Here is a 57,671-nt window from a genome sequence, read left to right on the forward strand (position 1 = left end):
CTTTAAATCCCGCTTGTTTCTTGGAACGGGAAAATTTGGTTCGAATGAAGAAATGGAGCAAGCGATTTTAGCTTCAGAAAGCGAATTGGTTACGGTTGCCTTAAAACGTATCGATCTGGAAACCGATACTGACGCAATTTTATCGCATTTAAAACATCCAAATATCAATTTATTACCGAATACATCTGGAGCAAGAAATGCCAAAGAAGCTGTTTTTGCAGCACAATTAGCTCGTGAAGCTTTAGAAACAAACTGGGTAAAACTAGAAATTCATCCCGATCCAAAATATTTAATGCCAGATCCAATTGAAACTTTAAAAGCAACTGAGGAATTAGCAAAACTTGGTTTCATCGTGCTTCCGTACATTCACGCTGATCCTGTTTTGTGCAAACATTTAGAAAGCGCAGGAACATCGGCTGTAATGCCTTTGGGTTCGCCAATTGGAAGCAATAAAGGTCTAAAAACAATCGATTTTTTAGAAATTATTATAGAACAAAGTACCGTACCAGTAATTGTCGATGCAGGAATTGGAGCGCCTTCTGATGCTGCAAAAGCAATGGAAATTGGTGCGGATGCTGTTTTGGTAAACACTGCTATTGCCGTTGCTGGAAATCCGAAATTAATGGCTGAAGCTTTTAAGGAAGCGGTAATTGCAGGAAGAAAAGCTTTTGAAGCTAAAATTGCGAACCAGCAGAATTATGCTTCGGCATCTAGTCCTTTGACTTCGTTTCTTTATGAATAAATTTAACCGCAAAGTTCGCAGAGTTTTTTCGCAAAGTTCGCAAAGCTTTGCGGACTTTTTGTCAAAGACAAGAACTCAAAGCTTAGCAATCTTTGCGTATTCTTAGCGCGCTTTGCGTTAAAAAACTTTTGCAGTAAAACTAAACTCACATGAATACTTTTAAATCTATTTTTGAGCAATATAATTGGGATGAAATCCAATCCAGAATATATAAAACCACATCAAAAGATGTCGAACGGACTTTGGCTAAAACCAAATACAATCTCGATGATTTTTTGATTCTGATCTCTCCTATTGCACAAAATTATTTAGAACCAATGGCACAAAAATGCCATGAAATCACAAAAAAGCGTTTTGGGAAAACGATCCAAATGTATGCGCCGCTTTATTTGAGCAACGAATGCCAAAACATTTGCACGTATTGCGGATTTAGTTTAGACAATAAAATCAAAAGAAAAACGCTTACTGATGCCGAAATAAAACTGGAAGTTGAAGCTCTCAAAAAAACTGGTTTTGATCATGTTTTATTGGTTACTGGCGAAGCGAATTATACCGTAAATATCAATTATTTTCTGAATGCCATTAATTTGATTAAAAACGATTTTTCGATTATTTCTGTTGAAGTTCAGCCACTTTCTACTGAAGATTACCAGCGTTTGCATGAAGCTGGCGTTTATTCGGTTTTGGTTTATCAGGAAACGTATCATCAGGAAGTTTACAAAAAGTATCATACAAAAGGGAAGAAATCAAACTTCGATTATCGATTGGAAACTCCCGACCGAATTGGAACTGCTGGAATTCATAAAATTGGTTTAGGTGTTTTATTAGGTTTGGAAGATTGGCGAACCGATAGCTTTTTCAATGCTTTACATTTAGATTATTTGCAGAAAAAATATTGGCAGACTAAATATTCGGTTTCTTTTCCACGTCTCCGCCCTGCGGAAGGCATTATCGAACCCAATTTTATTATGGACGATAAAGATTTAACGCAATTAATCTGCGCTTATCGTTTGTGGAATGAAGATTTAGAAATTTCGATTTCAACAAGAGAAAATGAAAAATTCAGAAACAATATTATTCCGATTGGTGTTACGAGTATGAGCGCAGGTTCTAAAACAAATCCAGGTGGTTATGTTGTCGATCCGCAATCTTTGGAACAATTCGAAATCAGCGATGAACGTTCTGCAGAAGAAATTTCAAAAATCATAAAAAATGCAGGTTACGAACCTGTTTGGAAAGACTGGGACAAAAGTTTTATTTCAGATTTTAGAGTTTAGATTTCAGATTTTTTGCATTTCTATTCATCAATCCAAAATTTCAAATCCCAATCTAAAATCAACAATCTAAAATCTAAAATTTAAAATTTAAAGATGAGCGTTATTCAAGAATTCCTTCGTTACAACAGACAAACTATTCTTCCTGAAATTGGCGATGAAGGTCAGGAAAAATTAAAAAAAGCTAGAGTTTTAGTAATTGGCGCAGGAGGTTTAGGCTGTCCTATTTTGCAATATATTGCGACTGCTGGAGTTGGTTTTATCGGAATTATGGATTTTGATACTATCGAAATTCATAATCTGCACAGACAGATTTTATATACTGAAAATGAAATTGGTCAGCAAAAAGCTGTTGTAGCAAAAGAGGTGATTTCTAAATTAAATCCGTTGATTGAAGCTGTTGCGATTAATGAAAAATTAACGACCGAAAATGCATCAAAAATCATTCAGCAGTATGATATTGTTGTGGATGGTTCTGATAATTTTTCTACTCGTTATTTGGTGAATGATACTTGCGTTGAGCTTAAAAAACCTTTGATTTATGGAAGTATTTTAAAGTTCGAAGGACAAATTGCGGTTTTCAATCATAACGGAAGTAAAAATCTTCGCGATTTATTTCCAGAAATGCCAGATCCAAAAGATGTTCCGAATTGTAATTTGAATGGGGTTTTAGGAACATTGCCTGGAATCATAGGAAATATGATGGCACATGAAACATTAAAATTGATTTTGGAATTACCAACTTTAAACAATGAATTGATACTTTTCAATACTTTAAACTGGAATTTCACGAAACTGAATTTCTAAAAAACAACCTCATCTCCCACACTAATAATTCCAGAATTCAAACTCACAATATTAGTCCCGAATAAAACTGAATTATTGACATTTCTGTATTTGCTCAAAGTTTTTAGAGGTTCTTTTTTTACAATTCCTTTCTGCGGATCATTATTTACCATAATACATCTTCCGCAGGGTTTAATGTTTTTAAATTGAACTTTTCCAATTGTAAAAGTCTTAAAATTATCTTCCTCGTGTGCATTTTTGGTACTTACAACAATGTTTGGGCGGAATCTTTTAATGGTGATTTTTTCTTCTAATTTTTCATTTAAAAAATCAAGACTTTCTGTTCCAATTAACAAATAAGGATAACCGTCGGCAAGGCTAACATTGAAAGTTTCTTTTAATCGTGAACTTTCATGCTTACGGTCGCCATTTTTTATAATTTTTACCAGTCTGCAATCAAAACCTAATTTATCGCTAAACCATTTTGAAGAGTTTTTATTTACTTCGAAAACTTCGCTTTTATCATCCCAAACATGAGATTCTATTGCATTTTCTAAATGTTCATTAATAGAAAATTCATGTGTTTCTCCTTCAAAAGTAATTTTAATTTTATCTCCAGAAATTTCAGGATAAAACTGACTCATGATTGGATATTCTCTTTGCGTAACATGAACATTTTCGGCATTAATCAGCATCCATCTTCGGTCATTTTCAAAACCCATTTCTTCAGCATTGGCACTTTTTAAACTAATGCCCGCTAAACTTTTTATCGGATAAATATAAATCTCTTTTACACTGTAAACTACACTCATTTTTATTTACTTTTTAAAATGGACATAAATTCTTCGCGATCAATTTCGCGACAGCCTAAACTTTCTAAATGCGGATTATAAACCTGACAATCAAGCAATTTATAATTTTCTTTCTTCAAATATAAAGCTAAAGCTATAAATGCTGTTTTTGAAGCATTTGAAACTTTAGAAAACATACTTTCTCCACAAAAAACATCACCTAAATCAATTCCGTACAAACCTCCAACCAAAACATCATCCTGCCAAACCTCAACTGATTTCGCAAACCCTTCTTCGTTTAGTTTGCAGTACGATTCAATCATTTCGTCAGAAATCCAAGTTCCGTTTTGGCCTTCACGCTTTATCTGCTGGCAATTTGAAATTACTTCTCTGAAATTCTTGTTATAAGTAACTTTAAAGATTTTCTTATTGAGAATCTTTTTCATGCTTTTGGATATCACCAATTCATCAAAAAACAAAACCATTCTCGGATCTGGCGCCCACCAAAGGATAGGCTCTCCTTCGTTAAACCAAGGAAAAATACCGCTTTTATAAGCCAGCTGTAAGCGTTCTGGACTTAAATCTCCTCCAAGTGCCAAAACTCCTTCTTCATCTGCTTCTGTAACGGGCGGAAAAAATAAATCGTTGAATAAATAATACATTTTTAAATAGTCAATTTTTTAAATTCCAAATTCCAAGATTTGGAGATCAATAAAAAAAGAATCAAAAATAAAATTCCAAATTCCAAATTCAAGAGAATGAATTGGAATTTGGAATTTAAAATTTTAGAATTTAAACCTTTTTTAGAACGGTAAATCGTCTGGTTCGTCTTCGTTTACGTTTGTTGCTGGAGCAAAAGTTTCCGCTGTTGGCATCGGTGGTGCTTGTGTAGAACCTTCTGCAGCTAATCTTTCGATTCTCCAACCTTGAATACTATTGAAATATCTAGTTTCTCCTTGCGGATTAACCCATTCTCTTCCTCTTAAATTGATAGAAACTTTTACTGCATCTCCTTGTTTATAGCTACTCAATAAATCGCATTTATCTTGTGTAAATTCGATTAAAATATGTTGTGGATACTGCTCCTCAGTAGTAACAACTAACTCTCTTTTTTTGAATGAGGCACTAACTTGCTGCTCTGGGTTAACCACTTTTACTTTTCCTGTAACTTCCATCTTCGTCTATATTAATTATTGTTTCTATTTCTTTTATTTCTTAGCTAAAAGCACTTTCCATGCCGATTCTACATCGCCATTATCCAGATATTTTTTGGCTTCTAAATGTACTTTTTTCTGATCATCTGAGCTTAAAACTCCTTTGACTGCGAAATTTTCTTTCACAAATATAGTAACTTCTTCAATTGTAGGCAAGGCTTCTACATTTCCTAATTTGCCTAAATCATTTCCGTCAAAAACATCGCTTTCTTTTACAAAATTAGGTATTGCATCTACTCCTACTCCTAGTGTTGTTAAGGGTTTTGCCACTTCAAAAAGTCCTTGATTTGATCTTGAATACCAGTTATTTCCAAGTCTTGAAACCAAATCAATTTTATGCTGATCGATCGCTCCGTTTTCATCTAAAATAGATTCGTCAATATGAATTTTCACCACTTCACACAAAATCAAATTTCCTGCTCCTCCTTCTTCTCCTAACGGAATAATCTGCGTAATCTTACATTCAAATTGAACTGGAGATTCTTTTACACGATATGGTTTTACTAAATCTGACGGAATTTGAGTTAATCCTGCTTTGATAAATTCGTTTACACCATCTCCATATTCTGTGCTTGCCAGTGAAGTCTGCTGAACTAAATCATAATTTACAACATTAATTACTACTTCTCTAGTTGCTTCAGCATTTATTAAAGTATGTTTGATTGTATTATCGCGAACACGTCTTGATGGCGAAAAAACCAAAATAGGCGGATTTGCACTAAATACATTAAAGAAACTAAACGGAGATAAATTCGGAATCCCTTTTTCGCTTATTGTGCTTGCAAATGCAATAGGTCTCGGACCAATTGAACTCTGCAAATAGCCTTGCAATTTAGCCGTCGGAATCTCTTTTGGATTAATGCTGATCATACTTTTTTATTTAAACAAAATCTCGCTTTTGCAGTTACAAAAGTATTGAAATCGTTTAATTAGAAGAAATAGTTTTGTAGATAAAACGAAAAATCTTTCCGCATTCGCAAAATATAAAATGTGTATATTTCGTTATCTTTATACCACAAAATAATTGATATGTCTTTTTCTGAAAGAACAAATACAACCCGCTGGATTATTATTTCGGTTTGCTTTATAATAATTTCGCTAATCCTTTGGAACACTTATACTTTCTTCCAAATATTTAAAAATGAGGAACGTTTAAAAATGAATCTTTTTGTAAACGCCCAAATTACACTAGTTAATGCAAACGAAAATACCGATGTAGAACTACCTCTTCAGATTTTCAGTAACAATACTTCAATTCCTGGAATTATAATGCTTTATGATAAAGTAGTGAGCGCTGTAAATGTTCCTGACGAAGTTCTTAATGACAAGAAAAAAAGAATCGATTTTTTAAACAAATTAAAAAGCGAAAACGAACCTATTACTTTTGAATATGCCCCAGGAAAATATCAAACCTTATATTATGGCAATTCAGCGTTATTAAATAAGCTCAAATATTACCCGATTGCTTTACTTCTCATTATCTTTTTATGTATTGCCTTAATTTATAACTTTTACAAAAGCACTAAAATGGCAACTCAAAATAAGCTTTGGGCAGGAATGGCAAAAGAAACAGCGCATCAAATAGGAACGCCTTTGTCTTCTTTAATTGGATGGGTTGAAATACTTAAAACAGAAAATATTGATCAATCTATTAGTACTGAAATCGAAAAAGACATAGAACGTCTGCAAACTATTACGGATCGTTTTTCTAAAATTGGTTCAATTCCTGTTTTAGAACTTCATGATATTGTTGAAGAAACAAAAGTCGCATACGAATACTTGCAATCACGATTTTCTAAACAAGTTGCTTTTTCTTTTAAAGCTCCAAACGAACCTATTTTAGGCATGATCAATCCTATTTTACATAGCTGGACTATCGAAAATTTGGTCAAAAATGCGATTGATGCCATGAAAGGAAAAGGAACTTTAGATCTTAAGATTGAACAAGATAGTCATAACGTAAAGATAAATGTGAAAGATTCAGGAACAGGAATTTCTAAAAAACAATTTAAAACTATTTTCGAACCTGGATTTACGACTAAAAAACGCGGTTGGGGACTGGGACTATCTTTAACGAAAAGAATTGTTGAAGAATACCACAATGGAAAAATTAAAGTTTTACATTCTGAAATTGGAAAAGGAACTACTTTTCAAATTTCATTAAATAAAAAAGTGCAGTAATGAATTTTACTGCACTTTAGTTATCTGTTTTGTCAGACTGAACGAAGTCGAAGTCTTTACAAATTCGATTGAATATCTTTTGCTAAAACTTCAAACTCTTCTTTTGAAAGTGAAACTTTATCGATAAAACGCATTTCGTCCATGTGGTTTAACGGAATCAAATGCACGTGTGCGTGAGGCACTTCAAGTCCAACAACTGCAATTCCGATTCTTTTGCATGGAACTGTTTTTTCTAAAGCTGCCGCTACTTTTTTAGAAAACTTCATTAAGCCTAAATACAGTTCTTCATCCATATCAAAAATCTTATCGATTTCTTGTTTCGGAATACAAAGTGTGTGTCCTTTTGCATTTGGATTTACATCTAAAAATGCCAAATAGTTTTCGTCTTCAGCAATTTTATAAGCTGGAATTTCTCCGTTTACTATTTTAGTGAATATTGTGCTCATTGTTTATTCGTTTATTTGGTTAATCGTTTAACCGATTAAACGATTAAACGGTTAAACTAAAATTTAGTCTCTTGAAATTTCAAGAATTTCGAATTTTAAAACTCCGTTTGGAACTGTAATTTCAGCTACTTCTCCAACAGATTTTCCTAGTAAACCTTTTCCAATAGGAGAAGTTACAGAGATTTTTCCTGTTTTCAAATCTGCTTCGCTTTCAGCAACAAGCGTATATTTCATCTCCATTCCGTTACTTTGGTTTTTGATTTTTACATTCGATAAAACCAAAACTTTAGAAACATCTAATTGAGATTCGTCTATTAATCTTGCATTTGCGTATACTTCTTCTAGTTTAGAAATTCTCATTTCTAATAAACCTTGTGCTTCTTTTGCCGCATCATATTCCGCATTTTCAGACAAATCACCTTTATCTCTCGCGTCTGCAATATCTTGAGATGCTTTTGGACGCATTACACTTTTAAGGTGCTCCAACTCATCTTTTAACTTTTTTAGTCCTTCTGCTGTATAATAAGATACTTTACTCATAACTTCATCGTTTATATAAATACAAAAAATCCCATCGCGACGGGATTTTCTTACCACAAATATACTATAATTTTTAATAGTACATAATTATATGTTAATCATATAGATTTCAAATCTAAATAATTATTTTTGTTTTAACTAATTCCTATTAAAATAATGAAAAAAATCTGGTTCTTTATAGCATTTACCGCTGTTTTGTTCTCTTGCAGTGAAAACAACAGAAGCAATAATAATCCTTATATTCCTAATTATCCCGTAAACGCATATCTTGATGCCAATTTGCCAACATATAACAAATTGTTGTATCCAAGTAATCCTGTTTATGTTGCCAATTATGGAGCAAAAGGAATTATAGTAATGAAAACTGGTGAAGGAACTTTTACTGCTTTTGATGCAGCTTGTCCAAATCAAGCGCTTACATCTTGTACGGCCATGACAATCGACGGAATTTACGCTGTTTGTCCTTGCGATAAAACTCAATACAATTTGTTTACAGGACTTGGAGGAAAAGAATATCCGATGAAACAATATCGAGTTGAAGCTTCTGGAACTGTGGTTCACGTTTATAATTAAATAAAAAAAACCTGAAAGAAATTTTCAGGCTTTTTTTATGAATACAACTTAATTAGAATTTCAAATTCAAACCAACTAAGAAATTTGTCCCAGCTTGCGGGTAATAGTAAGGATAAATATCCCACATATATCCATTTGAAACATATTTTTTGTCGAAGATATTATTAACCATTCCAGTTATGGTAATCGATTTAAAAATTGAATTTGGTTTTATTTCGTACGAAACATTAAAATCGTTTACAAAATAATCTGCCAATTTTGCTGACGGAAGTTCGATATTGTTCATGAATTGTTCTCCAACGTATTTTTGCAATAATGAAAGATATAATCCTTCAATTGGCTTAAATACAATAACGTTTCCGGCAATAACTTCTGGAGAATAAGCAATTTTAGTTGTTCCGTAATATTCTCCATCAACAGCTAAATCAACATTTTTGTTGCTGCTTAAAGTAAAGTTTGGTCTTAAAGTGAATTTATCTGAAAGTGCAATTGTTGCATCAACTTCTAAACCTAAACGGTAGCTTTTCTCCGTATTTGCACGAATCGGATTTCCAACATCATCCAATCTTCCAGTTAAAATCAATTGGTCTTTGTATGCCATGTAATACACATTAGAATTCAATTGAAATTTCTCAGAATTGAATCTCCATCCTAATTCAAAATCATTCAATTTTTCTGGTTTTACATTTCCTCCTTCATAATCAGTTCTGTTAGGTTCACGATTTGCTCGTGCGTAAGAAAAGTACAAAGTGCTTTTTTGATTGATTTCGTAATTCAAACCTGCTTTCGGATTAAAGAAATTGAAATTATCATCAACTAAACCAGTTTCTGCACTATTAGCTTTATATTTTACATTTCTGTATTGCAAATCACCATATAAGCTTAACTTTTCTGTTAATTGATAATTTGCTTTCGCGAAAATGTTCCCATCTGTTTTTGTAGAAAAATCATCGTAATAATGATCGCCAAGTTCAGATTGAGAAGCATATCTTGCCCAGATTACTTTTCCGAAATGATCGCCTTCATATTTATTCCAGCCTCCGCCCAAAATAACATTTAGCTTTTCTGTGACATATTTAGCAGAGAAAGTAGTTCCGTAAAAATCATTATCTAACCATTTTTGACGTACTAAATCTGTTGTTGTTACACTTCCAACTGGATCCAGATTATATTCAGCCATATCTGCATCTTCCTTGTAATTTTCATAATAACCTTTTCCTTTTGTATAATGAAGTGCAAAGTTTGTGCTCCATTTATCAGAAATAGATTCGCTCCAATGCAGTTGATAATGATCTTGCTTGTAATTATCGGTTTCATTATCATAAAAACGAACGTTTCCTGCTTCATCTGTATACATACCTGCTGAATTGAAAGTACGATTTGTGTTTAAAGTTTCACCATCAATTCCGTTCCAAGATTGATACGTTTTTTCGGTTCCGCCAAAAACTAAAGCTTTAATCAAAGTTGTTTTACCAACATAAGTTCCCTGCAAGAAATATGATTTTAAATCTGAACTTGCACGATCAATATATCCTTGTGATTTTATGGCAGATAAACGTCCCGCAATTTCGAAATGATCATTCAACAAGCCTGTGCTGAATTTTACCGTATTTTTTATAGTATTGAATGATCCCGCAGAGCTTGAAATTTCGCCAGTTGCTTTATTAGCATAACTGTCAGTTAGCATATTTAAGCTCGCGCCAAACGCACCTGCACCATTTGTAGATGTTCCAACTCCTCGTTGCAATTGAAGACTTTCTACAGAAGAAGCAAAATCGGGCATATTAACCCAAAATGTTCCCTGACTTTCTGCATCGTTATACGGAATTCCATTTATCGTTACGTTTACACGCGTAGCATCGCTTCCACGTACTCTAATTCCAGTGTAACCAACACCATTACCGGCATCTGAAGTTGTTACAACCGAAGGAAGATAGTTCATCAGAACAGGAATATCCTGGCCTAAATTTCTATACTTAATTTCTTTCTTATCCATATTACTAAAACTCACAGGAGTTTTAGAAGTAACACGAACGGCAGAAACCAAAACCTCATCTAGAGAATTTACTTTTGTAGAATCTTGCTGTTGTGCAAAAGAGAAAAGAGAAAAGAGAAAAGAAAATGTAGAAAAAACAAATTTGGTTCTGTTTGTAAAAACCTCTGAACCTTTGTACCTCTGTGCCTTAGCACCTAAAAAAAAAGTTTTCATTCGTAAAAAATTACGAATAAAAGGGGGAATTATTCTTTTGTTAAATTAATAAATGTGTTTCACGACAAAATAAAGTGTGCACGCTCGATAGTGTCGTTTTTTCCCTTAGCAACATTACTCGCTCAGGTTCTTTGGGTATGATCTCAGCTCGTTATTTAGAGCACCCCTTTGAGACAATGCAAATATAAAAAAGTATTAAGATAAATGTATTAAGATTTTTCATTTTTGGATTTCTTAATACTTAATTCTACAGTCTTAACACTAAAAATCAGGTTTTCTGCGTGATTGCTTCAAGTCCGAAATGTTCTTTTTATCTTTAATTCTTTTCTTAATTACAGATTTTGGAACTTTTGTTGCTTTTCTGACTTTCGGAACATACAATCCTTTTTTGATGATTTCTAAAAATCGTTTAGTAACAATTTCCTTGTTCTTAAGCTGGCTCCTATCTTCGTCACAGTTTAAAATTAATATATTTTCAGAAGTTAATCTTGCCGATATATTTTCTTGTAAAAGCAATTTTTCTTCATCAGATAAAGCTTGAGAAGCATTCAAATCAAAATTCAGAACTACTTTTGACGAAACTTTATTTACGTTTTGTCCTCCCGAACCACTGCTGCGGACGGCTTTAAAGTTTAATTCTGATATGATTTTTTCTGAATCCATTTTATTATTGTGGCTGATGTGCTGCTTTTAGCAAATCGTTTACTGTTTTTACAGGATTAAAAGTAATCAAAGGCACAGCAACAAAAACCGTTAACCAATTTGCCATTGAACCATTCCATAAACCTGGTAATTCATAATTTTTAACCGCTTTTCCATCAACACTTTTCTCTACAATAAAACCTGTATTTTGATCTACAAATTGAAGCAAATTAAATTTTTCGTTTTTGTAGTTTTTTATACCGCAAACCAAATCTACCGGATTAAAATGTGTTGATTCGGCTAAAATAGTCTGTTGTTTTTTATTAGTTAAATCTACTTGAGAAGTTTCAACAATTTGAAGAGAAATTACGCCTTTATCATTCATTACCCAAAACGGACCGCCGCCAGGCTCGCCTTCATTTTTCACCATTCCGCAAACACGGATTGGTCTATTTAAAATCTCTTTGATCTTATATATCTTATTTTCAAAAGTAAATTTATTGAAATCATTACTCATCTCAATGTTTAACTTTTCTTTTAAAAATAAAACAACTTCTTCTACATGCTTTTCTTGAATTTCATTCTGATCGATTGCTTTCAAATAAGAGAAAACTTTTTGCTGCATTTCTACCAAAACACCTGCCAAAGCTTTTTTATACAATGTAGTTTTCTCAATATGATTCTGAATTACATTATCAATATTTTTTATAAAAATTACATCGGCATCAAGATTATTTAAATTTTCAATTAAAGCTCCATGTCCGCCTGGTCTAAAGATTAAATTATCATTTTTATCTTTTACCAATTTGTTGTTCTCATCAATAGTAATAGAATCAGTGCTTTTACTTTGATAAGAATATCCAATATTAATTTTTACTCCAGATGGTTCTTCAATTTTTTCTATAACCTCATCAACTCCTTTATAAAATAAGTTTTGGTGAATTTCTGATACGGTAAAATGCAAATTAGAAACCTTTTCTGAAGTAGCATAATGAATACATTCATTTAAATGTTCTTCAATTGGATTGGCAATATGCGTTTTGTATTTATGAAAGGGCAAAACAGCCTTAGGCTTATTTGCCGAATTATAATAATCTGGCGACAGCAATAATTTTATAAAATAATAATTTTTATAATCTCTATCTAAAGACTCAAAATCAGGATAAATTTCTCTTAATTTTTTATCAACTGCTTCGAAAAAAGGAAACTTCTCCATACCAACGATAAAAATAGAAAGCTCTTTATCATTTTTTCTGTTGATATACGCATTTATTGTTTCTCTTTTAATATCAAAATCATTCAAAAAAGCTGTTAAGAATTTGTACATTCTTGTCGCAGCACCAGAAGCTGGAACAAACTTTTTGATCTTTAATTTTTCTTTTTGATTATCAAAAAAAGAAGCTTTTTCTAGGAAATCAGCTTCAGATAAACTTAAAATTCCATTTCCGATTGTTGCAGGGCTTACAAGATTACTCTTTGCTATTCCGTTATCAAAAATTTCAAGCTGTTTTAAAATATTTTCAAAAGGAATTCCTCTCTCATAGATTTGAATAAAATCGGAAGATGAAAAACCTTTTTCTTTCGCAATAGTCAAATTATTAACAATCGTAATTGCTTTTTCCAAACGTGTTTCCTTGTCTCCAGATAATGTTATGAAAGGCTTTTTTGTATCGATTAAAGTTTGTTTGAAAACAGAAAACACAGTTTCTCTTCCGTTTGGAGTATCGCGAATATCATCTTTCTCCCAAGGAACATCAATATCTGTTAAAAAAACCAAATCATATTCGTGATTCAATGCTGCTTCATTTAAAAGCGGGTCGCAAAAACCATAATATATTTCAGAGAATACTTTGGTTACCATTAGATTAGTATCGCAAAAGAGGTATTTTTTTGCCTTTTTTAATCTTTCATTTTCTAATGCCGTTTGACCGTAAGCAATAGGCATCATGTCATCAGCTACACAAATATGCTTATTTTCCTCCCATTTTTCTTGCAGATAATCACGCGCAAATTCAGGAACCCATTCGGTTTCATAGTAATCTGCAAGCTGTTTTGCTAAGGTCGTTTTCCCCGTACTTTCAGGTCCAAACAAAGCAATTTTTATGATGGTTGTTTTTTGCTGTCTAAGATCTTTCTCCATTCTAAATAAGCTGAAATAGCCAAAATTGTAAAAATTATATATTGAAGTGACAACATCCCTAAACCACGATAAGCGTAGAGAGGCACAACAATAATATCACCAATAATCCAAAGTGTCCAGTTTTCTATTTTTTTTCTGGCCATGTACCACATTCCTGCAAAAAATATTCCAGACGAGACCATGTCAACATAATTGTCGTGATGAATTTCGTAACCAAAATATTTATAAATGCCGAAAACTACAAAAACCGTCACAATAAACAGTAAGATTCCGATTATTTTTTCATTAAAAGTTGTACGAGTTATTGGCAGATTGTCTTCAGTCGTTCCTCCTTTTGCCCAAACATACCAACCATAAATACTCATAATTGAAAAATAGGCATTGATAATCATGTCTCCCATATAACCGGCCACATAAAGCAAATAAACCGATATTGCCGTAGCAATTAATCCTGTTGGATAAACCCAAATATTTTCTTTTTTAGCAAACCATACACTCAAAATTCCACAAACAAAAACTAAAAACTCCAAAGCAATATGCCATAATGGGGCGTTTTTATAACTTTCTAGAAAAAAATCTATCATGGAAATTGTTTTTGGTTAATGGCATTTATGATTCAAAAAAATGGCTGTTGTTTTCAAAAGCTGTTCCAATAACAACCAAATCTGCACCAGCATTATAGGCTTTTTGAATTCCCTGCAAATCTACAATTCCTCCACCAACAATAATAGGAATTTCAATATTTTGCGCAATTAACTCAATCATCTCTGTCGGAACGGGTTGTTTTGCTCCGCTTCCCGCTTCTAAATAAATCAATTGATTTCCTAACATCTCTCCTGCAAGAGCAGTTGCTAAAACCAAATCAAGATTTTCACGGCTTAATGGTTTTGTTTTGCTAACACGAGCAACAGCAGTTTCGTTACCGCTTTCTATTAAAATATATCCTGTAGAAATTACTTCAAGATTGGTTTTCTTAAGAATCGGAGCTGCTTGGACTTGATACTCGATCAAATAATCTGGATTTCTTCCTGATAATAAAGAAAGAAACAAAATACCGTCAGCTTTTGAAGAAATTTGCGAAGGATCTCCTGGAAACAAAATAACGGGCAAACTTGTTTTTTGTTTTAACTCCAATATTAATTCTTCTAAAATATTGTTTTGAACAATACTTCCTCCAACAAAAATATGAGTAGCAGGCGACTGAGTAATTTTTTCGATTAAATGACCTAAATTTTCCAATACAATTTTATCTGGATCCAAAAGTACTGCCAGTAGTTTCTGACCGTTACTTTTAGCCTCTAAAATTTGTTGTCGAATAGTGAGTATTTGTTCTTGCATCGTGGGTGTAAAAGTAAAAGTTTTTTAATGGAGAAGAACTATTTTGAATGAATTATATTTGTCTAATGTCTTTTGATAACGCAAATAATACATTATGATTACAATTGAATTACTACAGAAATACGGCGTAACCAAAAAATCTTTTGATCGAAACGATATTGTTTTTGAAGAAGGCAATCTTCCTTTAAACTATTATCAGATTATTTCTGGTGAAGTCAAAATGAGTAATTATAATGATGATGGACGCGAATTTATTCAAGGCATTTTTTATAACGGACAATCTTTTGGCGAACCTCCCCTATTTTTAAATCAAAAATATCCTGCGAATGCCATTGCTGTTGAAAATGCTGAAATCTTCATTCTTCCAAAAGAAAACTTCATGAAATTATTGGAAGAAAATCCAAAAGTGAGTATTCAAATAATCGAAAATCTAGCGCAAAGATTGTATTATAAATCAGTTATGGCTGCCGAAATTTCGACACACGAACCTGAACATCGCGTTTTAAAACTAATCGATCACGGAATTGCTTATTTTAATTTTCAAAAAGACAAAAACGGTTATCTTATTAATTTCACAAGACAACAAATTGGAGATTTGACTGGTTTACGAGTAGAAACAGTCATTAGAGCGATAAAAGCGCTGGAAAAAAAAGGTGAATTGAAGATTATTAATCGAAAAGTATACAGATAAAAAAGTTCTCGTTTTATGATTTTAATCATAAAATGCAGTTGTATTGCAGGCGTATCTTTGTCATATAAAAATCTGAATATCATGACACTATACCAAACAACATTCGACATTTTCAATAGAAATTATATGGGTTCTGCTGCAATGGCAGTAATTGGACAAAGCTGTTTAGGAGGCGCTGCGGCTATGTATGTTTTAGCTAACGGAACTTCTATTCCTCAAATGATTCAACTAGCAATTATAGTTTTGGCTTGTGTTTTCGCAAACACTTCTATATTAGCACAAATGAAACACAAAGTAGTTTTCAATCTTATTATGTTAAGCGGAACTTTAAGTTTGTTTTTTATACTTTTAAATAGTTTGATTCTATGAAAAAACAAATAGAAAATAGAACTGATGTTTCCTTTATGGTTCATCAGTTTTATGCTAAAATAAGAGCCGATCGAGAAATCGGCTTTTATTTTAATGAAATGATAACCGACTGGGATTTGCACCTCGAAAAACTAACTGATTTTTGGGAGACAAATCTATTTGGCGTTCGTAAATATAAAGGCAATCCGCATGCTGTACACAATGAAGTTGACGCACATTTTAATGAAAAAATCACCGCAAACGAATTTGGAATCTGGCTCAATCATTGGTTTCAAACTATTGATGAGCATTTTGAAGGAGAAAACGCCGAAACACTAAAAAGACGTGCTCGAAAAATGAGTACTTTTTTGTTTATGAGTATGTTTCAGCATCGCCAAAAAGAAAGTGAAGTTTAAACTGAAAGCTGTCACTGAGACTAAAAACTATTTTTCAAAAGCATAAACCAAAGTAAACCTACCCTCAAAATTATCCGATTCAATTTCCTGATAATGTACATTAAAATCCTTTATCAAATCATCAAAATGAAGACTTGCCTGCGTTTGGGTTTTATCTAAAGAAAAGTTGCTCACATTGATATGATCTTTAAAACTTATACCTTTTTCATTTCTAATTTTAAAGATTGCTTCTTTGGCTCCCCAGATAACGGTAAGTTTTTTTATATATTTTTCAGTAGCTGATGGATCTAAATAATCGCACTCATAATCTGTGAATTTATCAGCAATTCTCTGAATTTTTTCGCGTTGCAATTCCATGTCAATTCCAACTTTTTCGTGGCTTATAATTATTGCCGCAAAGTGATACGAATGCGTAATTGAAATATGATTATGGCAATCAAAATACGGTTTCCCGAATTCATCATAATGCAAATCTTTATCAGTAAAACCCATTTCCTGAATCAGCATACGAACACTCAAAAAAGCACGCTGATGCATTTGTGATTTCATTCCGTCCAATCTCTTCTGTGTTTTTTCTTTCAACACAACTTTGCTCAATAATTCTTCTAGGGATTCTGTAATTTCCCAAATTAAGATTTTAGTCGTTTCATCAAATTGTATGGTCTGAAATAGAGGCATTTCTTTTTAATTATAAATTGTAAATGATTAATTATAAAATTATTCTTTTTAATTTTTTTCAATCAAAATAAATAATTTAAGGACAAATAACTTTTGGTTAAAAAATGAGTTAAGTAAATTTAAGCAATTCCTTATAAAAGTGCATAGTTATGGAACCATTTTAAATGAACTTATATCACTTATATGGTTTAAAAACGATTTTCAAACTAACATTCTAAGGATTAAGAAATTAAAGATTTCACAAATCTTACAGAAAATAGTAAAATTCAAAAGCTATTCCTTAAATTTGCAAAAAATTTACAATTATACAAATATAATATAAATGAGTACTACAACTACGCCTTATGTGGCTTATAAAGTAAAAGACATTTCTCTAGCGGCTTGGGGAAGAAAAGAAATTGAACTAGCTGAAGCTGAAATGCCAGGTTTAATGGCACTTCGCGCTGAATACAAAGACGAACAACCATTAAAAGGTGCTCGTATCGCTGGATGTTTACACATGACGATTCAAACTGCTGTTTTGATCGAAACTTTAATTTCTCTTGGTGCAGAAGTTACTTGGTCTTCTTGTAACATTTTCTCAACTCAAGATCAGGCTGCTGCTGCTATTGCTGCTGCTGGAATTTCAGTTTACGCTTGGAAAGGTCTTGACGAAGAGTCATTTGACTGGTGTATTGAGCAAACTTTATTCTTTGGTGAAGACAGAAAACCATTGAACATGATTCTTGATGATGGTGGAGATTTAACTAACATGGTTATTGATCGTTACCCAGAATTAGTTCCTGGAATTAAAGGTCTTTCTGAAGAAACAACAACTGGTGTTCACAGACTTTACGAAAGAGTAAAAGCTGGAACTTTACCAATGCCTGCAATCAACATTAATGACTCTGTTACTAAATCTAAATTTGATAACAAATACGGATGTAAAGAATCTGCTGTAGATGCTGTACGTCGTGCAACTGACTTAATGTTAGCTGGAAAAAGAGTTATCGTTTGTGGATACGGTGACGTTGGAAAAGGAACTGCTGCTTCTTTCAGAGGTGCAGGATCTATTGTAACTGTTACTGAAATTGACCCAATTTGTGCTTTACAAGCTGCAATGGACGGTTATGAAGTTAAAAAATTAAACACTGTAATTGCTAATGCTGATATCATCATTACAACTACAGGAAACAAAGATATCGTTCTTGGAGAGCACTTCGAGCAAATGAAAGACAAAACTGTTGTTTGTAACATTGGTCACTTCGATAACGAAATTGATATGGCTTGGTTAAACAAAAACCACGGTGCTTCTAAAATCGAAATCAAACCTCAGGTTGACAAATACAACATCAACGGTAAAGATATCATCATCTTGGCTGAAGGTCGTTTAGTAAACCTTGGTTGTGCTACAGGTCACCCAAGTTTTGTAATGAGTAACTCATTTACAAACCAGACTTTAGCTCAAATCGAATTATGGAACAACAGCGCGGCTTACAAAAACGAAGTTTACATGTTACCAAAACATTTAGATGAAAAAGTTGCCGCTTTACACTTAGCTAAATTAGGTGTTGAACTTGAAGTTCTTAGAGAAGATCAAGCTGCTTACATCGGCGTTGAAGTTCAAGGTCCATTTAAACCAGAATACTACAGATACTAATTAATTTTAGATTGTAGATTTCTGTCCCGAAGCCTCGGGATTAGATTTCTTTAAAATCATATATCAAACCCGATAGGTTTTAAAAACCTGTCGGGTTTTGTTTTTAGTATTTTGTAAGAATTTTATTTATACATTTGACGTTCTTAAATTTTTATAATTATGATTTCTACAAAAAACTTTAATCTATTACCAAAAAAACAAGAATTTCAAAATCTTTGCAAAGCCATATCCGTTTTAGATGCAATTATTTGTCCAGAATGGGAATTTAGATATTATTCATACAATTCAAAATGGGGAGAAGGAGAGGAATTTTGTGAAATGAGAGATGGATCTGGTGATCTAATGAACATTCTTTTCATTGAAGACAAATGCATCATAAGTGGTTTTGCACATGAACTTCAAAACAATGAAAAAGTCAATGTAACCAAAAACGTACCTCAAATATACCATGAGTTTATATTTGGTGAGCCAGTTACATCAAATGGAACATCATTTTGTTTATGGATAAATGAAAACAATAATTGGGAAACTGGTAATGTACTTGATTATAATGATAGCTCAGGAGAGATGCTAGCAATTTTCGATGGAAATCCTCAAACATATATTGATTGGGCAAGTGAATATTTTGAAGATTCATATATGGAAACAGGCATTCCATTTGAAACTGTAAAAGAAATTTATGCTGGAAAGATTTTAACAAAAGAAATGGTGTTGTCAATTGTTGAACAAGTTGAAGACTGGCAATCGTTAGAAGATGATTTAAAAGAAATAAATTATCCCTATGATTTCAAAATTTAGTGATGGGAAATAAATTTCTACAATTATACATTCAAACCCGACAGGTTTTTAAAACCTGTCGGGTTTTCTGTTTTTATATTTCAGGTAAAACATTTCTATCAAAAAATTGTACGTTTATAAATATCTGCTTACTTTTAATAACCAGAATAAGAACCTATTTCTCAAATACTTAAATAGTACGCACTTGAAAAAAACATCTTATTTACTCGTCTTCTTTTTTTTATTGTGTCTTCCACAGCTTATCTTTTCTCAGGAAAAAAAACCTAAAGTCGTATTAGTTTTAAGCGGCGGGGGAGCAAAAGGAATTGCACACATTCCGCTTTTGCAAAAACTCGATTCTTTACACATCGTCCCCGATCTTATTGTTGGAAACAGTATGGGAAGCATCATTGGAGGTTTATATGCCATGGGCTATTCTGGAGATAGTATCGAAATAATGACCAAAAATATTAATTGGGACAAACTCCTTGGCGGAGGCCAATCGTTGCGAGCTGTAAGTGCCGAAGAAAAAAGAGAATTTCAAAGATATCTAGTCGGAATTGGTATTAAAGATGGCAAACTCAATAACATTGGCTCTCTTTTAAATGATCAAAATCTAAGAGAATACCTTTCTGAATTAACCTTTCCTGTGTATAACGTTAAAGATTTTGACAGTCTTTCGATACCTTTTAGAGCAATGGCCACTGATCTCGCTGAAGGGAAAGAAGTTATTTTAAGCAAAGGTAGTTTGGCTTATGCCATGAGAGCTAGTATGTCGTTGCCTGCCATTTTCAAACCAATGCCTTATGAAAAATCAGTATTGGTAGATGGCGGAGTATTAAATAATTTTCCTACTGATGTTGCCAAACAAATGGGCGCTGACATTATTATTGGTAGTGACGTGGGTGGCGGAATGGAGCCCGTTGATAAGCTGAATAATATTATGACCGTATTAATGCAAACCAGCATGTTTCCTAGCAACATTAAAAACCCTGCAAATCGTGATTTGTGCACCATATTAGTTGATCACCTGCCCAATCTCCGTTTCTCAACAGCTGATTTTGCCGATAGTAACGAAATCTACAAAGACGGAAAAATAGCAACAAATCAAAATCTTCCCGCTTTAATTGCGCTATCCGAAAAGCTAAAAGCATTTCCGCAGCGAACACACAAATTGCCCGATATGCCCAAAGAATTTGTTCTTGACACTATCGTTTATAAAAAAATAAGTCCCGAAAATCTTCCTTTGGTAATTGGAAGAGCAAATCTTAAAACACATGTAAAATATACCACAAAAGATTTAATTGCAGGACTTAACAGAGCTATGGGCACTAATCTTTTTGAAGAGATAACATACAGTTATTTCATAAAAGACGAAGACAAAATCGGAATTACCTTGTTTGGATTTGAACGTGCTAAAAATCAATTGAACACTTCTATTCATTATGATACTTACAGAGGTGTTGGAATCATTTTTAATTACACCGGAAGAAACGTCTTAGCAGATGCTTCCCGCCTTTTAATAACCGCTGATATTGCAGAACAGCCTAAAGCCAGAATCAATTATCAGAAAAATTTTGGAGGACACAGAGAATGGTGGTGGATGACCGAAGCCTATGCTGCTTTTCTAAGACAAGAAATCTACATCAATGGCAAAGCTTCAGATAACATACTTTATAATGCTTTTGAATTCAACAATCAAATAAACAGAAATCTAAACTCTCTGAAAAGCTATTTTGGTTTTGGCTTAAACTATCATTACACCAATTTAAAACCAAAATATGATCGAGAATACAATCCGAATTCCATTTCAATAACCGATTACAATTTTAATAACATCGAATTCAACATGCATTATTCCTATAATGATATGGATAAAGTGTATTTTGCAACAAGCGGAACAATTATAAAATCAAATCTAGCACGATCATTCCTTGCTGATGTTAACGCTTCTTTCTCCGACCCAAATTTAACAGCCATTTCTGGTTCAACAAATAATTACACTAAATTTGGCTTTACTTTTGAAAAAAGAGCACTCTTAAAAAAGAAGATTACCGGAATCTTCGGGTTTGATTCTTATTTTATTTTTCAGGATAAACTCAAAGAAAATCAAATTCCATTTTCAGAATTTGGTTATGCTTCAAAATATTTCTTAGGTGGAATAATTCCAAGCTCCGGAAGTAACCGTTTTCAGTTACCTGGCTTGCATGAAGACGAACTCAATGTTACGCAATATATGGGACTAAAACTTGGTTCTCAAATAAATCTTATTGGAAAAATTTATCTCACACCTCATTTTAATATTGCAACTGTAGGCTTTGATACTTTTAACAATTATATAGACCATGCATTCAATCCAAAAGGCAATTGGGATGACAACATTGAACCTAGCCTTGTAATATCTGGAGGTGCAGCAGTTTCTTATGAATCCATTTTAGGTCCAATTCATTTTGATACTTCATGGATAAACAACATCGACAAAGTACGATTCTTTTTTAGCGTTGGATTATCCCTTAATCCTTAAAAAAAAAGAAAGAACTTAATATTCTAGTTTCAGATTTAAAGTTTCAATTTGGCTCATAGTTTTTAAACAAACTAAAACCTGAAACTTGAAACAAAAAAAATGATCTGGGCGTGCCACCATCCCAATAAGAGGGCAAAAATACTTTCTGCTTATTCGCCCTCTTATCGGGATGCTGTCGGGCTATCCGCGCTACTTCGGTAGCCTGCTTCTATCCCTCACGCTCACGTAGATCAAGAACTATTTAAATTAACAAGACATTTACAGTTTTTTTAGTTTATAACTTTAAATTTGAACTTAAAGGTTTTTAAAATTCAAAAAATGATCGAAAAAATTTCCTGTGAGATTCACGGTTCAAAAGAAATGTCTTTTACTTGCATTCATATCGCAACTGCAATAGATTCAAAAAAACAAGTTGGATTTTTCTATTCAGAAGCCGAGGAAGATCTTCCGCAAATTGCTTGGTGCGGTTCGTGCGAGCAATATCTTTTGGATAATGGAGAAGAATGGACAGAAACTTTTCAATCTCTCGCCGATTTCAAAATGCTATGCTCCGATTGTTTTGAAGAATCAAAAAACAACGAAGCAGAAGCTCATCTTAGATAAATTCATTTCGCATGAAAAAGATTTTTGCATTTTTTTTATTCGCCCTTTTTACTTGTTCGGTATCCGCCCAAAGCAATGACATTTGGACTGCATTCTCAAATAAAGACAGCACGCTTACTGGATTTAAAGACAAAAACGGAGTAGTCAAAATAGAACCAAAATTTACTGGATTTACAATCGCACATAAATTCGAAAACATAATTGCCGTTTCTGAAGAAGAAAACGGCAATTGGAAAAGCTATTATTTAACCAAAAAAGGAAAGATTGTTGGGCGAGATAGCTTATATGTATTTGATAATGGCCCAGACTGCGAAAACGAAGGTTTTATAAGATTTACAGATCGTAAAACTGATAAAATGGGAATATTTAATGCTGAAGGAAAAATTGCAATTCCAGCAGAATACAGCGCCTTAACCAAAGTAAGAAACGGAATGATTACGGTTTTGAAAGACGCCAAAAAACAACAAGATGGAGAACACTTTTTCTGGAACGGAGGAAAAGAGTTTTTAATCGATATCGACAACAAAGTCCTGATTGAAAATTTCACCTATAATGATGATTTAAATTTTTATTCTTTAGAGAAGTCAAAAGAACCTAGCAAAGATCCAACTAGAGACAGTTTTCTTGGAGTTGATGGACAATATTATTCTTTCATAAATTTTGATAAAGAGTTTAAATATTGGCTAGAAAATACATTGCTTAAAGATTTATCTAAAGCCAATTTAGAGAAACACGCTTTCGAAAAAATTACTTATTGGAAAGAACCAGACGGCTGGATCAACGCGCCTAAAACTAAATTTATCAATCAGAATTATACTTATCTAAAGTTAAAACTTCAGGAACTCAAAAATCCAAAAACAGATTATTTTATTTCTTCTAACGGATTAAATCAATTTATTTTTGAATCGAACGAATACGACATTTATTTCAACAATTGTAATGAATCTAAAGACTGGATTTACCCAACAATGGATATTGTTATCAATCCAAAAAAACAAACCGATCGCGGACAGGATCATTTCGAGTTTCTAAGAACTGAAAACGGATATCAATTGATTAGTGTTTCTTCTAGAACAGATAATCTTAAATAATTCTTTCCGCTTTAAAGTCTAACCTTGTAAAAAAGTAAACTATGAAAAATTTTCTATTTTTATTTCTCGCTATAATATTCGAAATCATTGCAACTTCAGCATTAAAAAAGTCTGAAGAATTCACCAAATTGCTTCCAAGTATTATTACTATTATTGGCTATTGCGGTGCATTTTATTGTTTGAGTTTTGCCATTAGAACCATTCCTGTTGGTTTTGCTTATGCAATTTGGTCTGGAGTCGGCATTGTTTTAATCACCATTATTGGCGCTATTTTCTTCAAAGAAATTCCAGATTTACCAGCAATTATTGGTCTTGCGTTAATTGTAATTGGCGTAATTGTGATTAATGTTTTTTCTAAGACTGTGGCGCATTAGAATTGAAGTTTCAGGTTTCAAGTTTCAAGTTATGCTGGAACGTGAAACCTGAAACTTGAAACTAAAACAACTAAAAAGCATTTCCGCAAGTTTCGGATTTTATAACTTTAGAAACCAATCGATATTTGTATTATAAAATGGAAAGAAGATGAACACACAGGAAACCATAAATTATAATCGTATCGCTGAAGCTATAGATTATATCAAAGCTAATTTTAAAGATCAGCCCAATCTGGACGAAGTTGCAGAAAAAGTACATTTGAGTCCGTTTCACTTTCAAAGACTTTTTAGTGAATGGGCAGGAACGAGTCCGAAGAAGTTTTTACAATATACAAGTATAGAACACGCTAAAAAGCTACTTAAAGAAAATCAGGCAACAATTTCTGAAACTGCTTTTGAGACTGGACTTTCAGGAACTAGCCGACTTCATGATTTATTTGTAAATATCGAAGGAATGACACCTGCCGAATATAAAAATGGAGGAAAAAATCTTGAGATCAATTACAGTTTTGCCGAAAGTCCATTTGGGAATATTATTGTTGCGTCTACTCAAAAAGGCGTTTGTTTTATGGCTTTCGCCGAAGATGAAATCACTGGATTTATTGCGTTGAAAGATAAATTTCCGAATGCTCAATTTTCGAAAAAACTGGATTTATCCCAGCAAAATGCATTGTTTATTTTTCAAAACGATTGGAGCAAATTATCTGAAATCAAACTGCATTTAAAAGGAACCGATTTTCAATTAAAAGTTTGGGAAACTTTACTAAAAATCCCAATGGGACAGCTTTCTACTTACGGAACTATTGCGCATCAAATTCAGAATCCAAATGCATCGCGAGCGGTTGGAACAGCAATTGGAAGTAATCCTGTTGCATTTTTAATTCCGTGTCATCGCGTGATTCAATCTTCGGGAACTTTTGGTGGCTATATGTGGGGAAACACCCGAAAAACTGCCATTATCGGCTGGGAAGGCGCGCAAATAAATCCATAATCATCTTTTTCCCGCCACGAATTCACGAATTTTCTTTTTAAAATCTTTGCGATTATTTATTCGAATTAATTCGAATAATATTAGATAAAGTATTTAAAAAGAAAATTCGTGAATTCGTGGCGGAAAAAACCTCAATCTAAAACTTCTTTATGCAAAATATACAATCCAAAATTGCTTCTCAAAACTGGGAAAGCATCACTGAATCTATGCACGAAAATGGCTTTGCTATCATTCCAAATATCTTAAATAACGAACAATGCGAAGATTTAAAATTCGATTATGATAATCCGAATTTATATCGAAAAACAGTGGTTATGGAACGCTATCGATTTGGTTTAGGCGAGTACAAATATTTCAATTATCCGTTGCCTGATTTAATCCAAAATATTCGAACTTCAATTTATCCAAAACTGGCTCCGATTGCTAATTCTTGGATGAAAGCACTCAATATTAATACTGTTTTCCCAAACAAACACGAAGAATTATTGAAACAATGTCACGATAATAATCAATTGAAAGCGACGGTTTTAATTTTAAAATATGGAAAAAGCGGATTCAATACTTTACATCAGGATTTATATGGAGATGTATATTTTCCTATTCAAATTGTGCTTTTTCTAAATGAACCCGATGAAGATTTTACTGGCGGTGAATTTGTGTTGACTCAACAAACTCCAAGAGCACAATCGAAAGCTATTGTTTTGAAACCCAAAAAGGGAGATATTCTAGTTTTTACAACCAATTTTAGACCAGTAAAAGGTACAAAAGGCTATTATCGTGTGAATATGAAACATGGTGTAAGCGAAGTTCAATCTGGCGAAAGATATACGTTAGGAATTATTTTTCATGATGCCCTTTCGTGATTTTTTTTTCGCCACGAATTCACGAATTATTTTTAAAATCTATGCGAATAGAATTTGTTTAATTCGTGAATTCGTGGCGGAAAAACTGCAAACTTTAGACGCACTGCAGTGGGTCTCTACAGAATAAAATATCTATAAAAATAAATGGTAAAACATACTAAAATTTCAGACTCAGATCTTCGTATTAAAATTAAAAATGCAGAAATTTGTTTCGGTGGTAACCAGAAATTAAAAATCTACGGAACGCTCAAATGCTCTTCGGGAAAAAGAATGAAAAAAGAAAATCGGGTTTTCTTTTTATCTGAAAATGACGCCAAACAAAATGGTTTCAGACCTTGCGGACATTGTATGAAATCGGAATATCAAAAATGGAAAAATGGACTTATTTAATCCTCAAACAGACGAAACTACAAATCTGCTTCCGAAAGATGGAACGGTGAATTACTATGGAAAATGCTTCTCCAGACAAGAAGCCGATTTCTATCGCGATGTCTTATTAAATACAATTGAATGGAAAAATGACGAAGCTGTGATCTTCGGAAAATTAATTTTAACCAAACGAAAAGTTGCTTGGTACGGCGATCAAGAATTTGAATATACGTATTCGAATACGACCAAAAAAGCGCTGCCTTGGACTCCTGAACTTTTAAAATTAAAGAAAATCATTGAAGAAAAAACGGGAGAAACTTTCAATTCTTGTCTCTTGAATTTATATCATACTGGCGAAGAAGGAATGGCGTGGCATAGCGATGCTGAGAAAGATTTGAAAAAGAATGGTGCAATTGGATCGGTAAGTTTTGGCGCTGAACGTAAATTTGCTTTCAAGCATAAAGAATCTAAAGAAACCGTTTCCATGATTTTGGAACATGGAAGTTTATTGGTTATGAAAGATGAAACCCAAACGCATTGGCTACATCGATTACCTCCAACAAAAACAACTCAAAAACCTCGAGTAAATTTGACTTTTAGAACTATTGTGAGATAATAATTTTACTTCTTTTTGGCTGTGACATTTTCATACGAGCGTATTAAAGCGTCTTCAAACATTTCGGGTCTTGCTCTTGAAAGTTCAACAATTGTCCAGCCTTGTTTTCCCCATTTGTTTGGAACTTCATAGAAAATCTTTTCGCTGGAAGCACAAAAAACGGATTGGTCGATTTCGTTTAGTTTTAAAACGGCGCGATTATTTTTTTCGTCAAAAGTGGCAAAAATCTTCTTTTTGATTCGAAAGGAAGTTTTCTCAAAATGAGGTTCTTCGGTTGCATCTGGAAATGACATTGCTAATTTTCTAAATTCTTCAATTGAAACCATAATATCATTTTTAAAGATTAAATTATGTTTTTTACCAACCTTGATTCAGTCCATTTTTGAGCACCTCATCGTATTTTTCTTTATCAAAAGAATACAAATTTGGAGCTTTGTGTGCTACGTTGCTTTTCTTTTCATCAAGCTTGGTAAGAATTCCGATATTAGTGATTTTACGTAAAAAGTTTCTACGGTCTAATTTTTTGTCCAAAATCGTTTCATATAATTTCTGCAATTCCGGAATTGTAAATTTCTCTGGTAATAAATTGTAACCTATTGGCATTAAATTCAGTTCGGTTCTTAAAGTATCTAATGCTTTATCCAAAATTTCTCTGTGATCTAAAATAAGTTCTGGCACTTCTTTATGATCAATCCATTCTACTATTTCATATCTGCCTATTGGATTTGGAAGAATTTTTGAAAAATCCACCAAAGCATAATACCCAATCGTTACAAAACGGCGCATAAGCCATTTTCCTTTTGCTTCTTCAATTTTAAGGTATTCCAACGTTTTTTTATCAAAATGCTGTTTGTTACGATCTACTTTTCCAAAGGTGGCAAATTGTCTTAAAAAGACTCCATCAACGCCAGTTCTGCTATTCAATACCGTAATCGCGGCTGTATCTATATCTTGATCTACAGGAATAAATCCGCCGGGTAAGGACCATTTATTGGCACGTTCCACTTTGATCAATAAAACTTTGAGCTGATTATCATGAAAGCCAAAAATGACGCAGTCTATAGAAAGTCCAGGCTGGTAATTTTCGTTATTATCTATAATGTCTTTTAACATCGAATACGGTATAAATACTTTCTTTTAATAACTCTGCAATTTACTTCATTTTTACAAATCTGAAACATTTTTCAAAAAATAGGAATCAAATTTTCATTGAAAACAAAAGTGTGTAAATCACAATTTTAACTTAAATTTAAAGTTCAAATTTAAAAAAAATAATTACATTGCGTCATAATAACACATTAACGATTCGGATTGTTAAATTCTAATCGAAATCCAGAAAAAACATTGCTATAAATCTTGTTTTTTCTTCAAAATAAGTATTGAAAGTTAAACCTAGAAGTTATGAATGCCAATCCGTTAAAAAGTATCAACAAAAAAATTAGAACCAAAATCTGGTCTTCATTCGGGTTTGTTTCTAAAACATATCTTCTAGAAGCTTCTTTAAAATATAGCGAAGAACAAGAAAGGATTTTCAATGAAATGATTGTTGATACCGATGTAAAAAACAAAAAGGCAAAACAAGAAGCTTTTGAAAAAGCATTGTATGCTTCATACAAAGGAATTGGAGCTATGGATTTTGTAAATACTGTTTTAAAATAAATACCTTACACATTTTTAGTAATTTATAATGCCTGCCTCACTTCGGTGAGGTTTTTTTATTATAAATTTTACACTCGCATGAAAGAAAATGGTTATTTATTAGTTATTTTAGCTGTTTTGAAAGTAAGAATATACCCCTATAAAAATAATCATGGAAAATATCATTGAATCAGAAAGTTACAAAATTCAGAAACCAGAAAACTGGGCCCCTACAATTAATGATGATCAACTTATTGAATACATAAAAGAATCGGATTTTTCAAATAAACAGGTTGATGAAGGACGCGATTTTTGTTACTTTTTGGATAAAATCTATTACACAAGCGATACTGAAAACAGCGAATATGCTTGTGTTGCTTATACTCTAAACGAACCTGCAAATCTTGAAAGTGCCTCAGTAAGAGATGTTGTTGTAGAAGAAAACGAGACTTATGTTATACATAGAATCAGTGTTTTGAGAGACGGCGTTTTGATTGATAAAATTCCAGATACTAAAATAAAGGTTTTAGATAGCGAAAATCAAAGTGAAGGCGGTATTTTAAGTAGCAATAAAAAAGTAAATATCACCATTAAGGATTTACGCCTTTATGATGTTTTAATTACAGAAGATTCACGAACAAAGGTTTTTACAGATCGTGATTTTATGCGCAAAGAGTTTCTTAAGTATGTATACGTAACGCCAAGCACTTACTGGGCTTATGGAAATTACAAGTTTTCTTTTATCAACGATAGAAAAGAAGCAATTGTATACAAAAAAACATTTTTTAGAAATGAAGAAGGAAATGTTCTAGAACCAGAATTGAATTTCTTGAAAAAAGGGGAACGATTTGTAATTGAAAAAGAAAATTACATTAACTCTTTTGATATAAACAGAGAAATTGCTCCTTATATTGATTTTGCAACAGATCGCAACTGGATTGATTTATCTAATTATATTTCTCCGCTTTACGAAGAAATATACAGTAAATCTTCTTTAACCGAATTTGCTCCAAAACTTGTAGAAAAGTTGGATGCAATTGCTGATCAAGACGAAAAATTACAATTTGCAATTGATTACGTGCAGAATCATGTTTACTATATTTATAATGCTGATGAAATGAATGGCCACAAGCCACAAGAACCATCAGTAACTTATGAAAATAAACAGGGAGACTGTAAAGCAAAATCGGTTTTACTAAAAGTTGTTTTGGATTATATTAATATTGATTCTTCTGTAGTTTTGGTTAACTTCAATTCAGATCATTATATTAAATATTACCTTCCGTCGTTATTGACTTTTAATCACGTTATTGTAAAAATCAATTACAAAGATGAAACCTATTTTGTTGATGCTACTTCAAGAGATGAATTTGGGTTACTAGAAAACCGTGGTTACATTTATTTTATGCATTATCTGGAAGTAAAACCAAATCAGGAATTACAGATTAAAAAGCCTTATAAATTTCCTTACTATGGTATAAATGAAAAAGTAGATTTTAGCGCTCAAAATAATTCGGGTCAGCTAAAATTGGTTTCTACTTACAAAGGAAATCGTGCTAATTATATGCGCAAGTATTTCAAAAATACGAACAAAAGGGAAATCATTGACAGCTGGAATAATTTCTTGTTTTATACCTTAAATTATTCAAATGATAGAAACGGAACCGATATTAGAACTATTTTTAAAGATGCGTCTATTGAAATTGTAAGCGATGATAAAAAGCTGAATGAGTTTACAATTATGTACAACACTTCAATTGAAAATCCATACTTTACTGATGCTGAAAAGAACCGTTTTTTAATGTATTTTGATCGAAATGTAGTTAAAAACGCTGCACGTGACTTTATGCACACTGACCTTTCTTTCTGGCATAATTTTGATAACGAAAAATACGAAATCAACTTATCGACAGATCAAAAAATAGATACTCAAGAGAAATATACAATTCAAGAAAGTACTATTACGAATCCTTATTTTGATTTTACAAGCCGTAAAAAAGTAACCAAAAATGGAGCTTCTATATATGTAGATTATAAGCCGTTGATCAACTTAGAAATTCCAAATGAAGATTTTGAAGATTTTAGAAACGCACATCATGAAATTGCCGACAGTAATTATGGAGTAGGAATTGACATTATCGAAGAAGGTTTATTGAATATGCTGAAATACAGTTTCAAGAAACGTCTTAAATAAAATTGACATAAAAAAAGCGGGATTTAAAATCCCGCTTTTTATTTAATTCACTAATTCAAAATCAGATCTTAATTTTATATCTGCTGATGAAGTTCCGATCATTACTTCGAAATCTCCTGGCTCAGCAACCCATTCTAATTTATTATTGTAGAAAGAAAGTTTCTCTTTGTCAATTGTAAATTCTATTGTTTTAGATTCTCCTGCGTTTAATTTCACTTTTTGGAAATCTCTTAATTCTAAAACTGGTCTAACAACAGATCCAAATTTATCTTTCAAATACAACTGAACGACTTCATCTCCAGCAACTTTTCCAGTATTTTTTAATTGGAAAGAAACTTTAATGGTTTCGTTGCTTTTTATTTTTGTTGAAGATAATTTCAAACCTGAATAATCAAAAGTGGTATAACTTAATCCATATCCAAAAGGAAATTTTGGCGAGTTTTTCAAGTCGATATAAGCCGAAACATAATTTGTTGCGTTTTCATCTTTAGCCGGTCTTCCTGTGCTAAAGTGATTGTAATAAATTGGAATTTGTCCTACTTCTCTTGGGAAAGTCATTGGTAATTTTCCAGACGGATTGTAATCTCCAAATAATACATTTGCAATTGCATTTCCAGCTTCAGTTCCTAACCACCAAGTGTATAAAATTGCTGGAACATTGTCTGCTGTCCAATTGAAAACAAGGGGTCTTCCTGCATTAATTAAAACTACAACTGGTTTCCCTGTTGCTTGAATTGCTTTTACTAAGTCTTCCTGAACACCTGGCAAATGAAGATCACTGCGGCTTTTTGCTTCACCGCTCATATCGCGTCTTTCACCAATACTCAAAATAACAACGTCTGCTTGTTTTGCTGTTGCAACTGCTTCTGCAAAACCATCTTTATTTGTTCCTTCTATTTCACATCCTTTTGCATACAATAATTTAGTGTTTTTACCCACTTTATTTTGTAAACCGTCCCATTGTGAAACAATCCATTTATTGTAATCAACTTCTGGAAGTTCAACAGACCAGAATCCCATGTTTTCTTTGTATTCTTTTACCATTGGACCAATAAAAGCAATCGTTTTCACGCTTTTTGAAATCGGCAAAGTCTGGTTTTCATTCTTTAATAAAACGATACTTTTTTGTGCCACTTCAAGTGCTGCTTTTCTGTGCTCTGGATTGTTTAATGCTTTTTCAGCACGCTTTTCATCAGAATATCTGTAAGGATCATCAAATAATCCTAATTCGAATTTCTTGCGAAGAATACGTCTAACGGCGTCATCAACTAAATCTATAGAAACTCTGCCTTCTTTTACTAACTCTGCTAAATTCTTACGGTATGCATTACTTTCCATATCCATATCGCTTCCTGCAGTAATTGCTGAATATGCCGCTTCTTTAAGATCTTTAGAATAACCATGAGCCACCATTTCTCCAATTGATCCCCAGTCTGAAACTACGAAACCTTGAAAGTTCCATTTTCCTTTTAAGATATCTCTTTGTAAATGTGCATTCCCAGTTGCTGGAATTCCGTTAATATCATTGAACGAGTTCATGAATGTCGCTGCACCAGCGTCTAAAGCTGCTTTAAATGGAGGCAAATACGTTTCCAAAAGCATTCTTTCGCTCATATCTACAGAGTTATAATCTCTTCCTCCAACTCCAGCTCCGTAAGCAGCAAAGTGTTTTACGCAGGCCAAAACGGAGTTTAAATCACCCAATTTATTTCCTTGAAAACCTTTTACTCTCGCATAAGCAATTTTAGAACCTAAATAAGTATCTTCTCCTGCTCCTTCCATTACACGACCCCAACGTGGATCACGACCAATATCAACCATTGGCGCAAATGTCCAGTGAATACCGCTTGCCGAAGCTTCAGTAGCTGCAACTCTTGCTGCTAATTCTATTGCTTCTAAATCCCAGCTCGCTGCTTCTGCTAACGGTAGCGGAAAAGTCGTTTTGTAACCATGAATAACGTCCTGACCAAATAACAACGGAATTTTAAGTCTTGACTGCATCGCCAATTCTTGATACCCTCTAGTGTATTTTGTTCCAATAACATTTAGCATCGAACCAATTAAACCTGCTTTTATTTCAGCTTGTTTATTTGGGTTTATGGTAATTGGACCTGTTGCTTGATTATCGCCAGTATATTGATTTAACTGACCGATCTTTTCTTCAATTGTCATTTTTTTCAACAGATCATTGACTTTCTGATCTATTGTCTGCTGTTGCGCCGATGCAAAGAGCGAAACCAACAGTAGTGTAATTGTGGCTACTTTTTTCATAAGTTTAAATTTTTACCAAACGTAAGTTGAAACTGCACCTGCGTTTAGTGAGGTTGAAGTTTGTTTTTGGTTGTATTTAATATTAAAAGTTTCTGTCGAAGTTCCGTCATTTTCTACAATTAGAACAATTTGTCCTAACGGAGTTTTGAAAGAAACATTGTGTAAATTTCCTACTATATTACTTCCAATTCTCACTGAACCTTCTGGAACAAATTTAGAAGCGTGTCCGATAATATAATATCCTACTTCTCGTTTGATATTTTGATTTTGATCAATCATCAAAGCTCCTTTACAAGTTGAACATCCTCCTGGCGTGAAAGGTTTATAAAACTCATCATTTGCTAATCCCCAAGAAAGTGCATTTTTACTCCAGTTACGCATTGAACCAATTACTACATTTTTCACACTCCATTTTAAGTCCGTTTCAAAATTAGTTCCGGTTCCTGTATATTGTTCGGTAAAATACAAATCTTTATTCGGAAAAGCATTATGAACAGTTGTCAAAGCGCTAATATCTCCTTCATATAAGTGAAAAGCTGATCCTGTAACAAACGGATTTGCTTTCGGATCTTTTAAAATTGTCAAAGGATATTCAGGTTTGTTACAGTTGTGATCGTAAACAATAATTTTGGTTTTGATTCCTGCTTTCGCGAAAGCGGGACCTAAATGATTTCCAATAAAATCTGCTTGCTGTTCTGCCAACATTAACAAACTCGGATTGTTTCCTGGATGTAAAGGCTCGTTTTGAGGCGTAATCGCATCAATTACAATTCCGTGCGATTTCATTGCTTGAATATATTTCACAAAATATTCCGCATAAACTTGGTAATATTTTGGCTGTAAACTTCCGCCTTTTGAACTTCCGTTGTCTTTCATCCAAACTGGAGGCGACCACGGAGAACCCATTATTTTAATCTTTGGGTTTATAGCTAAAATCTCTTTTAAAACCGGAATTACATCATCTAAATCTGGACCAAGATTGAAATGTTCCAATTTTAAATCGGTTTGTCCTTCTGGCATATCATCATACGAAAAAACTTTTTCATTCAAATCAGATGCTCCAATACTTATTCTTAAATAACTTAAACCAATTGCATCATTTTTTCTAGAAAACAATTCCTGAAGTAAAGCTTCTCTTTTTGGTTTATCTAGTTTTTTAATGGCTTGAGCACTTCCTCCTGTTAATGAAAATCCGAAACCTTCAATAGTTTGGAATTTTTCTGAAGGATTTACTTCAATGGTTTGATTTGAATTTGTTTCTGAAGTAAAAACTAACTCAGGCTGTTGTTTAAGTTTGGAAGTTTCATCTGTTGTGGTAATCCAAGATGCTACTTTTCCTGTATTTTTTGAGGCATTTGTTGAAGATCCGCAGTTGAATTGCATTGCGATAAGAGGCAATAAAACTAGGATTTGAAGTTTTTTGTTGATGTTTTTCATTTTAATCTATTTCTATTAAAACAGGCAAATGATCTGATGGATATTTTAAATCCTTAGAATCACTTAACACTGCATGTTTTTGTATGTTCAGTCCACTATTTTTTGATATAAAAATGTAGTCTAATAATAATGTTACGGGTTCATTGTGTTTGAAATCGTTGAAAGTTCCTGAAGGTCCGAAAGGTTTTTCTTTTGAAACATCTTTGGTATCATCCATTACTTTTTTGATTTCACCAATTTGAGCTGTATTTGGTTCCGAGTTGAAATCACCCATTAAAAATGCTGGATAATTTTTGGTGTTTAGTGCTGCCATTTTAGAAAGAGCAAGCTGAACGCCTTTCATTCTGGCTTCTTCACCCATGTGATCCAAATGCAAGTTGAAAACCCAGAATAATTTTTTAGTTTTTAAATCTTTAAAAAGTCCGTATGTACAAACTCTGTTGCAAGCTGCATCCCAACCTCTTGAAACTACATTTGGTGTTTCTGAAAGCCAAAAAGTATTGGATTGTTCTACTTTAAAACGATCTTTTTTATAGTAAATCGTACAAGCCTCGCCGGTTCCATTTTCTTCTCTTCCAATTCCGAATCTATTATAGTTTGTTTGAGCCGCTGCAATATCTAAAACTTGATTTGGCGTTGCTTCTTGCACACCGAAAATATCTGGACTATAAAATTGTATTTGAGAATTAAAATAATCCTTTCGGTTTGGCCAAGCATTTTCTCCATCTGAAGCAACATCCAGACGAATATTGTAGGTCATGATTTTTAAATTCTGACCAAAAAATGAGTTTGAAGCCAAAAGCAGCATTACTGCTAAAACAAGTTTGTTTATCTTTTTCATGTTTAAAAATTTTAATCTGTAAAGCTAGTATTTCCGTGGCTTTACAGATTAAAAACTATTTAAAACTTATGTTAATTATACACTCTCACGTAATCTACTTCGTAAGTTGCTCTTGTAAAGTTTGGATCTACCGCTCCTCCAAAATTTCCTCCCATTGCAAAATTCAGAATAACGAAGAATTTTTCATTGAATGGAGTTGTACTAGAGTTTTTATAAGTGTAGAATAAGTTATCATCTACATAAAATTTGATGTTTTCTGCACTCCACTCGGCTGCATAAATATGAAACTCTGTCGCTGAGTTTGTAGCTACTGTTGTCTTTGTATCTGGTGTATTTCCTGAGCGTCCTGGAGAATGCAATGAAGAATGAATTACATCTGGATTGTTTCCAACTGATTCCAAAATATCTATTTCTCCACATGCTGGCCAACCTACAGTATCAATGTTATCTCCCAAAAGCCAGAAAGCAGGCCATGTTCCGCCACCAACTGGTAATTTTGCACGAACTTCTGCTCTTCCATATTTAAATGAAAATTTACCTTTTGTCAACATTCTTGTAGAAGTGTATTTACTTCCCATATAGTCTTCTTTGATTGCTGTAATTTTCAAAAGACCTCCTTCAATTTTTACATTTTCAGAACGGGTTGTATAATATTCTAATTCGTTGTTTCCCCAACCGTCGCCAGTTCCTGTATTGTAGCCCCATTTTGAAGTATCTGGCGCTCCATCAACATTAAACTCGTCTGACCAGATTAGTTTTCTTGCAACAAAAACATTTACTGAAGTCGATTTGCTTACATATTTTAATCCGTTATAAGCAGAAACAATGATAGGATATGTTGCAGTTCCAGATGCTGTAAATTCATAAGTTAAATTTCCATCTGTAAGTTCCTTGAGCTCATTATTAATCAACACTTTATATGATGTTGCGTTAGTAGCGCTAATTGTTAATTTTACTTTTCCGCTCCCGTCTCCATTTGGATTTTCTGCTGTTTTACCTACAACATCAACTTGAACAGAAAGATTTGTTGGTGCAGTAATTACTGGCGTGTCATCTCCTGAGTCGCTGTTGCTGCTGCAAGATTGAAATGCAAACAGTAAGATGAGTGTAAAAATACCCGCTCTATTTATAAGATTAATCATTTTCATCGTTATTAAAATTTAAGTGGTTTGAGTTAATAAATTGAGTATCAATATAGATATTTTTTATTTTACTTTTTGCTTTTGTTAATAACAAAGTCAAGAATCAATTGAAACTATCAAGTCGCATTAAATATCTTTTTAATATCAATTTTATGCGATTATTTCCAAGTATAAGTTCCAACTGAACCCGCTTCTAATGAAGTTGTAGCCCATTTTCCGTTAAACTTAATATTGAAAGTTTCTGTCGCAGATCCATCATTTTCGACAATCAAAACTTTAGAACCTGAAGGCGTAACAAAAGCTACGTTTTGCAAATTCCCTCCAGAATTGCTATCAATTCTCACCGAACCAGCAGGAACAAATTTTGAAGCGTGAGCAATAATATAATACGCCACATTACGCTGATAACTATCACTAGATGTTATTGTTATAGCACCTTTACACATTGTACAACCTCCATCTGTGTGAGGTCCAAAATTCGCATTGTTTGCTACATTCCACTCTAATGCATTTTTACTGTAGTTTCGCATTGATCCAATAATAACATTTCGAACATGCCATTTTAAATCGCCATCAAAACTACCTTCAGAAGAAGTCCATTGTTCTGTAAAATATACATTTTTGGCTGGATAAGAATTATATACATTCGTTAAAGCACTAATGTCTCCTGCATATAAATGAAAAGCTGATCCGTCTACAAATGGAAATGCATCTGCATCTGCCAAAATTGCTTTTGGATAATTTGGATTATCGCAATTGTGATCGTAAGCAATAATTTTTACACTTAGATTTGCCGTTTTAAATGCAGGCCCTAAACTATTTTTAATAAAACTTGCCTGATCTGCTGCAGACATGTACATACTTGGATTATTGCCATCATGCAAAGGTTCGTTTTGAGGCGTTATAGCATCAATTGTAATTCCTTCCGCTTTCATTTGCTGAATGTATTTTACAAAATATTTAGCGTAAACATCATAATATTCCGTTTTCAATTTTCCTCCTTTAAAACTAGCGACGTCTTTCATCCAAACTGGAGCTGACCAAGGAGTTGCCAAGATTAAAATCTTAGGATTAATTGCTATAATTTCTTTTAGCATAGTAATTAGATTTCTATCTTTCTCTAAACTAAATTTAGCCAGATTCAAATCGGTTTCTCCTGCTGCGAGATCATTATATGTAAAAGGTTCAGCATTTAAATCTGACGCTCCAATACTGATTCTGATGTAGCTTACTCCTATTGAATTTTCGCCCGTGCCAAATAATTCCTGTAAAAGAGCACTTCTTCTTGTCGCATTTAATTGATTCATTACTTCGACACTTCCACCTGTTAAAGTATATCCGAAACCATCAATTGTCTGATATTTTTGAGATGCATTCACTTCAATATTAGCATACGCATTTGCTGTTGTGCCAAAGCCCAATACTCCACCTTGTTTTACCAATAAAGCACTCTGATTGCCTTTTGTCAGCCAGAAATCAACATCGTTTGTAACTACCACAGGTGGATTTACAACTGGAGGATCTACTGGAGGATTTTCTACTGGATCACTTGAAGAAGAGCATTTTACTTGAGCCAGTACGGCTGCCATAAAGAAAAATGCTTTTATAGTATTTTTTAAATTAAATTTCATTTTTGTGGTTTTTAGTTAGTTGGCAATTAGTATACAATAGTCTGTATAGCGTGTGCCGGAATTGTAATAGTCGTTTTTGTCTTTTGATTTTCTAATGAATAAACAATCTCTTTTTCAGATTGATTCATTACGATAGTAATCAATTGTCCGTCAGAGTTTTTAAAAGAAGTACTTAACAATGATTTGTCACTTATGGTTTCCAGTATTCTTTTTGCATTTGGTCTAATGAATTTTGAGAAATGTCCAATATAATAATACATTGGAGTATAAATTAATTCATCTTTTGTTGTATCAGCATGGATTGGCGCAAAACAGAAATTTCCAACGTGATTTGGGCCTCCGTTTTGATCTAAAAGAATATTCCAGTCTGTCCAACCTACAGTTCCGTTATTAAAATCATGAATCATATTGGTTCCGTAACGTTCTGCATTTCCCCAGAATTGATATTTTGAAGCATTAAATCTTTCAATACATCCTTCTGTAAAAAGTAGATTTTTATTTAGAAATGCCTCATGAACTTTAGCTACAGATTCGAATTGTGGCGGACCTCCGTTCCAGGTTTCGTACCAGTGAAATCCAATTCCCCATGCGTATTTAGAAACTTCTGGATCTGAGAAAACAAGATTTGCTCTTGTAGTCAGCATATCACCACGATTATGATCCCAAATAATTACATTCTTAGATCCTAATCCTTCTTTTTCTAAAGTTGGTCCAAGATGATTTTTAAGAAAATCTCTTTCAGCCTCAGGCGTATAAATACAAGATTCCCAGCTTTGTCTTGCCATTGGCTCGTTTTGCACTGTTAATCCCCAAACAGGAATTCCTTCTTTTTCGTAGGCTTTAATGAATTTGGCGTAATACAATGCCCAAGATGGAGCAAATTCAGGCAATAAAACGCCGCCGTGCAAAATATCGTTGTTGTCTTTCATGAAAGCTGGGGGACTCCACGGACTTACAAACAACGTCAGTTTTCCGCCGGCTGTTTTAATTGCTTTTTTGATTAACGGAATTCTATATTTTCGATCGTGATCAATGTTAAAAGTCTTTAAGTCTTTGTCTCCTTCTGCAATATAAGTATAACTGTCACTGCTAAAATCACAACTGTGAATGTTAGTTCTAGCTAAAGTATAACCAATACCTTTATTTTTATCGTAATAAGCATTTAAGAATTCTTGCTGTTTTTTAGGAGATAATTTTGCAAAAACTTCGGCGCTAGCATCTGTAATTGCCCCTCCGATTCCAAGAAAGGTTTGGTCTGTTTTTTCAGTATTTACAATGATTGATACTGTTGATGTCTTTTGTTGTGTAGTGTTGTTTGAAATTAAATCATTTGATAATGACAATTTCCAATTTGTATTTTCGGCAGTAGTAAAGACCTTTATTTTATTATTTTTTTGCGAAGAGGCATTGCTTTTTTGAGCTGTTAGTTTTGAAGTAAAACAGCTTAATTGCATTAGTATAAAGGCTGATAGAAATATTTGTGTGGTGACTTTCATGTTGTTTTAAAAAATAGTTTTTAAATTAAAAAATAAGAGAAGACTAATATGGATGATTCAAATTAGTCCTCTTCTTATCTTACTACAAAATATTAATAAACAAGCGTTTGTATAGCTCGCGGCGGAATTTTCACTTCCGCTTTTTCAGCTCCAATAATCAAATTATAGGTAAGTTCATTTGCTGACTGATTCATAACAATAGTCGCCATAGTTCCATCAGCATTTAGGAAAGAAGTACTTAATAAAGCGCTTCTGCTTACCGCAGTGCTCACTCTTACTGCATTTAAATGAATAAATTTAGAAAAGTGTCCAATGTAATAATATGAAGGTGTGTAAATTAGCTCACCTGTTGTCGTATCTGCATGAATTGGTGCAAAGCAAAAATTTCCAACATGGTTTGGCCCTCCATTTTGATCCAATAAAATATTCCAATCTGTCCAAGCAACTGTTCCATTATTGAAATCATGTATCATATTGATTCCGTAACGTTCTGCATTACCCCAAAATTGATATTTTGATGCATCAAATTTTTCAATACAGCCTTCTGTAAACATCAGTTTTTTATCAGGATAAGCTTCATTAACTTTCGCTACGTTATCAAACATTGGCGCACCGCCTGACCAAGTTTCGTACCAGTGAAATCCCATTCCCCAAACATATTTTGATGCTTCTGGATCTAAGTAAATTACATTGGCACGGTAGTTCATTAAATCACGATTGTGATCCCAAACAATAATTTTTTTGTCTCCCAGTTTTTCTTTTTTCAAAGTTGGTCCAAGATAGTTTTTAATGAAATCTCTTTCGGCTTCAGCTGTATATACACAAGATTCCCAAGTTTGTATCGCCATTGGTTCATTTTGAGTTGAAGTTCCCCAAATTGGAATTCCTTCTTTTTCATAGGCTTTAATAAATTTCACATAGAAATTTGCCCAAGTCTGATAGTATTCAGGAAGTAAAGTTCCTCCTTTCAAAACATTTTTATTACTTTTCATGAAAGCATTTGGAGACCAAGGCGCTACATAAGTTGTAAGCTTTCCTCCAGCTTTCTGAATGGCTTGTTTTATTAAAGGAATACGATATTGTCTATCATGATCAATAGAAAAAGTCTTCAGATCTTTGTCGCCTTCTTCGATATAAGAATAGCTTCCACTGCTAAAATCAGAACTTTGAATTGTTGTTCTTAGCAAAGAATAGCCAATACCTTTTTGTTGATCGTAGTAAGCATTTAAAAATTCTGCTTGTTTTTCTTTTGAAAGTTTAGCAAATATTTCGGCGCTCGCATCTGTAATGGCTCCGCCAATTCCCATAAAAGTTTGAAACTTTTTTGAAGGTTCTACAAAAACAGAAGATTCTGTTTCTAATGGTTGTTTTGCCGCAGAAAAAGTCAAATTATCTGTAGTTGTTAATCTTAACTTCGTATTTTCTGCAGTAGTATAAACGGTGATTTTTTTACCGCTGGTTGTAAATTCTTTTTTTGTTTTTGGCTGTTGTGCAAAAGCTGCAGCGGAAAACAAAAGGCATAAAATTTTTAGACTATTTTTTTTCATTTGCTCCCAATTATTATCGTTTTTTTAATTGAAGTTTTGGAGAAATCTAAAACTGATTTTTCTATTATCTTTTAAAGAATTTAAAAAATAGCCCATACTCATATTGATTATGGGCTATTTACAACCAAACTTAAACTTAAACTTAACTTAACTTTTTATTTTCCTCGGAACTCAACTTTTGTAACTGTGATTCCATCTTTTGTAAAAGTGTTACCACCAGAACGGATAAGTAGATAGATTTTTCCTGTTTCTGTGAATTTAACCACATTTGAAACTGTTCCTGTTTTATCGTTTTTCACACAACCAACTACAGAAAGCATTCCTGAGAATCCTGATTTTGCACAACCGTCCCAAGTACTTAATCCCATAACTTTATTGTCTTTGTATTCAACTCCAGATTGTGGAGCAGATTTACCAGCGTAAACTTCAAACCAAGTTTCATCAGAACCGCTAGTAGAAGAAACTTTCATATCTATTGTATACTCTTTGTCTTTTACAACATCAATTGCTTGATAGATTCCTTCTTGTGCCCATCCTCCTGGAGAGTGAATAGTTGCACTGTTATTAGCAAATGACCAAAATGCCGCACCAGTAGCGCTAAGATTTAACACTGTCCATTTTGCTTGATCTTCAGCAGTTGCAAAAGAACCACCTTGCACTAAATTTCCTTTTAAAGGATCTGATGTAGCAACTACAACATCTTTTGATGCAGTAGCTGTAGCACCTCCCGTACCAATTGCTGTATGTACAATTGTGTAAGTTCCTGCATCTGGTAAAGAAATTTCTTCTTCCATTTTACCTGCATAAATACCAGCTCCTGTATCCCATAATGATTTTAAAACTCCTTTTGGCTGAGCCACCAACTTATAGGTATTTACTTTTCCTTCAACAGGTGTAATTGTAAAAGAAGCATCGACATTATCATCGGTTAATCCATTATTAGTAATGGAATCTTCAGGCTGACAGCTAGTTAAACTTAATACTGCTGCCATAAAAAACAACGCTAAAAAACCTTGTCTTTTTATTAAATTTATTTTCATATGATATTGTATTAACTAATTAGTAATTAGGGTTTTGAACTAACTGAGTATTCTCTAAGTCTTTTTGTGGAATAGGCCAAACTTCATTTTTACCAGCAACAAATCCGCTACTAGCAAGAACAGTTGCAGCTTTTCCAGTTCTAACTAAGTCGAACCAACGGTGTCCTTCACCAGCCAATTCTAATCTTCTCTCATTAGCAATTGCATCTAATGATACTGGCACAGAAGCCAATCCAACTCTAGCTCTTACTGCATCTAATAAAGCTTGTGCTCTAGCTCCAGTTCCTCCTAATGCTTCTGCTTCCATTAAGTAAGTATCTGCTAGACGAATTGCATAAGTATCTTGTTTGTAATTTAAAGCTGTTGCTCCTCCACCATCAGATGTATCTGAGTTTAAAGGCATAAATTTCTTTAAGAAATATCCTGTATCCTGATCACCAGATGCATACTTTGCTTTATTTGCTGCAACCAGAGCACGCAGATCAAAAATTGTAGATTCGAAACGCGGATCTCCTTTTAAGGCATCATATAAACTTTGAGTTACCGGATTAAAACTCCATCCTGAAATATAATCTGCTAATGTTAAATCTTTTCTTTCATATCCTCTTGGACCAACCATGATATTTACAGAGTTTCCTTCGTCGGCTCCACCGCCCCAGAATCCCCAATCTGCATTACTTTTATCTGTATGCATGATTTCGATAATAGCTTCTGAGTTAAATTTGTTACTGATTACCCATAAATCTGAGAATTTAGTCAACAATTTGTAACCATACATACTAGTTCCTCCAGGCGTACCGTTTACATCTGCAAATTCAGCAGCTGCTAATGAGTTTTTACCTTCGTACAAATAAACTTTACCTAATAGTGCCTGTACTGCTCCTTTTGAAAGACGACCACCTTCTGTTGGAACATCAACTTTACCAGGAAGCACAGCTTTTGCTTCTATTAAGTCTTTTTCTATTTGTGCATAAATTTCTTCTGGAGCAACTTGAGTAACTTTATACCCTTCCGCTGGCGAAATTGGAGTTAGAATTAATGGTAAGTTTTTAAATGTTCTTACTAATTCAAAATAGAAATATCCTCTCAAAGCTTTTGCTTCTGCTGCAAAACGTGCTTTTTTAGCATCAGGCATATCTACATCTGGTAATTTTACCAATAGAATGTTTGCTCTAGCAATTCCTTGAAAAAAATCACCCCAATAACTTCTTGGCATATTTATTTTGTCCAATTTATAGTTATCAAAAGCGTGTATACCAGCACCATCACCAGGTCCACCACCTCCAGCGTAGAAATCATCTGAACCAGCATTTAGCATAGTGATCATGTTTTCAAAACCTTTAGATTGTTTACCCATAATATCATAAACAGCAACCAGCGCAGAAAATGCTTCCGATTCATCTTTATAATAATTATCTACTAACGGAAGCCCTTTTGGCTCAACTGTTAAAAAATCTTCACCACAAGAAGAGCCTAGAAGTAACAATCCAGCGGCGATGAATGAATATCTTATATTTTTAATTTTCATGATTCTTAATTTTAAAATTGTAAATTAACCCCTACCATTATAGTTCTAGCTTGTGGATAATATCCTTTATCAATACCAAAAACTCCTCCTCCAATCTCAGGATCATATCCAGAGTATTTTGTAAATGTTAATAAATTTTCTCCAGTCAAGTAAAGTCTTGTTTTTGAAAGACCTGCTTTTGAAACAACATCACTTGGAAGGTTATAACCTATTTGAATTGTTTTGATTCTCCAGTAATCACCATCTTCTAAATAGAAATCTGATGGGTTTGAGAAGTTTTTATTGTCATCAACAGTTGATAAAATTGGGTATGAATTAGTTGATCCTTCACCTGTCCAACGACCTAAAGCAGAAGTTTGGTAGTTAGCATCTGTAATATCTAGACGACGTAATCCTTGGAAAATTTTGTTTCCAATTGCTCCTTGAGTAAAGATTAACAAATCAAAGTTTTTATAATCTAAATTAACTGTGAAACCGTAAGTGTATTTTGGAAGTGGGCTTCCGATGAAAGTTTTATCATCATCTGAAATTTTTCCATCTCCATTAAGATCTTGCCATCTGAAATCTCCAGGTCTTGCTCCTGGTTGGATTAAACCGCCTGAAGCATTTGTGTAAGCATTAATTTCTGCTTGATTTTGAAAAATTCCTTGTGTTTTATATCCGTAAAAAGAGTTGTAAGATTGTCCTACTTGAGTTCTTGTTACTGCGCCCATATTTTGGAAAGAAGCATCTCCAGAAATGAACTGGATATCTTTTCCTAAATTAGTTACTTCATTTTCTAGATAAGAAATATTTCCGCTTAAGCTTAGACCAACTTTACCAATTTTTTTACGGTAAGAAAGTTCTAGATCAACCCCTTTGTTCTGCATATCAGCAATGTTTGCAGAAGGTCTACCAGTACTACCAACGTGACCAGGTAAGTCAATATCCTGTAAAATACCTGTAGATTTTTTAATATAAAAATCTGTTGTTAATGATAAGTCATTGAAGAATGTAATATCAAAAGCAACGTTTGCTTGGCTAGTTTCTTCCCATTTCAAATCTGGATTCGCAGGTGCATTTGGACTATTACCAACCACTACTGAACCTTGATTACCAATAGTATAATTTCGTCCTGCACCGATAGTTGCTAAGTATTTGAAATCTCCAATAGCATCACTACCTGTAATTCCATATCCACCTCTAAACTTTAATTGCGTTACTACCTTATTTTCTGGCCAGAAGTTTTCTTTAGTTGGCACCCATCCTAATGAGAATGAAGGGAAAGTTCCATATTTGTAATTTTGACCAAAACGAGAAGAACCATCACGACGTACAATACCTGTAAATAAATATTTCTCTTTGTAATCATAATTCGCTCTTGCAAATAATGAAGTTACTTTATGCTCATAACCATTGTAAGCTGAAGCAGTAATATCGTCCTGTGGATGATCGTTTGGGAAAGTCGCATCATCAAAATTAGTGTACGGAATATTAAAATAAGTTACTGTAGATCCAGATGTGATATTATCTACATAAGCTCCTTGTCCTACTAAAACTGAAAAGTTATGATCGGCAATTTGCTTTGCATATGAAACAGTGTTTTCAATATTCCATCCAAAACCTTTATTAGTATTTCTACTCAAATTATTTTTTGCATTAATAGTAGAAGAGTTAAAATAATATTGTGGAGTAAAACTTTCTGAGCCCCAATATGACAATTTACCCCCTAATGTAGTTCTAAATTTTAAACCTTTAATCGCTTCTACTTCTAAGTAAGCATTACCTACAAAATTATCTGACCATCCATAATTACCTAATCTAGTTTGAATGTATGCTAAAGGGTTACTCATTTCCTGAACTACCTTTTGAGAAATTCCATAAGGATTTCCATTTGGATCTCTTAAAACATAATCCAGTGTATATGGCGATTGATTTGCAACAGCTGGATCAGTAACAATAGCCGGTGTAAGTGGATCTAAATTGATTGCTGAGCTTAAAGGCCCACCATATTCGTTGTTGGTATTTCCGATTCCAACATTTTTTTCGTGAGAATATCCTAAAGTCTGGCCAAAAGTTAAGCCTTTTACAATTTTGTGTGTTGAGTTTAAACGGATGTTTTTTCTATTGTAGTTAGAAATTGGAGTAGCTACAATACCTTCTTGATCCAATAAACCAAAAGAAACATAGAACGTAGAAACATCATTCCCTCCAGATAAACTTAACTCATGACCTGTTCTTTGGGCACTATTGTTAAAAATCTCTTTTTGCCAATCTGTTCCCGCTCCATAAGAAGAAACATTTTTGTATGGAAGATCGTAAGGTTTAGTAGTATCTGTATAACCATTTGCATATCTTTCATTCATTAAAGTTGCATACTCAGTAGCATTTAATAAATCCAGTTTTCTTGCCGCTGCTGAAAAACCTGTGTACCCATTATAGTTTACACTCATTTTTCCAGATTTACCTTTTTTAGTTGTGATAAGGATAACCCCAGCCGCCGCTCTAGCACCATAGATTGCTTGTGATGCAGCATCTTTTAAAACCTCCATAGAAGCAATATCTGACTGATTCAAATACCCAATTCCTCCTGAATCAACAATTACACCATCAACAACCCATAAAGGCTCATTGTTACCAAAAGAAGTAATCCCCCTTACTCGTATTGTAGAAGAAGATCCAGGTTGTCCTGCATTTGCTGCAATAGTAACCCCAGAAACTCTACCTTGAAGAGATTGTTCTACTCTTGTTATTGGTAAATCTTCTAAATCTGATGCTTTTACACTAGAAATTGCTCCAGTTACAACAGATTTCTTTTGAGTACCGTATCCAACAACTACAACCTCATTTAAAGATTGTGATTCTGGTTTTAATTGAATTGAGATTTTTGTTCTACCATTTACAGCTTCAGTTACTGTAGTATAACCAATGAATGTAACTGTTAATGTTCCATTTGACGGCACTTGCATTTGAAATTTTCCGTCAAAGTCTGACGCTGTCGATTTCGTAGTACCTTTTAATAAAACAGTTGCGCCTGGAACAGGCATTCCACTTTCATCATTTATTATTCCATTTACTGTGACATCCTGAGCCACAGCTATAACCGAGAATAACAGAGACGAAATACAAAAAACAAGTAATTTTGTTAATTTCATTTTTCTAAAAATTTTGGTTAATTAATTAGTAATTTGATGCAATACTAAAACTAAATTTTCATTTTTGGTAGTTATAAATCATTACAAAAACACATCAAATTAAAATTTTTGATATTATAAAAACACATCAAATTTTACATAAATAATTGATTTTAAAATAAATAAAAAAACAAATAGTAGTACTAAAGAAAAGTTAATTTTAAAAATAAACACTACATATAATAAAATAAAGTCTGTCTTGTTAAATAATATTCAAACTACAACGTGGTAGTAGCTCAAAACGCTCATAAACACTTATTTTTTAAACAATTACAAGAAATAGACTCTAAAAATTTGTAGGAACAGAAAAATAAAGAATATGATATTTTTACCTTACTTTTTTTACATTATCAATAATTTTATTAGCTAAAGAAAATACTTACTTTTTAAAAATAAATAAGTTTTAACTTATAAAAAACAAGAAAAATCAAAGAGATTGTATTGATAAAAACAGAGAAAAAGCTGAATTTTGGGCCAAAAATGCCTAGAAATTGGCAAGGAATTTAAAAATGATTTTTTCTGTCTAAAAAAAAAGTTTATTTAATCGTTATCATGCTGTTATTTTTGTTGCACTGATTAAATATATGCGTTACCAAATAATAAATCTTAGAGATGATTTGCTTGCTAGAGGTCGCAAAAAAATAGGAATAATCATTTAATCTAATTTATTATAAGAGCAAACCCTTTCTAATACTTCGATAAATAAAAATAAAATAGCTTTTTCTTGAAATATAGGCTAGAATTTAGCCTTTATAAAAGCCATAAAGCGAATAAATAAACTAAACCTACTCTTCACGCTTCAATTCATTAAATTGTCTTTAATAATTGATTCAAAAGCACCTATAAGCATTAATTACAACACTTAATTCTAATTCAATTAAAAAGAATCAAGAATTAAAATATCTTTTGAGTATAAACAATCTATTCTGAGGAAAGACCGCTGTTATAAGTAAAAAAAAATAGCCCGTAATCGAAATTACGGGCTACCCAGGCAATAAACTTAACTTAAACTAACCATAGTTTAAATCTTCTATACAATTCATTTATTAATGAGCTGTATAATGTTTGAAAATTCGAAAAAGGAATTTTTTAATCTTCCTTTTTCGAAAATAACTAACATGAAATATTATTATTCAGGTTTGAAAACAAATGTCCAACCTGTTCCATATGTTTCGCTATTACTTAAATAAAGAATCATTTTATCTTCTTCAAGACTTACGATAGTATAAACCCCATCAGCATTACCTGCAGCTGAACCTAACATTTTTGAATTCATGATAGTCAACTGTTTATTTTTGATGTCCAGTTTAAAACTTCCTTTTGTTGGTGTAGCGCTTGTTGTTTCATAATGGTTGTAATTTGCTGCTCCGTCCAGATCAAAATGCATTTTCCCAAGTGCATCACTTGGAGCACAACAATCTCCAGCATTCCACCAAGCGGTCATAGCACTTTCAGCACTTCCATTTGGAGACATAAACCACCAGAATCTTCCAGAACCTTGTGTACCATCAAAAACCCAAGTTTTACCAGCTGCCGTATTAGTTCCAACTAAATCATACCAGTCTTGATCTAAAGGAGTATCTAACTGATCAATTTGAACGTCAATCGTCTTAGTAAAAAATTCAGCGCCTAGAGTTCCAACAAAAGTAAATGTTGCTTTTCCTGGAATAGGATAAACAAACGTTACTTCATTTGTTAGTGCTTTATCTAAACCATAATCCCAATATCCAGTCACACCTGGAGTCGTCATATTAAGTGTGATCTTATTTCCTCCTGGTGTGCTTTGAGTAGATACTAATTCAACTCCAGCAACGTCAGTAGAATTCGTTAAATGCTGTTCATCTACTATTGGATCACATGCTGAAAAAGTCAACGTAAAAAGAGCCAAAAGAAGATATAATATTTTATTGATTTTCATATTTATCTATATTAATATTGTTAAATTTTACCACCCTGGATTTTGTGTATAAACTCCATTTGATAGTCTAAGTTCTGTTTCAGGCATAGAAACCAAACCTTTAGTTTCTGGTCTATATTTTACGCTGTAATTTGCTGCAGTACCTGAATTTCTAACAGGAATCATGCTATTATATGCATTGTCAACATCTCCCCAACGAATTAAATCAAACCAGTGTAATCCTTCGAAAGCAAATTCATGCAAACGCTCTGCTTTAATATTTTCAAGTGAATATCCAACTGGGTCCAGTTTTGCTCTTGCTCTAACTGCATTTAATCCTGCTGCTGTTTTAGTAATCTCAGAATGCATCAATAATACATCTGCGTAACGCATGAAAATAAAATCTTGTGCATGCATTAATTGCATATCAGTATTAGACCAGTTGTATAATTGAACAAACATTCCGACAGTAGTTCCACCTGCATTAGGATATTGTAGAGAAATATATTTTTTATTGAAATATCCTGTCTCATGGTCTCCTTTATCTTGCGCATAACCAGCTGTTCCTTGATCTGCTTTACCCACTTCAAGTATAGAACCTCTTTTTCTTGGATCACGTTCCTCCCAGTTACTGTATAAACTTGGATTTACTGTACACCAGCCCCATCCTTCTCCAAATGGCACTAATGAATTACCACGTAATGCAGAGAACAGACATAATCTATTAGTATAAATATTACCATTTGTCCAAGACCAATCTCCAAAAGAGAATCTTTGAACGAACATTGTCTCGAAATTTCCAGTTCCAAACGTTGGGCTAATACCATCTTGTCCTACCCATGATAAACCTTCAGTTGCAGCCCACGGTAAAACATTATTTCCAGAAGCTTTATTAACATAAGAGTAAGGCCAAAGGTTTCTAAAATCAGGAACAAGAGCATGACCACTATTTGTCATACAGTCAGTTAAATAACTTGCTACTTGTGTTGCATTTAAAGAACCTCCTTCTGCTAAAGGTAATTCTTCAGTAGCTTGTTTCTCCATATTTGTCATATAACCTGTGTAAAACAAAAATACACGTCCTAAATAAGCTTCTGCAACCCATTTATTAGCATGACCGTATCTAGAAGTTGGAATACTTGTAAAAGGAGTTGCTGGCATTGTCTCGATCGCCTTTTTTAAATCTGAAGCAATCTGTGCAAATGTTTCAGTGTAAGTATTTCTTGGTCCATCTTTTTTCCCATCAATAGTTATGATTAATGGAACTCCTCCAAAAAACTTAGCTAATCTGAAATAGAAAAACGCTCTCATAAAATAAGCCTCACCAATTGCTTGTTGCTTAAATTGATCTGCTTCAGCAGGAGTATTAAAATAAGTGCTAAAATCAGCAAGAGGAGTTTTCTCAATAATTGCATTTGTTCTAGCAATACCTCTATAAGATTGAACCCACATATCTAAATAGGTATCATCTACAGGATCTTCAAAATTATCAACCCATTTAGCTGTTTTATCATCAGGACCTCCTCCTCCTAACATCATATTATCCATAAGATTGGCTGCAATCTGCTCCTCACTATGCACATTAGTTGTATAAATAGCATTGTAAACTCCAGCAGTTGCTTCTTCAATATCTTGAGGTGTCTTGTAAAAATTCTCTAAACTCTTTTCTGTTAAATTATCAGTATCAAGATAATCATCACAGCTCGCTACAATAAATACAGCCGAAATCGCTACTAAATATTTTATTTTTTTCATTGTAATTGTATTTATATTAAAAATCAGCACTTAAACCAAACATCACCGTTCTAGCTTGTGGATACAAACCTAAATCAATTCCTGAAGCCCATGGAGCATTTGTATTATCTCCTGACCAACGAACTTCTGGATCCATACCATCATATTTAGTAAATGTATATAGGTTATTTACTGCAACATAAAATTTAAGATTTGAGATGAATTTGAAATCTTTAAATATTTCGTTGAAATTATAACCTAACGTTAAGTTATTTATTCTCAAATAATCTGCATTTTGCATATAAATATCTGACACGTAATTGCTGTTTCTATTTGAAGTTGCACTTAATCTAGGCATCTTAGTAGATGTACCTTCTCCATGCCAACGATCAAAAACATCAGAAGTATAATTCTGAGCAGGACTATCTGCAAAAGATCTATATGACTGCATAACCTGCATACCAAATTTACCAGCCATAGTAGTGTTCAAGTAAACATTTTTGTATTCAAAATTTAACTGAATCCCTAATTCAAAATCTGGATTTGGATTTCCTAAGTAAACTTTATCGCTTTCGTCGATAACACCGTCATTGTTTTGGTCTACAAAACGAACATCTCCAGGACGTTGATCGCTAAAATAAGGTTGTCCATTTGGACCAACATATTCATTAACTTCTTGTTGATTTTGTAAAATTCCTGCTGTTTTAAAACCGTAGAAATAACCTAATGGGAAACCTACCTGACCTCTTGAGATTTCTCCAGTTCCTTGAGATAATACGTTAGAAGGACCATGTAATATTCCGTCTGCATTTGCAATTCTAGTAACTTTATTTTTATTGAATGCACCACTTACAGTAGCTCCATATTTAAAGCCTCCAATTTTATCATTCCAATTTACAGAAAACTCGAAACCTTTATTTTCGATATCTCCACCATTAAAATAAGGAGGTGCAGCTCCATCTGTTCCTCTTCCTGCTGCTAGAACTAACCAGTCTTTAGTTGTTTTATTATACCAATCTAAAGTCACGTTTAATCTTGAATCAAATAAACTTGCATCAAGACCGAAATCTAATTGCTCTGATGTTTCCCAAGTTAAATCTGGGTTGGTAACTCTAGCTGGATAAGCTGTAGTTCCAGAAACTGGTTTTGTGTCTCCAAAAAAGTATCCAGGAAAAACATAAGAAATATTTGATGAATAATAAAAGTTAGGAATATCTTGGTTACCATTTTGTCCCCAGCTTCCTCTCAATTTTAATGAATTAAGCCATTTTGAAGAGCTATCCATAAAATCTTCTTTTGTTACGACCCAACCTGCAGAAACAGAAGGGAAATAACCCCATCTTTTTCCTTCTGCGAAGTTAGAAGAACCGTCGGCACGTATTGTAGCTGAAAGAAGGTATTTTTCTTTATAATCGTATTGTGCTCTTGCAAAATATGACATAATACCACCTCCACCTGCTGAAGTGTCCATTCCATTCGTTCCAAGATCATTAATTGTTTTTGGAGCTGTGTTGTTTAAGTATGCATATTGCGGATCTTCACCAAATGTCAAGTTGTTTCTAGAACCACTAACATTGTTGTTCACCAAATATTGAATTAACTCAGTTCCTGCAACAGCAGAAATATTATGATTCCCAAATTGTTTTTTATAAGAAACCGTATTTGTCCAAGTTGAATTAGCTCCAATATAAGAATACTGAGATGCACCATTGATATAATCTTGATAAAGTACACCCAAATTATATGTTGGGTTCATAGATCTACCATATCCAAACCAAGAATCAATACCATAAACCGTTTTAAATTTCAAATCTTTAACGGGTTCAATTTCTAAGAAAGCATTTCCTGTAATTCTATTATCTTCTGGATAATTATAATTACTTCTGTAAAACATTACCGCTAAAGGATTTGTTTGTCCTGTAGAAATACCATCTAAAGTTGGAGTAAATCCAAATTTATCGATATTTCTGTCAATAGAAGTCTGCCAATAAGCTGGCTGTAATGGATTTGCAGTTAATGCATTATGCAAATCATTTCCATAAATATTACCATTAGAAACTCCTCTATTTTGAGAATTAGTGTAAGTAACATTTTCTCCTACAGTAATGATGCTATGGCTATCATTCTTTTTCAGAACCATCTGAGTATTTAATCTTGCTGTAAGTCTTTTAAAACCAGCATCTACTAAATCTCCACCAATAATACCATCTTGCTCAAAGTAAGAAACTCCAAAAGCGTAAGTTATATCTTCGCTACCTCCAGTAATGTTAAGAGAGTGATTCATGATTGGAGCATCTTTTTTACTCATTTCATTAATCCAATTTGTCCCCGTCCATCCATTTTGTAATTTCTGCCAAATTTCATTTCCTAATTGAGTACCAGCGCCAGGAAATTGAGTGTTTAACCATGAATTATTAGTCAAAAGTTTTTGCCAATCTTGACGAGGCAATCCATCATTTACTCTTCCTTCATCAATGATATACATATACTCTTGCGCATTCAAAGGATCTAAATTTTTATAGATATTTTGAATACCAAAGTAACTGTCATAACTAATTCTTGCAGCTCTTCCTTTTTTACCTTTTACTGTTGTAACCAATACAACTCCATTAGCCGCTCTAGATCCATAGATAGCTGCAGAAGCCGCATCTTTTAATATGTCAATAGATTCAATATCTGATGGGCTCAAATAATCAATATTACCAACAGAAATACCATCAACAATGTACAACGGATTTGAGTTTCCATTCGTACCCAATCCACGAATAGTTACCTTAGTACCAGCACCAGGTGAACCATTTGTTCTTGTAATACTAATACCGGGAGCAATACCTTGAAGTGCCTCCATAGCAGATCCTGTATTTAACTCCTTAATTGTTTCTCCTTTAAGATTTGTTGAAGCACCAGTAATGAGACCTTTTTTCTGAGTACCATAACCTACTACAACAACTTCATTCAAGTTTTGTGATGTTGCAGTAAGAAGCACGTTCATCTTTGTCCTTCCATTAATAGCCTCATTTAGTGTGTTAAAACCAACGAAACTAATAACTAAAACTCCATTTGAAGGAGCACTAATCTGAAATTTCCCATCAAAGTCAGATGCAGTAGCTTTATTTGTTCCTTTTACTAAAACCGTCGCTCCTGGGACGGGTAATCCACTTTCATCATTAATGGTTCCATTTACTGTCACATCCTGAGCAAATGCGACAGCTGAAAACAGTAAAGACGAAACACAAAAAATAAGTAATTTTGTCAATTTCATTTTTCTAAAAATTTTGGTTAATTAATTAGTAATTTAATGCAATTATAATGTTAAATTTTAATAAAGTGAGATTAAAATTCCCTACAAAAACACTTCAAAGTAAAACTTAACACACTACAAAAACACAACATTTTTTTTTTAATTAATTAATTTACTGTATTTTAGCTTTGATAAAATTTTGTTATAAAAATGTTAATTAAAAAAAACGTATATTACATTAGATTAACAACAACTATTACGTTGTAAATTAAAAATAATTTAAAAAACGAGAGCTATTCTAATTGATAAATCAACAATTTAAACTCAATTTAAAGCATTTCTAATAAAAATACATTTAAAATTTTATGAAATTCATAGTTAGAACTTTTGCATTTATTTTACTATTTTTCATACAAAATGCAAGTTTTTCGCAGGTAAAAAACATTGGAATTCCAGATATTAAAAACTATAAAAGATCAGAATATAAAGGTGGAACGCAAAACTGGAGTATTGATCAAGATAAAAACGGAAATATATACTTTGCAAATAATAGTGGTTTGATCCAATTTGATGGTTCAAACTGGCATAAATACTCTTTACCGAACAAATCAGAGATTAGAAGTTTAAAAATTGATGCTTTAGGAAGGATATTTGTCGGCGGAAATAACGAATTCGGGTATTTTAAAAATGATGAAAAAGGAATATTAAAATACCATTCATTATATAACTTATTGAGTCCAATAGACAAAGAAAACATAAATCTAATCTGGCGAATCCATATTTTTAAAGGAGAAGTAATATTTCAGTCTTTTAGCAAAGTGTTTTTTCTAAAAAATGAAAAAGTCACTACACTAACAGCTCCACACAAGTTTCAATTTTCATTTTTAGTAAACAATCGCCTTTATTTCCAAGATAAAACATTAGGTGTTCTAGAATATAAAAACAGAAAACTAACCGCTATCCCAGGAACTACTGTTTTTAATGATAAAGAAATTTGGTCTCTTTTTCCCCTATCAAACAATAGAGTTTTGTATGCAACTCTGGAAAAAGGATTATTTGTCGCAGAAAATGGCATTATTAAGCCGTGGGCAACAGAAGCCAATGAATTTATCAAGAAAAACACTTCTTTAGGAGGTTCGATTATTAAAAACAAATTCATAATCCTTAATTCCGTATTAGACGGAGCTATTATCTGTGATTTAAACGGGAAAATTATTCAACATTTAAACAGACAAAAAGGTATTCAGAATAATACAATATTAGCCTCATTTGTAGACAATAAAAATAATATATGGCTAGGACTTGACAACGGAATTACTTTCATAAACGAAAATTCGCCTTTTTCTTATTTTGACTACAGCTATAATATAGGAACGGTATACGCCTCAACAACCTACAATGGAAATCTTTATGTAGCTACTAACCAAGGGTTATTTTATCACCCTTGGGGAACATCATTTAAAGACAGTCCGTTTATGAGAGTGGAAGGAACAATCTCTCAAGTTTGGAATATTCAGGTTTTAAATAATGTATTAATATGTGCCAGCAATAGTGGAGCATTAATTATCGAAAACAATAGAGTTTCCAAAATATTGGACACCAGAGGATATTTCGGATTTAAAAAAATACCTGATCATGAAAACTATATAATAGGTGAAAGTTATAATGGATTTTCGGTTTTCAAAAAATCCGCTACTGGATACGATTATATGCATCAAGTAAAAGGATTTGATGAAACCACCAATAATTTTTCTGTAGAAATAGATGAAAACTATTTATGGTTAAAGAAAAACCCGTTTTTATATCAGGTAAAACTATCTGAGGATCTACAACGCTTTGATTTTATTAAAAAGCACGTCAATATATCGGACAAATTTAAAGGTATCAACAGCTTGCAAAACATCAATGGCAAAGTGTATATTCAAGTACAAAATCACTTTTTCAGATATTCAGTTGAGCAGGAGTCTTTTTTTGAGGATAAAAAAATAACAAAACTGTTTAATGGAATTCCAACTATTAATACATTAATAGAAGATCCTGCGGGAAACTTGTGGTATGTTTTTAATGAATCTTTGGGAGTATTAGTAAAAAACAAAAACGGAAGCTATACCAAAAACCAAGCAATATTCTCGAATTTATCTGGAAATTTGGTAAACAACTATATTTCTGTAAATACAATTGATCCTCAAAACATTTTTATAGGATTAACTGATCGTTTAGCACACTACAATTCGACAATCCCAAACACTTTCATGACGAAACCAAAAGCTATTATCGAGAGCTTTTCGTATCCAGAAGACACTATTTTGACAGGCAATTTAGCTCACAAACTAGAATCTTATAGCATACCATACAAATACAATCGTGTGAAATTTACTTTCGCATCTCCAACATACGAAAATCAGGAAAACGTAATGTATTCGTACAAGCTAGAACCATTTGAAGAAAATTGGCGCGGATGGTCGTCGACAGCCATGAAAGAATACACCAACTTGAGAGAAGGAAATTATGTGATGAAGCTAAAAGTAAGAAACAGCTACGGCATAGAGTCTAATATCAGTGAAGTAGAATTTACGGTATCTCCACCGTGGTATAGACACTTTTTAGCCTATTTATTCTACCTTATACTTATTCTACTTGGTGCCTATCTAATTTCTGTTAGAGTCAAGCTTAAAATTAGAAAAAACAGATATTACGAAACCATTGAGCAAAGAAGATTGTATCTTGAAAAGGAATCAAAAATCAGACACGAACAACACGATTTAGAGAAAGAAATTGAAAAGCTAAAAAATGACAAACTTCAAATCAAAATCTTAGCAAAAGATAAAGAACTAGTAAACAATTCATTACAAGTTGTAAAAAAGAATAAAGTTTTAAATGGCATCATCCATAAACTGAAAGATATTGACACCAATATTTTAGACGAAACTACTAAATCTGAGTTTAGCAAATTGCATAAAAGCATTGTTAAGGAAGTAAATACAGACAAGAGCTGGAAGGATTTAGAGAAACACATTAAAAACGTTCATTTTGAATTCTTAAAGCGTTTAAAAGGACAATATCCAACTATTTCACCAAGAGAATTAGATTTGTCAACTTATTTATTAATGAATATGTCGACAAAAGAAATAGCCGAAATCATGAATATTTCGACCGGAGGAGTTGAATTAGCACGTTATCGACTTAGAAAAAAATTAGGGTTAAACAAAAAGGAAAACCTAATCGGATTTTTAATGAGTATTTAAAAAAAGAAAGCCATTCAGTATTTGAATGGCTTTCTTTTTATGATATATATTCTAAAGTTCGTTCTAAGGCCATGCCTCGCGAACCCTTTATCAAAATAGTGTTCGAATCGAACTTATATGTTTTCAAGAATTCTGCAAAAGCATCAAACGTCTCGAAAAACTTTATATTTTCACTTGAAACTGCGTTCGCATAAAACGATTTTCCAATTAAGTAACAAACAGATTGGTTTTGATTAACTAATGAATCAACTATTACTTTATGCTCGTATAAACTTTCATCTCCTAATTCAAACATATCGCCAAGAATCATAATTTTATTCTTCTTATCCAATTGCAAGAAATTAGTAATCGCCACAGCCATACTACTCGGATTAGCATTATAAGCATCTAAAATGATCTCATTAGAGCCTTTTTGCATCATCTGAGATCTATTGTTCGCCGGAATATAATTCTCAATAGCAGCCTTTATATCGCTTTCTTTTACCTCAAAATATTTTCCGATCGCAGTTGCCGCATTAATATTATTAGCATTATAAAGTCCAATTAAATGAGATTCAATTGCAAAATTATTGTAATCAATAGCCACAAATGGATTTGCCGTAATGTTCTGAATATTTAAGTCAGCGTTTTCTTTTTTAACACCAAAAGTGAATGCTTTAATCCCTTTTGATTTCTCAATCTGAATTGAATCTTCAAGATTTACAAAAACCGTTTTTTTATTTGCTGCAAGATATTGATACATTTCGCTTTTTCCTGCAAT

General features: G+C 33.0%; 49 protein-coding genes (2 of these 49 cut by a window edge). 21 read left to right on the top strand and 28 right to left on the bottom strand.

The window, feature by feature from the left end; translation table 11 throughout:
* The 3 genes from DM444_RS14965 to DM444_RS14975 form a co-directional block, all read left to right on the top strand.
* Window positions 1–742, top strand: partial view of a thiazole synthase gene (locus DM444_RS14965; RefSeq protein WP_111288051.1) — the 3' portion only. It extends 35 nt beyond the left edge of the window; the window shows 742 of its 777 coding nt (coding positions 36–777); its start codon lies beyond the left edge, outside the window; its stop codon occupies window positions 740–742.
* Between the two features lie 149 nt (window positions 743–891).
* On the top strand, window positions 892–2,019 hold the full coding sequence (gene thiH / locus DM444_RS14970; RefSeq protein ID WP_111288053.1) for a 2-iminoacetate synthase ThiH: 1,128 nt from the start codon (window positions 892–894) through the stop codon (window positions 2,017–2,019).
* Window positions 2,020–2,112: 93 nt separating this feature from the next.
* On the top strand, window positions 2,113–2,823 hold the full coding sequence (locus DM444_RS14975; RefSeq protein ID WP_111288055.1) for a HesA/MoeB/ThiF family protein: 711 nt from the start codon (window positions 2,113–2,115) through the stop codon (window positions 2,821–2,823).
* Here DM444_RS14975 and DM444_RS14980 read toward each other — a convergent pair.
* From DM444_RS14980 to DM444_RS14995, 4 genes are all read right to left on the bottom strand, one after another.
* Entirely contained in the window at window positions 2,820–3,614 is a 795-nt protein-coding gene (locus DM444_RS14980; protein ID WP_111288057.1) for an MOSC domain-containing protein, read from the bottom strand. The genes DM444_RS14975 and DM444_RS14980 overlap by 4 nt on opposite strands.
* A gap of 2 nt (window positions 3,615–3,616) precedes the next feature.
* Entirely contained in the window at window positions 3,617–4,255 is a 639-nt protein-coding gene (gene aat / locus DM444_RS14985; protein ID WP_111288059.1) for a leucyl/phenylalanyl-tRNA--protein transferase, read from the bottom strand.
* A 141-nt stretch (window positions 4,256–4,396) separates the two neighbouring features.
* Entirely contained in the window at window positions 4,397–4,768 is a 372-nt protein-coding gene (locus DM444_RS14990) for a DUF3127 domain-containing protein (protein WP_111288061.1), read from the bottom strand.
* Window positions 4,769–4,801: 33 nt separating this feature from the next.
* Window positions 4,802–5,677, bottom strand: coding sequence for a flavin reductase family protein (locus DM444_RS14995; RefSeq protein ID WP_111288063.1), 876 nt, complete (start codon window positions 5,675–5,677; stop codon window positions 4,802–4,804).
* Window positions 5,678–5,836: 159 nt separating this feature from the next.
* Between DM444_RS14995 and DM444_RS15000 the strand changes: the two genes are divergently transcribed.
* Window positions 5,837–6,988: a sensor histidine kinase gene (locus DM444_RS15000; RefSeq protein WP_111288065.1), complete on the top strand. Its 1,152-nt coding sequence runs from the start codon at window positions 5,837–5,839 to the stop codon at window positions 6,986–6,988.
* Window positions 6,989–7,044: 56 nt separating this feature from the next.
* Here the strand turns inward: DM444_RS15000 and DM444_RS15005 are convergent, their stop codons facing one another.
* Window positions 7,045–7,434: an HIT family protein gene (locus tag DM444_RS15005; protein WP_111288067.1), complete on the bottom strand. Its 390-nt coding sequence runs from the start codon at window positions 7,432–7,434 to the stop codon at window positions 7,045–7,047.
* Between the two features lie 63 nt (window positions 7,435–7,497).
* Window positions 7,498–7,974, bottom strand: a complete 477-nt coding sequence (gene greA / locus DM444_RS15010) for a transcription elongation factor GreA (protein WP_111288069.1) — start codon at window positions 7,972–7,974, stop codon at window positions 7,498–7,500.
* A 156-nt stretch (window positions 7,975–8,130) separates the two neighbouring features.
* Here greA and DM444_RS15015 point away from each other — a divergent pair, with 156 nt between their 5' ends.
* The gene (locus DM444_RS15015; RefSeq protein WP_111288071.1) at window positions 8,131–8,547 is read left to right on the top strand and encodes a Rieske (2Fe-2S) protein; all 417 of its coding nucleotides are present in this window, start codon (window positions 8,131–8,133) and stop codon (window positions 8,545–8,547) included.
* Between the two features lie 52 nt (window positions 8,548–8,599).
* Here DM444_RS15015 and DM444_RS15020 read toward each other — a convergent pair whose 3' ends face one another.
* From DM444_RS15020 to DM444_RS15040, 5 genes are all read right to left on the bottom strand, one after another.
* A complete protein-coding gene (locus tag DM444_RS15020; protein WP_111288073.1) occupies window positions 8,600–10,756 on the bottom strand; it encodes a TonB-dependent receptor in 2,157 nt (718 codons plus the stop codon).
* Window positions 10,757–11,017: 261 nt separating this feature from the next.
* Window positions 11,018–11,419, bottom strand: a complete 402-nt coding sequence (gene arfB / locus DM444_RS15025) for an alternative ribosome rescue aminoacyl-tRNA hydrolase ArfB (RefSeq protein WP_111288075.1) — start codon at window positions 11,417–11,419, stop codon at window positions 11,018–11,020.
* Between the two features lie 4 nt (window positions 11,420–11,423).
* Window positions 11,424–13,538, bottom strand: coding sequence for a DUF4301 family protein (locus DM444_RS15030; RefSeq protein ID WP_111288077.1), 2,115 nt, complete (start codon window positions 13,536–13,538; stop codon window positions 11,424–11,426).
* Window positions 13,499–14,122: a nicotinamide riboside transporter PnuC gene (gene pnuC, locus DM444_RS15035; protein WP_111288079.1), complete on the bottom strand. Its 624-nt coding sequence runs from the start codon at window positions 14,120–14,122 to the stop codon at window positions 13,499–13,501. The genes DM444_RS15030 and pnuC overlap by 40 nt, the downstream gene beginning before the upstream one ends.
* Before the next feature lie 25 nt (window positions 14,123–14,147).
* Complete coding sequence (locus DM444_RS15040) at window positions 14,148–14,876, bottom strand: phosphoglycerol geranylgeranyltransferase (protein WP_111288081.1); 729 nt, start codon at window positions 14,874–14,876, stop codon at window positions 14,148–14,150.
* A gap of 94 nt (window positions 14,877–14,970) precedes the next feature.
* On the opposite strand from DM444_RS15040, the gene DM444_RS15045 reads away from it, so the two are divergent.
* From DM444_RS15045 to DM444_RS15055, 3 genes are all read left to right on the top strand, one after another.
* Window positions 14,971–15,567: a Crp/Fnr family transcriptional regulator gene (locus tag DM444_RS15045; RefSeq protein ID WP_111288083.1), complete on the top strand. Its 597-nt coding sequence runs from the start codon at window positions 14,971–14,973 to the stop codon at window positions 15,565–15,567.
* Window positions 15,568–15,648: 81 nt separating this feature from the next.
* Window positions 15,649–15,936 (top strand): hypothetical protein, encoded by a 288-nt coding sequence (locus DM444_RS15050; RefSeq protein WP_111288085.1) that lies wholly within the window; start codon window positions 15,649–15,651, stop codon window positions 15,934–15,936.
* Entirely contained in the window at window positions 15,933–16,331 is a 399-nt protein-coding gene (locus tag DM444_RS15055; protein ID WP_111288087.1) for a group III truncated hemoglobin, read from the top strand. Before DM444_RS15050 ends, DM444_RS15055 begins: the two co-directional genes overlap by 4 nt.
* A 27-nt stretch (window positions 16,332–16,358) precedes the next feature.
* On the opposite strand, the gene DM444_RS15060 is transcribed toward DM444_RS15055, so the two are convergent.
* Window positions 16,359–17,009 carry a 4'-phosphopantetheinyl transferase family protein gene (locus tag DM444_RS15060; protein ID WP_111288089.1) on the bottom strand — a complete coding sequence of 217 codons (651 nt, stop codon included), beginning with the start codon at window positions 17,007–17,009 and terminating at the stop codon, window positions 16,359–16,361.
* Between the two features lie 322 nt (window positions 17,010–17,331).
* Here DM444_RS15060 and ahcY point away from each other — a divergent pair, with 322 nt between their 5' ends.
* The 10 genes from ahcY to DM444_RS15110 all read left to right on the top strand — a co-directional run bounded on the left by ahcY (window position 17,332) and on the right by DM444_RS15110 (window position 26,856).
* Window positions 17,332–18,648 carry an adenosylhomocysteinase gene (gene ahcY, locus DM444_RS15065; protein WP_111288091.1) on the top strand — a complete coding sequence of 439 codons (1,317 nt, stop codon included), beginning with the start codon at window positions 17,332–17,334 and terminating at the stop codon, window positions 18,646–18,648.
* A 159-nt stretch (window positions 18,649–18,807) separates the two neighbouring features.
* Window positions 18,808–19,446 (top strand): hypothetical protein, encoded by a 639-nt coding sequence (locus DM444_RS15070; RefSeq protein ID WP_111288093.1) that lies wholly within the window; start codon window positions 18,808–18,810, stop codon window positions 19,444–19,446.
* 184 nt (window positions 19,447–19,630) lie between these two features.
* Window positions 19,631–21,949, top strand: a complete 2,319-nt coding sequence (locus tag DM444_RS15075; RefSeq protein WP_111288095.1) for a patatin-like phospholipase family protein — start codon at window positions 19,631–19,633, stop codon at window positions 21,947–21,949.
* A 318-nt stretch (window positions 21,950–22,267) separates the two neighbouring features.
* Window positions 22,268–22,552, top strand: a complete 285-nt coding sequence (locus DM444_RS15080) for a hypothetical protein (protein ID WP_111288097.1) — start codon at window positions 22,268–22,270, stop codon at window positions 22,550–22,552.
* A gap of 11 nt (window positions 22,553–22,563) precedes the next feature.
* Window positions 22,564–23,643: a hypothetical protein gene (locus DM444_RS15085; protein WP_111288099.1), complete on the top strand. Its 1,080-nt coding sequence runs from the start codon at window positions 22,564–22,566 to the stop codon at window positions 23,641–23,643.
* 41 nt (window positions 23,644–23,684) lie between these two features.
* Window positions 23,685–24,017: a DMT family transporter gene (locus DM444_RS15090; RefSeq protein WP_111288101.1), complete on the top strand. Its 333-nt coding sequence runs from the start codon at window positions 23,685–23,687 to the stop codon at window positions 24,015–24,017.
* A 148-nt stretch (window positions 24,018–24,165) separates the two neighbouring features.
* Window positions 24,166–25,008 (top strand): bifunctional helix-turn-helix domain-containing protein/methylated-DNA--[protein]-cysteine S-methyltransferase, encoded by an 843-nt coding sequence (locus tag DM444_RS15095; protein ID WP_111288103.1) that lies wholly within the window; start codon window positions 24,166–24,168, stop codon window positions 25,006–25,008.
* A 149-nt stretch (window positions 25,009–25,157) separates the two neighbouring features.
* Entirely contained in the window at window positions 25,158–25,871 is a 714-nt protein-coding gene (locus DM444_RS15100) for a 2OG-Fe(II) oxygenase (protein ID WP_111288105.1), read from the top strand.
* A 144-nt stretch (window positions 25,872–26,015) separates the two neighbouring features.
* Window positions 26,016–26,261 (top strand): Ada metal-binding domain-containing protein, encoded by a 246-nt coding sequence (locus DM444_RS15105; RefSeq protein ID WP_111288107.1) that lies wholly within the window; start codon window positions 26,016–26,018, stop codon window positions 26,259–26,261.
* On the top strand, window positions 26,248–26,856 hold the full coding sequence (locus tag DM444_RS15110; RefSeq protein WP_111288109.1) for an alpha-ketoglutarate-dependent dioxygenase AlkB family protein: 609 nt from the start codon (window positions 26,248–26,250) through the stop codon (window positions 26,854–26,856). The genes DM444_RS15105 and DM444_RS15110 overlap by 14 nt, the downstream gene beginning before the upstream one ends.
* A gap of 5 nt (window positions 26,857–26,861) precedes the next feature.
* Here the strand turns inward: DM444_RS15110 and DM444_RS15115 are convergent, their stop codons facing one another.
* Complete coding sequence (locus tag DM444_RS15115; RefSeq protein WP_111288111.1) at window positions 26,862–27,182, bottom strand: MmcQ/YjbR family DNA-binding protein; 321 nt, start codon at window positions 27,180–27,182, stop codon at window positions 26,862–26,864.
* 31 nt (window positions 27,183–27,213) lie between these two features.
* Window positions 27,214–27,969: an NUDIX hydrolase gene (locus DM444_RS15120; RefSeq protein WP_111288113.1), complete on the bottom strand. Its 756-nt coding sequence runs from the start codon at window positions 27,967–27,969 to the stop codon at window positions 27,214–27,216.
* Window positions 27,970–28,257: 288 nt separating this feature from the next.
* Between DM444_RS15120 and DM444_RS15125 the strand changes: the two genes are divergently transcribed.
* Together DM444_RS15125 and DM444_RS15130 are read left to right on the top strand one after the other, a co-directional pair.
* The gene (locus DM444_RS15125; RefSeq protein ID WP_111288115.1) at window positions 28,258–28,515 is read left to right on the top strand and encodes a hypothetical protein; all 258 of its coding nucleotides are present in this window, start codon (window positions 28,258–28,260) and stop codon (window positions 28,513–28,515) included.
* Between the two features lie 151 nt (window positions 28,516–28,666).
* On the top strand, window positions 28,667–30,688 hold the full coding sequence (locus DM444_RS15130) for a hypothetical protein (protein WP_111288117.1): 2,022 nt from the start codon (window positions 28,667–28,669) through the stop codon (window positions 30,686–30,688).
* A 42-nt stretch (window positions 30,689–30,730) separates the two neighbouring features.
* On the opposite strand, the gene DM444_RS15135 is transcribed toward DM444_RS15130, so the two are convergent.
* The 13 genes from DM444_RS15135 to DM444_RS15195 all read right to left on the bottom strand — a co-directional run bounded on the left by DM444_RS15135 (window position 30,731) and on the right by DM444_RS15195 (window position 53,687).
* Window positions 30,731–32,959 (bottom strand): glycoside hydrolase family 3 N-terminal domain-containing protein, encoded by a 2,229-nt coding sequence (locus DM444_RS15135; protein WP_111288119.1) that lies wholly within the window; start codon window positions 32,957–32,959, stop codon window positions 30,731–30,733.
* Window positions 32,960–32,971: 12 nt separating this feature from the next.
* Window positions 32,972–34,396, bottom strand: coding sequence for a glycoside hydrolase family 30 protein (locus tag DM444_RS15140; RefSeq protein ID WP_111288121.1), 1,425 nt, complete (start codon window positions 34,394–34,396; stop codon window positions 32,972–32,974).
* A 1-nt stretch (window position 34,397) separates the two neighbouring features.
* On the bottom strand, window positions 34,398–35,237 hold the full coding sequence (locus DM444_RS15145) for an endonuclease/exonuclease/phosphatase family protein (protein ID WP_111288123.1): 840 nt from the start codon (window positions 35,235–35,237) through the stop codon (window positions 34,398–34,400).
* A gap of 71 nt (window positions 35,238–35,308) precedes the next feature.
* Window positions 35,309–36,385, bottom strand: coding sequence for a glycoside hydrolase family 16 protein (locus DM444_RS15150; RefSeq protein WP_111288125.1), 1,077 nt, complete (start codon window positions 36,383–36,385; stop codon window positions 35,309–35,311).
* A 152-nt stretch (window positions 36,386–36,537) separates the two neighbouring features.
* On the bottom strand, window positions 36,538–38,010 hold the full coding sequence (locus DM444_RS15155) for a glycoside hydrolase family 30 protein (RefSeq protein ID WP_111288127.1): 1,473 nt from the start codon (window positions 38,008–38,010) through the stop codon (window positions 36,538–36,540).
* Window positions 38,011–38,036: 26 nt separating this feature from the next.
* Entirely contained in the window at window positions 38,037–39,506 is a 1,470-nt protein-coding gene (locus tag DM444_RS15160; RefSeq protein WP_111288129.1) for a glycoside hydrolase family 30 protein, read from the bottom strand.
* 92 nt (window positions 39,507–39,598) lie between these two features.
* Entirely contained in the window at window positions 39,599–41,053 is a 1,455-nt protein-coding gene (locus tag DM444_RS15165) for a glycoside hydrolase family 30 protein (RefSeq protein WP_111288131.1), read from the bottom strand.
* Window positions 41,054–41,208: 155 nt separating this feature from the next.
* Window positions 41,209–42,093, bottom strand: a complete 885-nt coding sequence (locus tag DM444_RS15170; protein WP_111288133.1) for a hypothetical protein — start codon at window positions 42,091–42,093, stop codon at window positions 41,209–41,211.
* A gap of 19 nt (window positions 42,094–42,112) precedes the next feature.
* Window positions 42,113–43,621: a RagB/SusD family nutrient uptake outer membrane protein gene (locus tag DM444_RS15175; RefSeq protein ID WP_111288135.1), complete on the bottom strand. Its 1,509-nt coding sequence runs from the start codon at window positions 43,619–43,621 to the stop codon at window positions 42,113–42,115.
* Between the two features lie 11 nt (window positions 43,622–43,632).
* Window positions 43,633–46,755, bottom strand: coding sequence for a SusC/RagA family TonB-linked outer membrane protein (locus DM444_RS15180; RefSeq protein ID WP_111288137.1), 3,123 nt, complete (start codon window positions 46,753–46,755; stop codon window positions 43,633–43,635).
* A gap of 1,168 nt (window positions 46,756–47,923) precedes the next feature.
* Window positions 47,924–48,712, bottom strand: a complete 789-nt coding sequence (locus DM444_RS15185) for a hypothetical protein (RefSeq protein ID WP_111288139.1) — start codon at window positions 48,710–48,712, stop codon at window positions 47,924–47,926.
* A gap of 27 nt (window positions 48,713–48,739) precedes the next feature.
* Window positions 48,740–50,446 (bottom strand): RagB/SusD family nutrient uptake outer membrane protein, encoded by a 1,707-nt coding sequence (locus DM444_RS15190; protein ID WP_111288524.1) that lies wholly within the window; start codon window positions 50,444–50,446, stop codon window positions 48,740–48,742.
* 16 nt (window positions 50,447–50,462) lie between these two features.
* On the bottom strand, window positions 50,463–53,687 hold the full coding sequence (locus tag DM444_RS15195) for a SusC/RagA family TonB-linked outer membrane protein (RefSeq protein ID WP_111288141.1): 3,225 nt from the start codon (window positions 53,685–53,687) through the stop codon (window positions 50,463–50,465).
* 344 nt (window positions 53,688–54,031) lie between these two features.
* Between DM444_RS15195 and DM444_RS15200 the strand changes: the two genes are divergently transcribed.
* Window positions 54,032–56,911 carry a helix-turn-helix and ligand-binding sensor domain-containing protein gene (locus DM444_RS15200; protein WP_111288143.1) on the top strand — a complete coding sequence of 960 codons (2,880 nt, stop codon included), beginning with the start codon at window positions 54,032–54,034 and terminating at the stop codon, window positions 56,909–56,911.
* A 37-nt stretch (window positions 56,912–56,948) separates the two neighbouring features.
* Here DM444_RS15200 and DM444_RS15205 read toward each other — a convergent pair whose 3' ends face one another.
* On the bottom strand, window positions 56,949–57,671 hold the 3' portion of the coding sequence (locus DM444_RS15205; RefSeq protein WP_111288145.1) for a UDP-N-acetylmuramoyl-tripeptide--D-alanyl-D-alanine ligase. It continues 564 nt past the right edge of the window; 723 of the gene's 1,287 nt are visible here — the last part of the coding sequence; its start codon lies off the right edge, out of view — the gene reads right to left on this strand; it ends in the stop codon at window positions 56,949–56,951.

Origin of the sequence: Flavobacterium ginsenosidimutans, from assembly GCF_003254625.1 — a bacterium.
GTDB lineage: Bacteria > Bacteroidota > Bacteroidia > Flavobacteriales > Flavobacteriaceae > Flavobacterium > Flavobacterium ginsenosidimutans.

Excerpts from the sequence above, each read along its gene's own strand:
- thiH (WP_111288053.1), top strand. The coding sequence starts at position 892 with ATGAATACTTTTAAATCTATTTTTGAGCAATATAATTGGGATGAAATC.
- DM444_RS14975 (WP_111288055.1), top strand. The coding sequence starts at position 2,113 with ATGAGCGTTATTCAAGAATTCCTTCGTTACAACAGACAAACTATTCTT.
- DM444_RS14980 (WP_111288057.1), bottom strand. The coding sequence starts at position 3,614 with ATGAGTGTAGTTTACAGTGTAAAAGAGATTTATATTTATCCGATAAAA.
- aat (WP_111288059.1), bottom strand. The coding sequence starts at position 4,255 with ATGTATTATTTATTCAACGATTTATTTTTTCCGCCCGTTACAGAAGCA.
- DM444_RS14990 (WP_111288061.1), bottom strand. The coding sequence starts at position 4,768 with ATGGAAGTTACAGGAAAAGTAAAAGTGGTTAACCCAGAGCAGCAAGTT.
- DM444_RS14995 (WP_111288063.1), bottom strand. The coding sequence starts at position 5,677 with ATGATCAGCATTAATCCAAAAGAGATTCCGACGGCTAAATTGCAAGGC.
- DM444_RS15000 (WP_111288065.1), top strand. The coding sequence starts at position 5,837 with ATGTCTTTTTCTGAAAGAACAAATACAACCCGCTGGATTATTATTTCG.
- DM444_RS15005 (WP_111288067.1), bottom strand. The coding sequence starts at position 7,434 with ATGAGCACAATATTCACTAAAATAGTAAACGGAGAAATTCCAGCTTAT.
- greA (WP_111288069.1), bottom strand. The coding sequence starts at position 7,974 with ATGAGTAAAGTATCTTATTATACAGCAGAAGGACTAAAAAAGTTAAAA.
- DM444_RS15015 (WP_111288071.1), top strand. The coding sequence starts at position 8,131 with ATGAAAAAAATCTGGTTCTTTATAGCATTTACCGCTGTTTTGTTCTCT.
- DM444_RS15020 (WP_111288073.1), bottom strand. The coding sequence starts at position 10,756 with ATGAAAACTTTTTTTTTAGGTGCTAAGGCACAGAGGTACAAAGGTTCA.
- arfB (WP_111288075.1), bottom strand. The coding sequence starts at position 11,419 with ATGGATTCAGAAAAAATCATATCAGAATTAAACTTTAAAGCCGTCCGC.
- DM444_RS15030 (WP_111288077.1), bottom strand. The coding sequence starts at position 13,538 with ATGGAGAAAGATCTTAGACAGCAAAAAACAACCATCATAAAAATTGCT.
- pnuC (WP_111288079.1), bottom strand. The coding sequence starts at position 14,122 with ATGATAGATTTTTTTCTAGAAAGTTATAAAAACGCCCCATTATGGCAT.
- DM444_RS15040 (WP_111288081.1), bottom strand. The coding sequence starts at position 14,876 with ATGCAAGAACAAATACTCACTATTCGACAACAAATTTTAGAGGCTAAA.
- DM444_RS15045 (WP_111288083.1), top strand. The coding sequence starts at position 14,971 with ATGATTACAATTGAATTACTACAGAAATACGGCGTAACCAAAAAATCT.
- DM444_RS15050 (WP_111288085.1), top strand. The coding sequence starts at position 15,649 with ATGACACTATACCAAACAACATTCGACATTTTCAATAGAAATTATATG.
- DM444_RS15055 (WP_111288087.1), top strand. The coding sequence starts at position 15,933 with ATGAAAAAACAAATAGAAAATAGAACTGATGTTTCCTTTATGGTTCAT.
- DM444_RS15060 (WP_111288089.1), bottom strand. The coding sequence starts at position 17,009 with ATGCCTCTATTTCAGACCATACAATTTGATGAAACGACTAAAATCTTA.
- ahcY (WP_111288091.1), top strand. The coding sequence starts at position 17,332 with ATGAGTACTACAACTACGCCTTATGTGGCTTATAAAGTAAAAGACATT.
- DM444_RS15070 (WP_111288093.1), top strand. The coding sequence starts at position 18,808 with ATGATTTCTACAAAAAACTTTAATCTATTACCAAAAAAACAAGAATTT.
- DM444_RS15080 (WP_111288097.1), top strand. The coding sequence starts at position 22,268 with ATGATCGAAAAAATTTCCTGTGAGATTCACGGTTCAAAAGAAATGTCT.
- DM444_RS15085 (WP_111288099.1), top strand. The coding sequence starts at position 22,564 with ATGAAAAAGATTTTTGCATTTTTTTTATTCGCCCTTTTTACTTGTTCG.
- DM444_RS15090 (WP_111288101.1), top strand. The coding sequence starts at position 23,685 with ATGAAAAATTTTCTATTTTTATTTCTCGCTATAATATTCGAAATCATT.
- DM444_RS15095 (WP_111288103.1), top strand. The coding sequence starts at position 24,166 with ATGAACACACAGGAAACCATAAATTATAATCGTATCGCTGAAGCTATA.
- DM444_RS15100 (WP_111288105.1), top strand. The coding sequence starts at position 25,158 with ATGCAAAATATACAATCCAAAATTGCTTCTCAAAACTGGGAAAGCATC.
- DM444_RS15105 (WP_111288107.1), top strand. The coding sequence starts at position 26,016 with ATGGTAAAACATACTAAAATTTCAGACTCAGATCTTCGTATTAAAATT.
- DM444_RS15110 (WP_111288109.1), top strand. The coding sequence starts at position 26,248 with ATGGACTTATTTAATCCTCAAACAGACGAAACTACAAATCTGCTTCCG.
- DM444_RS15115 (WP_111288111.1), bottom strand. The coding sequence starts at position 27,182 with ATGGTTTCAATTGAAGAATTTAGAAAATTAGCAATGTCATTTCCAGAT.
- DM444_RS15120 (WP_111288113.1), bottom strand. The coding sequence starts at position 27,969 with ATGTTAAAAGACATTATAGATAATAACGAAAATTACCAGCCTGGACTT.
- DM444_RS15125 (WP_111288115.1), top strand. The coding sequence starts at position 28,258 with ATGAATGCCAATCCGTTAAAAAGTATCAACAAAAAAATTAGAACCAAA.
- DM444_RS15130 (WP_111288117.1), top strand. The coding sequence starts at position 28,667 with ATGGAAAATATCATTGAATCAGAAAGTTACAAAATTCAGAAACCAGAA.
- DM444_RS15135 (WP_111288119.1), bottom strand. The coding sequence starts at position 32,959 with ATGAAAAAAGTAGCCACAATTACACTACTGTTGGTTTCGCTCTTTGCA.
- DM444_RS15140 (WP_111288121.1), bottom strand. The coding sequence starts at position 34,396 with ATGAAAAACATCAACAAAAAACTTCAAATCCTAGTTTTATTGCCTCTT.
- DM444_RS15145 (WP_111288123.1), bottom strand. The coding sequence starts at position 35,237 with ATGAAAAAGATAAACAAACTTGTTTTAGCAGTAATGCTGCTTTTGGCT.
- DM444_RS15150 (WP_111288125.1), bottom strand. The coding sequence starts at position 36,385 with ATGAAAATGATTAATCTTATAAATAGAGCGGGTATTTTTACACTCATC.
- DM444_RS15155 (WP_111288127.1), bottom strand. The coding sequence starts at position 38,010 with ATGAAATTTAATTTAAAAAATACTATAAAAGCATTTTTCTTTATGGCA.
- DM444_RS15160 (WP_111288129.1), bottom strand. The coding sequence starts at position 39,506 with ATGAAAGTCACCACACAAATATTTCTATCAGCCTTTATACTAATGCAA.
- DM444_RS15165 (WP_111288131.1), bottom strand. The coding sequence starts at position 41,053 with ATGAAAAAAAATAGTCTAAAAATTTTATGCCTTTTGTTTTCCGCTGCA.
- DM444_RS15170 (WP_111288133.1), bottom strand. The coding sequence starts at position 42,093 with ATGAAAATAAATTTAATAAAAAGACAAGGTTTTTTAGCGTTGTTTTTT.
- DM444_RS15175 (WP_111288135.1), bottom strand. The coding sequence starts at position 43,621 with ATGAAAATTAAAAATATAAGATATTCATTCATCGCCGCTGGATTGTTA.
- DM444_RS15180 (WP_111288137.1), bottom strand. The coding sequence starts at position 46,755 with ATGAAATTAACAAAATTACTTGTTTTTTGTATTTCGTCTCTGTTATTC.
- DM444_RS15185 (WP_111288139.1), bottom strand. The coding sequence starts at position 48,712 with ATGAAAATCAATAAAATATTATATCTTCTTTTGGCTCTTTTTACGTTG.
- DM444_RS15190 (WP_111288524.1), bottom strand. The coding sequence starts at position 50,446 with ATGAAAAAAATAAAATATTTAGTAGCGATTTCGGCTGTATTTATTGTA.
- DM444_RS15195 (WP_111288141.1), bottom strand. The coding sequence starts at position 53,687 with ATGAAATTGACAAAATTACTTATTTTTTGTGTTTCGTCTTTACTGTTT.
- DM444_RS15200 (WP_111288143.1), top strand. The coding sequence starts at position 54,032 with ATGAAATTCATAGTTAGAACTTTTGCATTTATTTTACTATTTTTCATA.